This window comes from Cupriavidus sp. 05L310 (assembly GCF_056398185.1).
Genome location: NZ_JBFTOX010000055.1, coordinates 1 through 57,347, shown reverse-complemented (window position 1 = coordinate 57,347; position 57,347 = coordinate 1). Strand labels below are relative to the sequence as shown.

At 63.0% G+C, this 57,347-nt stretch carries 50 protein-coding genes (1 of these 50 running past the window's edge); 24 read left to right on the top strand and 26 right to left on the bottom strand.

Features of this window, described 5'->3' with window-relative positions:
• The 3 genes from AC1DS6_RS32015 to AC1DS6_RS32005 all read left to right on the top strand — a co-directional run.
• A protein-coding gene (locus AC1DS6_RS32015) for a family 2A encapsulin nanocompartment cargo protein cysteine desulfurase (protein ID WP_477103926.1) crosses the window boundary here: on the top strand, positions 1–484 show its end. The gene continues 1,394 nt to the left of window position 1, outside the view; only the last 484 of its 1,878 coding nucleotides appear in the window; the start codon falls outside the window, past its left edge; its stop codon occupies positions 482–484.
• A gap of 259 nt (positions 485–743) precedes the next feature.
• Positions 744–1,514, top strand: coding sequence for a ferredoxin--NADP reductase (locus AC1DS6_RS32010; RefSeq protein WP_035870249.1), 771 nt, complete (start codon positions 744–746; stop codon positions 1,512–1,514).
• Positions 1,515–2,324: 810 nt separating this feature from the next.
• Positions 2,325–2,798 carry a nuclear transport factor 2 family protein gene (locus AC1DS6_RS32005; RefSeq protein WP_441630354.1) on the top strand — a complete coding sequence of 158 codons (474 nt, stop codon included), beginning with the start codon at positions 2,325–2,327 and terminating at the stop codon, positions 2,796–2,798.
• A gap of 20 nt (positions 2,799–2,818) precedes the next feature.
• On the opposite strand, the gene AC1DS6_RS32000 is transcribed toward AC1DS6_RS32005, so the two are convergent.
• The gene (locus AC1DS6_RS32000) at positions 2,819–3,892 is read right to left on the bottom strand and encodes a phosphotransferase family protein (RefSeq protein WP_477103925.1); all 1,074 of its coding nucleotides are present in this window, start codon (positions 3,890–3,892) and stop codon (positions 2,819–2,821) included.
• 21 nt (positions 3,893–3,913) lie between these two features.
• Positions 3,914–4,675, bottom strand: coding sequence for an SDR family NAD(P)-dependent oxidoreductase (locus tag AC1DS6_RS31995; RefSeq protein WP_477103924.1), 762 nt, complete (start codon positions 4,673–4,675; stop codon positions 3,914–3,916).
• A gap of 547 nt (positions 4,676–5,222) precedes the next feature.
• Here AC1DS6_RS31995 and AC1DS6_RS31990 point away from each other — a divergent pair.
• Positions 5,223–6,509 carry a hypothetical protein gene (locus AC1DS6_RS31990; protein WP_477103923.1) on the top strand — a complete coding sequence of 429 codons (1,287 nt, stop codon included), beginning with the start codon at positions 5,223–5,225 and terminating at the stop codon, positions 6,507–6,509.
• Positions 6,510–6,903: 394 nt separating this feature from the next.
• Here AC1DS6_RS31990 and AC1DS6_RS31985 read toward each other — a convergent pair whose 3' ends face one another.
• The 4 genes from AC1DS6_RS31985 to AC1DS6_RS31970 form a co-directional block, all read right to left on the bottom strand.
• Positions 6,904–7,548, bottom strand: a complete 645-nt coding sequence (locus tag AC1DS6_RS31985) for an FMN-dependent NADH-azoreductase (RefSeq protein ID WP_441630348.1) — start codon at positions 7,546–7,548, stop codon at positions 6,904–6,906.
• A 92-nt stretch (positions 7,549–7,640) separates the two neighbouring features.
• The gene (locus AC1DS6_RS31980; protein WP_477103929.1) at positions 7,641–8,774 is read right to left on the bottom strand and encodes a porin; all 1,134 of its coding nucleotides are present in this window, start codon (positions 8,772–8,774) and stop codon (positions 7,641–7,643) included.
• A gap of 101 nt (positions 8,775–8,875) precedes the next feature.
• Positions 8,876–9,418 (bottom strand): VOC family protein, encoded by a 543-nt coding sequence (locus AC1DS6_RS31975; RefSeq protein ID WP_477103922.1) that lies wholly within the window; start codon positions 9,416–9,418, stop codon positions 8,876–8,878.
• Positions 9,419–9,492: 74 nt separating this feature from the next.
• Positions 9,493–10,479, bottom strand: coding sequence for a Bug family tripartite tricarboxylate transporter substrate binding protein (locus tag AC1DS6_RS31970; RefSeq protein ID WP_477103921.1), 987 nt, complete (start codon positions 10,477–10,479; stop codon positions 9,493–9,495).
• Between the two features lie 333 nt (positions 10,480–10,812).
• Here AC1DS6_RS31970 and AC1DS6_RS31965 point away from each other — a divergent pair, with 333 nt between their 5' ends.
• The 3 genes from AC1DS6_RS31965 (at position 10,813) to AC1DS6_RS31955 (ending at position 15,129) form a co-directional block, all read left to right on the top strand.
• Positions 10,813–11,760, top strand: a complete 948-nt coding sequence (locus AC1DS6_RS31965) for a LysR family transcriptional regulator (RefSeq protein WP_477103920.1) — start codon at positions 10,813–10,815, stop codon at positions 11,758–11,760.
• A gap of 367 nt (positions 11,761–12,127) precedes the next feature.
• A complete protein-coding gene (locus AC1DS6_RS31960) occupies positions 12,128–13,768 on the top strand; it encodes a long-chain-fatty-acid--CoA ligase (protein WP_441630338.1) in 1,641 nt (546 codons plus the stop codon).
• A gap of 92 nt (positions 13,769–13,860) precedes the next feature.
• Positions 13,861–15,129 (top strand): ABC transporter substrate-binding protein, encoded by a 1,269-nt coding sequence (locus AC1DS6_RS31955; RefSeq protein WP_441630336.1) that lies wholly within the window; start codon positions 13,861–13,863, stop codon positions 15,127–15,129.
• Positions 15,130–15,169: 40 nt separating this feature from the next.
• Here AC1DS6_RS31955 and AC1DS6_RS31950 read toward each other — a convergent pair whose 3' ends face one another.
• Positions 15,170–17,866 carry a winged helix-turn-helix domain-containing protein gene (locus AC1DS6_RS31950; protein ID WP_477103919.1) on the bottom strand — a complete coding sequence of 899 codons (2,697 nt, stop codon included), beginning with the start codon at positions 17,864–17,866 and terminating at the stop codon, positions 15,170–15,172.
• Between the two features lie 254 nt (positions 17,867–18,120).
• Between AC1DS6_RS31950 and AC1DS6_RS31945 the strand changes: the two genes are divergently transcribed.
• A complete protein-coding gene (locus AC1DS6_RS31945) occupies positions 18,121–19,278 on the top strand; it encodes an acyl-CoA dehydrogenase family protein (RefSeq protein WP_477103918.1) in 1,158 nt (385 codons plus the stop codon).
• Between the two features lie 71 nt (positions 19,279–19,349).
• Here the strand turns inward: AC1DS6_RS31945 and AC1DS6_RS31940 are convergent, their stop codons facing one another.
• From AC1DS6_RS31940 to AC1DS6_RS31930, 3 genes are read right to left on the bottom strand one after another with little or no spacing between them, the layout of a single operon-like run.
• Entirely contained in the window at positions 19,350–20,510 is a 1,161-nt protein-coding gene (locus AC1DS6_RS31940; protein ID WP_441630331.1) for an acyl-CoA dehydrogenase family protein, read from the bottom strand.
• On the bottom strand, positions 20,507–22,660 hold the full coding sequence (locus AC1DS6_RS31935; protein WP_441630329.1) for a 3-hydroxyacyl-CoA dehydrogenase NAD-binding domain-containing protein: 2,154 nt from the start codon (positions 22,658–22,660) through the stop codon (positions 20,507–20,509). Before AC1DS6_RS31935 ends, AC1DS6_RS31940 begins: the two co-directional genes overlap by 4 nt.
• 51 nt (positions 22,661–22,711) lie before the next feature.
• Entirely contained in the window at positions 22,712–23,917 is a 1,206-nt protein-coding gene (locus AC1DS6_RS31930) for an acetyl-CoA C-acetyltransferase (protein WP_441630327.1), read from the bottom strand.
• Positions 23,918–24,264: 347 nt separating this feature from the next.
• Here AC1DS6_RS31930 and AC1DS6_RS31925 point away from each other — a divergent pair, with 347 nt between their 5' ends.
• Complete coding sequence (locus AC1DS6_RS31925; protein WP_441630325.1) at positions 24,265–25,254, top strand: Bug family tripartite tricarboxylate transporter substrate binding protein; 990 nt, start codon at positions 24,265–24,267, stop codon at positions 25,252–25,254.
• Positions 25,255–25,546: 292 nt separating this feature from the next.
• Here the strand turns inward: AC1DS6_RS31925 and AC1DS6_RS31920 are convergent, their stop codons facing one another.
• The 6 genes from AC1DS6_RS31920 to AC1DS6_RS31895 all read right to left on the bottom strand — a co-directional run bounded on the left by AC1DS6_RS31920 (position 25,547) and on the right by AC1DS6_RS31895 (position 31,861).
• Positions 25,547–26,044: a MarR family winged helix-turn-helix transcriptional regulator gene (locus AC1DS6_RS31920; protein WP_035870275.1), complete on the bottom strand. Its 498-nt coding sequence runs from the start codon at positions 26,042–26,044 to the stop codon at positions 25,547–25,549.
• A gap of 152 nt (positions 26,045–26,196) precedes the next feature.
• Complete coding sequence (locus AC1DS6_RS31915) at positions 26,197–27,201, bottom strand: Bug family tripartite tricarboxylate transporter substrate binding protein (protein ID WP_441630322.1); 1,005 nt, start codon at positions 27,199–27,201, stop codon at positions 26,197–26,199.
• 29 nt (positions 27,202–27,230) lie between these two features.
• Positions 27,231–28,430 (bottom strand): Gfo/Idh/MocA family protein, encoded by a 1,200-nt coding sequence (locus AC1DS6_RS31910; RefSeq protein ID WP_441630320.1) that lies wholly within the window; start codon positions 28,428–28,430, stop codon positions 27,231–27,233.
• The gene (locus AC1DS6_RS31905; protein WP_477103917.1) at positions 28,427–29,401 is read right to left on the bottom strand and encodes a PDR/VanB family oxidoreductase; all 975 of its coding nucleotides are present in this window, start codon (positions 29,399–29,401) and stop codon (positions 28,427–28,429) included. Before AC1DS6_RS31905 ends, AC1DS6_RS31910 begins: the two co-directional genes overlap by 4 nt.
• Before the next feature lie 96 nt (positions 29,402–29,497).
• Positions 29,498–30,487 (bottom strand): substrate-binding domain-containing protein, encoded by a 990-nt coding sequence (locus tag AC1DS6_RS31900; RefSeq protein WP_477103916.1) that lies wholly within the window; start codon positions 30,485–30,487, stop codon positions 29,498–29,500.
• Between the two features lie 54 nt (positions 30,488–30,541).
• Entirely contained in the window at positions 30,542–31,861 is a 1,320-nt protein-coding gene (locus AC1DS6_RS31895) for a Rieske 2Fe-2S domain-containing protein (RefSeq protein WP_441630314.1), read from the bottom strand.
• A 386-nt stretch (positions 31,862–32,247) separates the two neighbouring features.
• Between AC1DS6_RS31895 and AC1DS6_RS31890 the strand changes: the two genes are divergently transcribed.
• On the top strand, positions 32,248–32,385 hold the full coding sequence (locus AC1DS6_RS31890; protein WP_477103915.1) for a hypothetical protein: 138 nt from the start codon (positions 32,248–32,250) through the stop codon (positions 32,383–32,385).
• A 27-nt stretch (positions 32,386–32,412) separates the two neighbouring features.
• Here the strand turns inward: AC1DS6_RS31890 and AC1DS6_RS31885 are convergent, their stop codons facing one another.
• Positions 32,413–33,306, bottom strand: coding sequence for a hypothetical protein (locus tag AC1DS6_RS31885; protein WP_441630311.1), 894 nt, complete (start codon positions 33,304–33,306; stop codon positions 32,413–32,415).
• Positions 33,307–33,515: 209 nt separating this feature from the next.
• Between AC1DS6_RS31885 and AC1DS6_RS31880 the strand changes: the two genes are divergently transcribed.
• The 3 genes from AC1DS6_RS31880 (at position 33,516) to AC1DS6_RS31870 (ending at position 36,191) form a co-directional block, all read left to right on the top strand.
• On the top strand, positions 33,516–33,905 hold the full coding sequence (locus tag AC1DS6_RS31880) for a hypothetical protein (protein ID WP_441630309.1): 390 nt from the start codon (positions 33,516–33,518) through the stop codon (positions 33,903–33,905).
• 217 nt (positions 33,906–34,122) lie between these two features.
• Positions 34,123–35,220, top strand: a complete 1,098-nt coding sequence (locus tag AC1DS6_RS31875; RefSeq protein ID WP_477103914.1) for an LLM class flavin-dependent oxidoreductase — start codon at positions 34,123–34,125, stop codon at positions 35,218–35,220.
• 20 nt (positions 35,221–35,240) lie between these two features.
• Positions 35,241–36,191: an ABC transporter substrate-binding protein gene (locus AC1DS6_RS31870; protein ID WP_477103913.1), complete on the top strand. Its 951-nt coding sequence runs from the start codon at positions 35,241–35,243 to the stop codon at positions 36,189–36,191.
• 25 nt (positions 36,192–36,216) lie between these two features.
• Here AC1DS6_RS31870 and AC1DS6_RS31865 read toward each other — a convergent pair whose 3' ends face one another.
• The 5 genes from AC1DS6_RS31865 to AC1DS6_RS31845 all read right to left on the bottom strand — a co-directional run bounded on the left by AC1DS6_RS31865 (position 36,217) and on the right by AC1DS6_RS31845 (position 40,824).
• Positions 36,217–36,954 (bottom strand): GGDEF domain-containing protein, encoded by a 738-nt coding sequence (locus AC1DS6_RS31865; protein ID WP_441630303.1) that lies wholly within the window; start codon positions 36,952–36,954, stop codon positions 36,217–36,219.
• A gap of 7 nt (positions 36,955–36,961) precedes the next feature.
• Positions 36,962–37,351 carry a DUF1987 domain-containing protein gene (locus AC1DS6_RS31860; RefSeq protein WP_035870302.1) on the bottom strand — a complete coding sequence of 130 codons (390 nt, stop codon included), beginning with the start codon at positions 37,349–37,351 and terminating at the stop codon, positions 36,962–36,964.
• Positions 37,352–37,381: 30 nt separating this feature from the next.
• Complete coding sequence (locus AC1DS6_RS31855; protein WP_441630301.1) at positions 37,382–37,951, bottom strand: SiaB family protein kinase; 570 nt, start codon at positions 37,949–37,951, stop codon at positions 37,382–37,384.
• A gap of 7 nt (positions 37,952–37,958) precedes the next feature.
• The gene (locus tag AC1DS6_RS31850; RefSeq protein ID WP_441630299.1) at positions 37,959–39,194 is read right to left on the bottom strand and encodes a SpoIIE family protein phosphatase; all 1,236 of its coding nucleotides are present in this window, start codon (positions 39,192–39,194) and stop codon (positions 37,959–37,961) included.
• A gap of 112 nt (positions 39,195–39,306) precedes the next feature.
• Positions 39,307–40,824 carry a hypothetical protein gene (locus AC1DS6_RS31845; protein ID WP_477103912.1) on the bottom strand — a complete coding sequence of 506 codons (1,518 nt, stop codon included), beginning with the start codon at positions 40,822–40,824 and terminating at the stop codon, positions 39,307–39,309.
• Between the two features lie 217 nt (positions 40,825–41,041).
• Here AC1DS6_RS31845 and AC1DS6_RS31840 point away from each other — a divergent pair, with 217 nt between their 5' ends.
• From AC1DS6_RS31840 to AC1DS6_RS31815, 6 genes are all read left to right on the top strand, one after another.
• A complete protein-coding gene (locus AC1DS6_RS31840; RefSeq protein WP_045242417.1) occupies positions 41,042–41,395 on the top strand; it encodes a YciI family protein in 354 nt (117 codons plus the stop codon).
• A gap of 172 nt (positions 41,396–41,567) precedes the next feature.
• Complete coding sequence (locus AC1DS6_RS31835; RefSeq protein WP_477103911.1) at positions 41,568–41,981, top strand: YciI family protein; 414 nt, start codon at positions 41,568–41,570, stop codon at positions 41,979–41,981.
• Between the two features lie 53 nt (positions 41,982–42,034).
• On the top strand, positions 42,035–42,571 hold the full coding sequence (locus AC1DS6_RS31830) for an SRPBCC family protein (RefSeq protein ID WP_441630292.1): 537 nt from the start codon (positions 42,035–42,037) through the stop codon (positions 42,569–42,571).
• 60 nt (positions 42,572–42,631) lie between these two features.
• Entirely contained in the window at positions 42,632–43,048 is a 417-nt protein-coding gene (locus AC1DS6_RS31825) for a VOC family protein (RefSeq protein WP_441630290.1), read from the top strand.
• 5 nt (positions 43,049–43,053) lie between these two features.
• Positions 43,054–44,340: an RNA polymerase sigma factor gene (locus AC1DS6_RS31820; protein ID WP_477103910.1), complete on the top strand. Its 1,287-nt coding sequence runs from the start codon at positions 43,054–43,056 to the stop codon at positions 44,338–44,340.
• Positions 44,341–44,554: 214 nt separating this feature from the next.
• Positions 44,555–44,923 carry a calcium-binding protein gene (locus tag AC1DS6_RS31815; protein WP_477103909.1) on the top strand — a complete coding sequence of 123 codons (369 nt, stop codon included), beginning with the start codon at positions 44,555–44,557 and terminating at the stop codon, positions 44,921–44,923.
• Positions 44,924–45,484: 561 nt separating this feature from the next.
• Here the strand turns inward: AC1DS6_RS31815 and AC1DS6_RS31810 are convergent.
• From AC1DS6_RS31810 to AC1DS6_RS31795, 4 genes are read right to left on the bottom strand one after another with little or no spacing between them, the layout of a single operon-like run.
• On the bottom strand, positions 45,485–46,684 hold the full coding sequence (locus tag AC1DS6_RS31810) for an ABC transporter permease (protein WP_441630285.1): 1,200 nt from the start codon (positions 46,682–46,684) through the stop codon (positions 45,485–45,487).
• Positions 46,685–46,687: 3 nt separating this feature from the next.
• Complete coding sequence (locus AC1DS6_RS31805; protein WP_441630283.1) at positions 46,688–47,896, bottom strand: ABC transporter permease; 1,209 nt, start codon at positions 47,894–47,896, stop codon at positions 46,688–46,690.
• A complete protein-coding gene (locus tag AC1DS6_RS31800; protein ID WP_441630281.1) occupies positions 47,883–48,578 on the bottom strand; it encodes an ABC transporter ATP-binding protein in 696 nt (231 codons plus the stop codon). The genes AC1DS6_RS31805 and AC1DS6_RS31800 overlap by 14 nt, the downstream gene beginning before the upstream one ends.
• On the bottom strand, positions 48,575–49,711 hold the full coding sequence (locus AC1DS6_RS31795) for an efflux RND transporter periplasmic adaptor subunit (protein ID WP_441630279.1): 1,137 nt from the start codon (positions 49,709–49,711) through the stop codon (positions 48,575–48,577). Before AC1DS6_RS31795 ends, AC1DS6_RS31800 begins: the two co-directional genes overlap by 4 nt.
• Before the next feature lie 962 nt (positions 49,712–50,673).
• On the opposite strand from AC1DS6_RS31795, the gene AC1DS6_RS31790 reads away from it, so the two are divergent.
• From AC1DS6_RS31790 to AC1DS6_RS31770, 5 genes are all read left to right on the top strand, one after another.
• A complete protein-coding gene (locus AC1DS6_RS31790) occupies positions 50,674–52,998 on the top strand; it encodes a type VI secretion system Vgr family protein (RefSeq protein ID WP_477103908.1) in 2,325 nt (774 codons plus the stop codon).
• Between the two features lie 7 nt (positions 52,999–53,005).
• Positions 53,006–55,525, top strand: coding sequence for a glycoside hydrolase family 19 protein (locus AC1DS6_RS31785; RefSeq protein WP_477103907.1), 2,520 nt, complete (start codon positions 53,006–53,008; stop codon positions 55,523–55,525).
• Positions 55,522–56,022, top strand: a complete 501-nt coding sequence (locus AC1DS6_RS31780; protein ID WP_441637488.1) for a hypothetical protein — start codon at positions 55,522–55,524, stop codon at positions 56,020–56,022. Before AC1DS6_RS31785 ends, AC1DS6_RS31780 begins: the two co-directional genes overlap by 4 nt.
• A 64-nt stretch (positions 56,023–56,086) precedes the next feature.
• On the top strand, positions 56,087–56,623 hold the full coding sequence (locus tag AC1DS6_RS31775; protein ID WP_477103906.1) for a hypothetical protein: 537 nt from the start codon (positions 56,087–56,089) through the stop codon (positions 56,621–56,623).
• A 144-nt stretch (positions 56,624–56,767) separates the two neighbouring features.
• On the top strand, positions 56,768–57,347 hold a 580-nt coding region (locus tag AC1DS6_RS31770), incomplete at its 3' end, for a hypothetical protein (protein WP_477103905.1).

Genomic DNA, 57,347 nt, shown 5'->3' with positions numbered 1-57,347 from the left:
CATGCCGCCCTGGCAGGGCGGCGGCAACATGATTGCCGACGTGACCTTCGAGCGCACCGTGTTCCAGCCGCCGCCCAACCGCTTCGAGGCCGGCACAGGCAATATCGCCGACGCGGTAGGGCTGGGCGCCGCGCTGGACTACGTGGAGCGGGTGGGCATGGAGAACATCGCCCGCTACGAGCACGACCTGCTGGAGTACGCCACCCACCTGCTGCAGCCCATCCCGGGCGTGCGGCTGGTGGGCACGGCGCGCGACAAGGCCAGCGTGCTGTCCTTCGTGCTCAAGGGCTACGAGACCGAGGAAGTGGGCAAAGCGCTCAACGAGGAAGGCATCGCCGTGCGCTCCGGGCATCACTGCGCCCAGCCCATCCTGCGGCGTTTTGGCGTGGAGGCCACGGTGCGGCCCTCGCTGGCCTTCTATAACACCACGGACGAGGTGGACCGGCTGATTTCAGTGGTCAGGCGGCTTTCCGGGCGCCGTTAGGGCGGTATTGGGGCTGTATTGGCGCGGTGTAGGGGCGGAAAACGCGGGGCGTGGGGCTTAAAACCCCCCTGAACATGCATGAATCGGGACGCGCCCTGCGTTTTCTTCTAAAATCCGCTATCTTCTCACCTTGATCGGCGTGTCTTCCTGCCTTCGGACCGGAGCCCGCCTTGTTGAACGCAACCGGCAAGCTACCGCCCAGCCACTGGCATCAGGCCCACCGACGCCGGCGCTATCCAGCGCTTACCGCGCTTTATTCATGAGCAATCTCAACCAGCAAGCCATCCTCTCCGTCCACCACTGGACCGACACGCTTTTCAGCTTCACGTGCACCCGCGACCCCGGTTTCCGTTTCGAAAACGGCCAGTTCGCCATGGTCGGCCTGGAAGTGAATGGTCGTCCGCTGCTGCGTGCCTACAGCATCGCCAGCGCCAACTATGAGGAAACGCTGGAATTCTTCAGCATCAAGGTGCCCGACGGCCCCCTGACGTCCCGCCTGCAGCACCTGAAGGAAGGCGACCAGATCTTCGTCGGCAAGAAGCCCACCGGCACGCTGCTGGTCGACAACCTGCTGCCGGGCAAGACCCTGTGGCTGCTGGCCACCGGCACCGGCCTGGCCCCGTTCCTGTCGATCATCCGCGACCCGGAAGTGTATGAGCGCTATGACAAGGTCGTGCTGACCCATACCTGCCGCTTCGTCGAGGAACTGGCCTACCGCGAGTTGATCTCGGAGCACTTGCCGCAGCATGAGCACCTGGGCGAGCTGATCCGCGAAAAGCTGGTGTATTTCCCCACCGTGACCCGCGAAGAGTTCGACAACCAGGGCCGGATCACCGACCTGATCGCCAACGGCGAGCTGTTCGAGCGCCTGGGCGTGGAGCCGTTCTCGCTGGAGAACGACCGCATCATGCTGTGCGGCAGCCCCGATATGCTCAAGGACATCCGCGCGATGCTGACCGAGCAGCACTTCACAGAAGGCAATATGAGCGCGCCGGGCCATTTTGTGCTTGAAAAGGCATTTGTGGGCTGATCATCGGTCCATCTTGGCGATAACCGGGGCTCCCCGGCATCGCCTAAGCCTGCAGGCGGAACATCACCCGGAAGTGAAGACCCAGGGTGGTCAGGACGATCCCCGCCAACTGGTGCACGGGCCAATCGGAGGCGGGGCGAACATGCGGGTCGCACATTGCTTTGACGGCCTGATAGACCTGACACAGAGACGATTGCTGCAGGCACTCGCCCGCCACCGTGCGCGCACAAGCCGGACACCGGCAGCCAGGAGCCGCGCATAGACGGTCAGGAGATCGCGGGCAAGGACTGTACGAGGCCGGCCGGCGTGCCGAAGCGCAGCGCCTGCGCAAGGCCTTCCCACCATTGATTCGCGCCGCGGCGCACACAGATCCGCTGATCGTCACGTTCGTGCTGCTTTGCCGCTGCGCTCCCGCAGCGTCGAATAGGGCACGAGCGCATCATCCGGCTTTGCGCCGGTCATCAACCTGCGGTGCCACCCCGTTGCGGATGAAGCGGATAACGGATTCGCGGAACAGATCGTGTTCCGCTTCAAAGATTCGACGTCTCGTGCTCATGCAATCTCCATCTCATTGAGCGGCCTCTGCGCGGGGCAGGTTTTCGATGGATTATCCGCAGTCAGGGCAGATCCGCCTCATCCGAGGTGATGAATTCCGGGTCATGCGCTCCGGGCACCGGCCCGCCGCCCGACAATTCATCCTTTCGAATGAGGCAATGCGCCAACATCGCGCCACATAATTCTCCGGCCGGTGGATCCTGGCCAACACAGTCCATCCGGAATTCCACGCATAACTTCCTTGAGAATGCCGTCATGAGCCCTTTCGAAAGCCACGCACAGGTGACTGCCTGCCATCAGAGCGTTCTGCTCTTCTACTATGGCCTGGACAGGGCGGATTATCCCCTCGCAATGAAGCAAGTCGCACCCGATTGCCTGTGGGAACGCGGTGGTGTCATGCTGCGCGGTCGACAACAGATTGAAGCGTCAGTGAGGAAGAGATCGGCAACGCAAGTCGCGCGGCATATCGTCAGCAACTTTGCGATGCTCGTGCAGGATCCGGAGCGTGCCACGGCGGCCTATTGTCTGGCCCTGCATCTGTATGACAACGGCGCGCCCGCCACCCTCCCGGTACCGGGTTCCACACCATTTCTGCTCGCGGATGTGACATGCCAGTTCGCACTGGAGCCCGACAATGCCTGGCGCATACGGCAGCTGGATGTCGGGCGCGCATTCAGCTATTCCCGGGAGGTGATCTCTCCCTTGGCGCAAGCACCCAGGCTGGGTTGATCCGGACCTGCGTGTCGTTTCTACTGCGTGCCGCTCCGGCGCGCGCATCGCCAGCTCAGATCGGCCAACGGCCGTACCTTCGCTTCCATGCTCGCGGCATCGGCCGCTGACGCATTGCCTCCCGCCGCGCGCGCCGCAACGCCGCGCAGGATGGCGGCCATGCGAAACAGGTTATAGGCGAGATAGAAGTCCCAATTGCGAATGGCGTCGATGCCGCGCGCGCGGCAGTAGTCCTCGACGAACGCGTGCTCCTGCGGAATGCCGAGCGCAGCCAGGTCGACCCCCGCCACGCCGCGCCACAGGTCAGGCGGAATGCACCACGACATGCAGAAGTACGAGAGGTCCGCCAGCGGATGCCCTAGCGTGGAGAGTTCCCAGTCGAGCACGGCGACCACGCGCGGCTCGGTTGGATGGATGATCAGGTTGTCCATGCGCATATCACCATGTACGACGCAGGTCTCATCGCCATCGGGAATGTGGGCTGGCAACCATTCCATCAATGCTTCCATTGCCTCGATCGGCGCACCTCCCGAACTGCGGTACTGGCGGCTCCAGCGGTCGATCTGCCGCGCGAAGTAATTGCCCGGCCGGCCGAAAGTGTCCAGGCCGGCCGGGCCATGGTCCACGCCGTGCAGCGCGACCAAAACGCGGTTGATGTCCGCGTATATCGCCTTCCGCTCGGCCACGGCGAGCCCGGGCAGGGTGGGATCGACAAAGTTCCTGCCGCGCACGTACTCCATCAGAAAGAACGGTGTGCCAATCAGCGAGGCATCATCGCAATAGGCCACCATGCGAGGCACCGGAACGCCGCTGCCGTTCAGGGCCTGCATCACCCGGTATTCCCGGTCAATGGCGTGCGCGGACGGCAGCAGCGCCCCTGGCGGCTGCTTACGCAGGACAAATGCGTCGCTCGCCGCCTGGAGCAGGAAGGTCGGGTTCGACTGTCCGCCCGACAGTACGCACGCATTCAAGCCGCGTGGGTCCAATCCCGCCTGGCGCATCCAGTCGGCCAGGCGTTCAAGATCAAGGTCGGCGCAGCCAACGGAGCCCCCTGGGGGCGATGTCAGGTTGGAAACCAAAGGCGAAGAGGGCATGGTGGGGCGTCTACCGGAAGGTCAGAGGGAGGAAACAAGATGGCCGCCGTCGATGGCAAGCACCGCACCCGTCATGAACGTCGCGGCATCGGAGGCCAGCAGCAGGAGCGCTCCGTTGAGATATTCAGGCTGCCCGACCCGGCGCTGCGGCACGCGGCGGATCAGTGCCTGTCCGGCCTCGCTGGCAAAGAAGTCGCGGTTGAGGTCGGTTTCGATATAGCCCGGTGCGAGCGCGTTGACCCGGACGCCATGCCGGGCCCATTCGAGCGCCAGCGCCTGCGTCAGATGGATCAATCCGGCCTTGGCGGCGGCATAGGCCGGCACTTGCTGCGCCACCCGCAGACCGAGGATCGAGGCGATATTGATGATCGATCCCTCGCGCTGCGCGATCATGCGCTGGCCGGCAGTTTGCGCGACGCGCCATGCGCCGTTCAGGTTCACGTCGATGACGCTCTGCCAGTCATGCGCATCGCACTCCACAGCAGGGCGCGTTACGGCAATGCCGGCGTTGTTGACGACGATTTGCACAGGCCCGCCGAGCCGCGATTCCGCGGCGTCAAAGGCGTCAGCGACCGAAGCGGCGTCCGTCACATCCATGGACACTACGCAGGCCGTGCCACGATCCCGCTCGATCCGGGCAGCGACCTGCCGGCCCGCCTCGACACGACGGCCAGCCAGCGCCACCTGAACACCGGCACCGGCCAGCACCGTTGCGAAATGACTGCCCAGTCCGCCGAAAGCACCCGTCACCAGGGCTCGCTTGCCGAGCAGATCCTCGAACATGCTGTTCTCCCGTCATCGTGATTGCCGAATCGGCACGAGGGATTATCTGCGTCGGCACAGGAACCCGCATCATTCGAAGGGATGATTTGCTGCCCACGCGGAAATGGGCCGCAGACAGCGGGCCAGGTGGCACTCGCGAATTCATCCCATCGAACGAGGCGGCTGGAACTAGTGCTCACCATACTTGCTTCTGACCTCAACAACCCGCTAGCGCTGGTGAATTTCTCGGGTAAGTACCCATTCAATAATTGTTAGTGGGCTAAGCATAATAGATCGAGCGGACCCTGAATTCGGAACGAGAGGCGTCGCGACGACATGACTTCAGTAACACCAATGCCAGCGACGATGACCTTGGCCGTGACGTGCGATAGCTGGGGAGAAATGGGAAGCGAGACGATACCGGAGCCATTCAACGGCAAGAGATACGCCTGGGAATCGCTGCTTCCGGTCGCGACCGTGCCTGACGGAAACTGTCCACGTCAGCGGACAAAGCCTCCGGGTGCGTCAAGAACTGAATTCACCAAATAATATCTTCGGAGATGTATGAATGCGGCTACTTTCGAAAACGTACTGGAATGGAACTTGGGTGAAGTTTCGCGAGCCAGTCGATGCATTTGCGACTTGCGAACAGGTTACGGCCTACGCCAACGATGGCGCACAAAGCCGAGGCCTATATTGGACACCAAAGAAAAATCCGCGTCCTCGCGTCGCCATTGTAGCGGCCCATCCGAGGGTGGATTTTAGCCAACACTACGCATTTCCCGGCTTACTGCGCGCGGGATATGCCTGCCTTGGCGCTAATGTTCGCACGCTGAACAATGACATGACCTGCGTCCACGAACAGATCATCCTGGACATTGCGGCCCAAGTCCGGTGGTTGAAGGAGCACCGCGGGGTGGAGAAGGTCATCTGGCTCGGTAACTCAGGTGGGGGGTCACTTGGCGGATTCTACCAATCGCAAGCCCGGCTGGAGCCATCGAGGCGTCTTGAATTGACGCCTGCGGGTCGGCCGACCGCGCTGCGTACCGCAGTGATGCCGGCCTTCGATGCGATGATTGTCTCGGCAGCGCATACAGGGCAAGGTCTGGTCGTCAACGAGACGATCGACCCCTCCGTCGTGGACGAGCACAATCCGCTGCTGACCGATCCGAGCCTCGACATGTATGACCCGATCAACGGGTTCAAGCCTGCGCCGCAGTGGTCGCGATACAGCTCGGCGTTTATCCAGCGCTACCGTAGGGCGCAGCTCGACAGGGTTGCGCGCATCGACGCGATAGCGCGAGCCTTGATCGCAGAGCAGAGCGATGCGGAGTGCCTGGCTGCCGGGCCGGAGTTCTCGGCTTTGACGCCGCCGCGGCAGCGAGCGATTTTGCAGCGCAGTGTGTTTCAACCGGTGATGACGATCTACCGAACGATGGCGAATCCGAATTACACGGATAACTCGCTCGATCCCGGAAATCGCGGCTACGGCAGCCTGCTCAGCGATCGTCCGGATCTGATGAATCTCCAGTTGCTCGGCTTCGCACGCGTCGTAACACCGGACGCCTGGCTTTCGACGTGGTCCGGCTTGTCAAGCAATGCCAACTTCCTGAAGACCGCACCGACGATCAAGGAACCGGTGATGGTCATCCATGCGGGACGCGATCTGGACTGCTACATGCAGACGCACTCCAGGGCAATCTTCGCCGCGTTCGGAAGCCAGGACAAAACGTTCGAGGACTTCGCGGATCAGTTGCACTACTTCGAGCCGGATGAGGGCGAGCCAGAGAATGCAGGCGCCTTGGCCCAGACCGCGAAGGTCGTGCCATGGGTCGAGTCGAGGATGCCACTGTAGCGCGCTCTGCAATCCGCCCGACACAATAAAAACGAAAAGATCAGGCCGCGGAAGGGATCACTGCTGCGCACCCCTTCGGGTAGGGGCGTCGGGGTGACGCGTGCCTTTTCAGTCGGGCGGGTTCCAACGCGCACTAACAAGAACCGGAGGGGAAGAGAATCGAAATGGGAAAATCACTGTTGGGGCTTGGGCCGCAGGCGACATTTGCGGGGGCGTACATCCCTACCGGCATGGCATCCTGCAACGAGCATTCGCGCTCAATGCTCACGTCGTTTAGCAGCTGCGCGCAAGCGACTCCCGATCAACGCCTTGATCGGATGGCGCGGCAGCCTCGTGCCGGTTGCCGCGATTCATACAAGCCCCAATAGCGGCCTTACTGTCTGCCGCAGGCGGCTTAAGCTGTTTTCAGTGTCCTGATTTCCGCAGCCGCCTTTTCCAGGCCTGCTTTGGCGGCATCGGGCCCAAACGCCAAACCTTCAGCGCGGACCACGGTTACATCGGCGATGCCGATGAAGGCAAGCAATTGTTTCAAATGCGGAACCATGAAGTCCGCCGTTGCGGTGGGTCCTTTGCTGTAGACACTGCCCGTGGCAACCAGCAGGATGGCGCGCTTACCCTTCACCAGACCCTCCGGGCCCGAAGCCGTGTAGCGGAAGGTGCGGCCCGCTTGCAGCACATAATCAAACCACGTTTTCAATTGCACCGGCACACCGAAGTTATACATTCCAGCGGACAGGACAACGGTGTCTGCCGCTTTGAGTTCGTCGATCAGGGTTGTCACCAGGGCTGTCTGTGCCTTCTGCACTGAGTCTAGCGCGTCAGCGGGGGCGAACAACGCATCAAGCAAGGCACCATCGAGGACTGGCAGCGGATTCCCGCCCAGGTCGCGCTCCAGGATTTCATTCCCCGGGATGACGCCTAGCTGTTCCTTGAGGCGAGCAGCCAGTTGACCCGAGGCCGAGGCTGCGCCACGAATGCTGCTTTGGATGAATAGAAATTTTGGCATCTGGCTTTCAGTGTGATGGGTGAGGGCGAACATACTTCGAATACGCCTCCGATCCGGGGTGCAGAAACGGATAGCATGCCCCCGATCGAGAGGCGTTCTGTCTGGCGCCGATCGCCGGCGCCCGATCAAAAGATAACGCGTAGGCCCGCAGCCACGGCGACCTGGCTCTTCTGACCGTTGGCAAGGCCGTTCAAGGTGGTGGGGTTGCCGTAGCCGTATGACGCACCGGTTTGCAGCAGGGTGTCATAGTCCACTGGGCCGTTGTGCGCGTAGGCGCTGACCAGGTAGACGGTGGTGCGCTTTGAAAGCGAGTAGGCCCCCATCAGGCTGAACTGGCTGAAGTTCGGCAGGCTGGCAGCCTTCGTGTTCGGGGAGAGGGACGCGCCCAGGACTTGATCGTAGTAGTAGCCCGCGATCAGTTTCATGGCGGGCGTCATACTGTAGCTCATGCCGGCCCAATAGACGTTGTCGCGAATCGCCGTGACACCATTGCCGTACCTGGAGTCCCGCCAGCGATATCCGCCCATGAACCGGATGGGGCCGGTTTCATAGCTGGCGGCAATGAATGCCTTGCGGTCCTCCCCGATCGGAGACGTCGCGGTTAGCGCATTGTTAATCTGGTCATAGCCCGTGGCGATGCCAAACGATTCACCGAGGTAGTAGACCCCCGCGCCGAAGGCAGCCTGAGCACGAGAATTGCCTGGCACTTCGCCATTGGGGATGGTCGACATCTGGCCGCCCTGAAACGCAAATCCCGTTCCGAAGGAGTAGTGCGCCAACACATGGGTGTTGCCAAAATCTCCGGTATATTTGACCATGTTGTCTTCGCGATAGGCTGCACCCGCGATCGTATTGGCCGGCTCATAGGCAACGCTAGTCTTGAACGGCAGGAAGTTCACCATCGATTCCATCAGGCTGGTGTATTGCCTGCCCAATGAAACCTTGCCGAAGCCGCTTTTCGTCAGGCCGATTGCCGCTTGGCGATAGAACAACTGCGAAGCGGAGACGAGCTTACCGTCCCCCGGCGTGAAACCGCTCTCGAGCCAGAAGGTTGCCTTCAAGCCATCGCCAAGGTCTTCTTCCCCTCTCAAGCCCCAGCGTGACGCGGAGAGTCCCCCATATTTTTGCAGTCCGACGAGACTACCGGCACTCGTTGCGGTCGATGCCCGGTTCACGTACTCGATCCCGGTATCGAAGACCCCGTACAAGGTGACGCTCGATTGCGCACACGCCAGAGAAGAACTCAGGCTGCAGAGCACTGCAGCCGCAATAGCTATTTTCCTCAATTTAATGTCTCCCGATTTATTTTTTTGTTTTAATTGCTAAAGCTGGAACTATGCGATAACCATCCTTCGCGTGCTCAGCTGCGAGCGACCGATGCCGGTTCGCAGATCACATCGAGCTCACGTGTCCAGCATGCAAACTCAAGGCAAATGCCATCAGGATCGAAAAAATAGACTGAGCGCATGAAGACATCATCGGTCATGGTTTCGGTGATTTTTTGCGGAGAGTCGTCGTGATTCAGAACGCGTGAAATCTCGATGCCTTCTTCCTCCAGGCGCGCAACATAGGCATCGAACTTCTCAGCCGGCACGTGGAAGGCGAGATGGTTCAACGAACCATGCGCTGTCGTGATCGACCCGTTCCCCGGGAGCGATTCGGGTGCAGCGATCCCTGGATGCGCTTGCGGGGCATCGGGAAACCAGAAGAAGGCGATTGCGTCGCCATTGCCCATATCGAAAAAGAAGTGCTGGCCCCGTCCACCCGGGAGATCAATCGTCTTGATCAAGGGCATCCCGAGCCTGTCCCGATAAAACTCGATCGTCCTGGTCATATCCTTGCAGACCATGGCTACATGGTTCACGCCCCGGATGTCGAACTTGGTATTTACCTTTCTCACCATTGCTGCTTCTCCTCATTGAGTGACTTGTACTTCTTGTGCAGACCCACCGGTAACAGCGGAGTACAGCCGAGCCGCTACTGCGGCTCCACGCCCATGCTGCGCAGCAGGTCGTTGGTCATGGCGAATTCGACTGCGATGTCGCGCGCAAACGGTGCCGGCTCCTTGAGCGTGGGGTGAGCGCCGCCAATGCTGGTGTTGAGGAACTTCTCGTAGTCCGGTGTACGGCACACGTCGTTGAGAGCACTGACCAGGCGCCTCTGCACCTCGACAGGCAGGCCCTTGGGCGCTACCAGGCCAATCCAGGGCGTGGTCTGCAGGAGGGGCGCATCCACACCCTGCTCCTTGTAGGTCGGCACATCGGGCAGCAGGGCGCTGCGAGCGGCTCCCTGGACGGCGAGCGGCTGTGCGTAGCCTTTCTGGACATACTGGGCCACGAGCGCCGGCGGGCCGGCGGTGATGTTGATGTTGTTGCTCACGATGTCCTGGAACGCCGGCGCCGCGCCCTTGTAGGGCACGTGAAGGAAAGACACGTCCGCCGAGCGCTCCAGTATCACCATGATCTGGTGCACGGCGGTGCCGGTACCCCAGGAGCCGAAGGTGATCTTGCCCGGGTTGGCCCTGGCGGCCTGGAACAGCTCCCGCAAGTTCTTGACGCCCAACTGCCGATTGGCAAACAGCACCATCTGCCCTTCCATGACCTGAAACAGCGGCGTCAGATCCTTGCGCACGTCGTAGCCGGGCTTTTTTACAAGGGAGGCAACGCTGATCACAGAGTCCGCGATGGCGACGCCCAGGGTATAGCCATCGGCGGGCGCGCGCGCCACTTCGGCCGTGCCGATCGCGCCATTGGCACCGGCCTTGTTTTCCACGATCACCGGCTGGCCCAGGCGCACCGTCAGCATTTCGGCCACCTTGCGCCCGACGACGTCGGCGGTGCCGCCCGCGGGGAAGGGGTTGATGAGGCGGATGACGCGGTTAGGGTAGTTCTGCTGGGCCCATGTGCGCGTGCCCGCCATCGACAGGGTAGCGATGCCGGCCTGGATCAGTGTTCTCCTCTTCATGCTCGTGGTCTCCGTTGGAATGTCGATGGATCAAAGTGCCTCGGCATGAAGAGGCCGGATACACGAGCCCATCGCGATGCCCTTCACTCGCCCGCCTTCTCTGGCGCCGAGGATTGCCGTGGTTTGCGCCAGTATGCAAACAGGGCGCTCCTTTGACTAATGCGCATGGCATTGAGGGCTATGCAAAAAAGCTATATCCTGGGATTGGCGCCGGCTCATCCATCGACATGCGGCGACGGTACTGGGGTGCGCCGCACTCCGCCTGCCGCTCGTCTTGGTATATAGTCCCGGAGCCTGCACATGCAGTTTGCCTATAGCCGGCGAGGAGATGCGATGGACCTGTACAAGCTAAGCTTGGGTGGCATGCTCAATTGCCTGGAGGTCGAGCAGCACCGTTCGATCAACGCGGCCGCCCGTAGCCGCGATATGTCGCAGCCAGCACTGTCGCGCAGCATCCAGATGCTGGAGCGGGAGTTGGGCGTGCCGTTGTTCGAGCGGTCATCCAACGGCGTCAATCCCACGCCCTACGGCGAAACGTTGCTGCACCACGCGCGCATCGTACAAAGCGAGCTGCAACGCTGTCTGACCGACATCCAGGAACGCAAGCAGACCGGTCGCATGAGCCTGCGTGTCGGGGCGACACCTTCGGTGGTGACTTGGCTGATCATGCCCACCATCGCTGCAACCTACATGGACAAGAATCAGGAACAGACGAACATCGGACTGATCGAGAGCCATCCGGACGACTTGATGTCGGGCCTCATCCGCGGCTCGCTCGACATCACCATACAGCCCCCGTCGGACGAAGACATCAATGACGACGTGGTGGGCGTTCCGCTGGCCGAATCTGCCGTGGGCGTCGTGGTGGGCGCCCGGCATCCACTGGCCAAAAAAAGCAAGGTCGACGCGAGCGAACTCAAACGCTACCTGTGGCTGTTGCCGGCGTGGGCCTCCACCTGGAACAGGCGGTTCCAGGTCGAGCTCCAGGCGTTGGGCCTCGAGCAGCCGCAACGCGCGCTGTTGAGCAATTCGTTTCAAGCCCTGCGCCAGATGCTGCTGGACTACGAGGCACTGGCCATCTTGCCACTCGAGTACGTAGGGGCCGACATTCGGGCTGGCGTGTTGAAGCAGTTGCCGATTCGACATGTCTTTGCGAAGACCCAGTACTGGGCCTATGTCAAGCGTGGACGCGCCATGTCTTTGGCTTCCATTGCCTTTCGCGATAGCCTCATTGCCTTTGCAAGGCAAACGGGCAAGGCGCCGGCGGCGGACCCGTTGTGAAGCGTCAATAGACAATGTCTTGAGCCAGGCCCGGAGATACGCTCTCTATCCAAAGGCAGATCAGACCCGAGGCAAGCACCCGCTTCTCGTGCAGATCTTCGAACATTAGCCCCCAGCCATTTTCCAGCGTACCCAGGTGCATCGTCATCTGCCGGATAGCGTTCTCTCCAGCCAGTCTGCCGCGTGCCTCGTTCAGAGGAATGATCTGGCAACCGCGGGAAAACCCGGGCAGGGAGGCGCCCGAAGAATCATCCGTTCGAACGAGGCGACGCCCTGGTTCCCCCACAGATAATCGACTCGCAGGCTGTGTCCCTTGGCAGGGCGTCGATACCTGTGCCCAACGACAAGACAAAAAGGAGACTACCGGATGACCACTGCGACGCTTTCCTATTCGATGGAAATGCCCATGCTGCTTTCCACGTTGCTGCATGGTGCGGCACGCCACCACCGCAAGACGGAAATCGTATCGGTGATCGACGGCAGCACACATCGCCAGAGCTACGGCGAATGCGAATTGCGCGCACGCAAGGTCGCGCAGATGCTGCTTGCCCAGGGCGCGCAGCCGGGCGACCGCATCGCCACGCTGGCGTGGAACGATCATCGCCATCTGGAGCTGTACTTCGGCATCAGTGGCATGGGCGCGATTTGCCACACGATCAACCCGCGGCTGTTCGCCGAGCAGGTAGTGCACATCGTCAACCATGCGCAAGATCGCTTCGTGGTGTTCTCGCCCGACTTCCTGCCGCTGCTCTCGTCAATTGCGCCGCAGTGTCCTGGCGTGGAGCAGTGGATCATGCTGGGCGAGCCGGGCGACGGGCTTGAGCTGAACGGCATGGCCGTGGCCAGCTTCGAGGCCTTGCTGGCGCACCACGAGGGGATCTGCGGCTGGCCCGAGCTGGATGAGCGCAGTGCCGCGTTCCTTTGCTACACGTCCGGTACGACCGGCCTGCCGAAGGGCGTGGCATACGGGCACCGCGCCACGGTCCTGCACGCTTATGCGTGCGCGCTGCCCGATGCGCACAACCTGTCGGCACGGGACGTGGTGATGCCAGTGGTGCCAATGTTCCATGCCAACGCCTGGGAAGCGCCTTTCTCGGCGACACTCACCGGCGCAAAGCTCGTACTGCCGGGTGGCCGGCTCGACGGTGAATCGCTGTATCGCCTGATCGAGCAAGAGGGCGTGACGTTCTCGATCGGCGTGCCGACGGTGTGGTTCTCACTGCTGCGCCACATGCAGCAGCATGGCTTGCGTTTCCGCACATTGCGCCGGCTGCTGCTGGGCGGTGCGGCCACGCCGCCGGCCATGATCGAAGGCTTCGCCGAGCTGGGCGTCGAGCTCTACCAGGGCTGGGGCATGACGGAAACTGCCGCGCTGACAACCTGCGCCCGCCCGCTGCACCACCAGGCGGGGCTGTCGGACGCCGAATTGCGCAAGACGATTTACCGCAGCGCCGGCCGTGCCGCGGCCGGCGCCGACATGCGCGTAGTCGATCCTGAAAACCGGGAAATCGCCTGGGGAAGCGGCATCGCCGGCTCCTTGCAGGTGCGGGCACCGTGGGCCATTACCCGCTACTACGGGGCTGCCGATTCTGCGTTGCAGGACGGCTGGCTGCCCACCGGCGACATCGCCGAGATCGACGAAGACGGCTTCATGCGCCTCACGGACCGAAGCAAGGATGTCATCAAATCCGGCGGCGAGTGGATTTCCTCTGTGGAGATCGAGAACATTGCTGCCAGCATCCCCGGTGTGCACCTGGCAGCGTGCATCGCGGCCGCGCATCCGAAATGGGGCGAACGCCCGCTGCTGGTCGTGCAGCGCAAGCCTGGCAGCAGTGTGTCCGAGCAGGAAGTGCTGGCCGAACTGGAAGGCAAGATCGTCAAATGGTCGCTTCCGGATGCGGTCGTATTCATTGACGAGATGCCGCTGACAGCAACGGGCAAGCTCTTCAAGTTGCAATTGCGCGAACGCTATGGCAAACACCTGGCGGACAGGATGCAGGCAGCCTGAGCGCAATCTCCACGCGAAGCGAAACCCAAAGGCGGCAGCAGAACCGTCAACACAAATGACAGGCCAAAGCGCCATTCCAAGGAGACTATCGCATGAAATCGCAGCAATCCCGGGCAGGATCCCGCCCCCAGCTTTCACTGTCTGTCCTGTTGGCGCTGATGCTGGCTGGCGCGGCGCCCGGCCTGGCATCCGCCGCCGCGCAGCCCGCTGGCCTGTCGGATGGCGAAGTCCGCATCGGCGTGCTGACCGATCTGTCGGGCATCTACGCGGATGCAAGTGGGCGAGGCTCGGTGCTGGCCGCACAGATGGCGATCGACGACTTTACGGCGCAGGCCAGGCCCGCCTTCAACGTCAAGCTGCTTTCCGGCGACATGCAACTCAAGCCGGATGTCGGGGCCAATATCGCGCGCACATGGTTCGACCGCGAGGGTGTCGACATGATAGTGGACTTGCCTTCCTCAGCCGTGACACTGGCTGTGATGAACCTCGCAGCCGAGAAGAATCGCGTGGTCATCCCCACCGGGCCCGCCTCGCTGCGCATCACCAATGAGGACTGCATGCCCACTACGCTCCACTGGGCTTACGACGAGTACTCCCAAGGCCAGGGCACCGCGCGCGCCATTACCGATGCCGGTCACAAGACCTGGTATTTCATCGAGGCCGACTACGCCGGCGGCAAGGCACTGCGCAACGGGTTCGAGGAAGCGCTGAAGGCTGCCGGCGGCAAGGTCGTGGGTAGCGCGAAGCACCCGCTCGGCGCAGCCGACTTCTCGTCGCAGATCGTGCAGGCCCAGGCCTCCAAGGCGGAGGTCATCGGCATGGCCAATGCGGCCGGCGACTCGGCGAACCTTGTCAAGCAGGCCGCGCAATTTGGTGTCACACCCAAGCAGATCATGGCCGCGTCGCTGATCCATATCACCGACATCCACGGGCTGGGCCTGAAATCGACCAAGGGCATGTACCTGACCGACGGCTTCTACTGGGATCGCAATGAGGAGACGCGCGCGTGGTCGCGCCGCTTCTTCGAAAAGCAGAAGAAAATGCCAACCATGGTTCAGGTCGGTACCTACTCGGCAGTGCTCCACTACCTGAAGGGTGTCAATGCCGCGGGGACCGACGAGGCGAAGGCAACCGTGGCAGCCATGAAGGCGATGCCGGTCAACGATGTGTTCGCCAAGAACGGCCGCATCCGCGAAGACGGCCGCATGGTCCACGACATGTACCTGTTCGAGGTCAAGAAGCCGGAGGACGCCAAGTACGCGTGGGACTACTACGCGCTGCGCGCGACCATCCCGGCCGACAAGGCCTTCCGCCCGCTATCGCAGTCCAGCTGCAAGTACGTCAAGCCGCAGAAGACCTGATCCGCGAGCGTGCCGGCGTTGTTGCACAGCGCTGGCGTCGTCAGGCGATCAGCCCCAGCTTGCGCGCGACAGCCACGGCGTGCGTGCGCGACGAAGCGCCGAGCTTGGCATTGATGCTGCGCAGGTGCGTCTTGACGGTCGTTTCCGAGACAAAAAGCCGGACCGCCATTTCCTTGTTCGCCATCCCGTCGGCCAGCAGGTGGAGCACCTTCAGTTCCTTCTTGGTCAGGCCCTGGCCATCCTGCACCGGATGGGCGTTCGCCATGGCTGGCACTGCGCCCTTCGGCGCGGCGCCGCTGCGCTCGGCAAACATGCCGGCGAGTTGCGCCACCAGAGCGCGGGCCGCCGGCGACAGCTGCGGGCCGCCGCGCGTCCCGCCTGCGCCCACCGCGCCTATCATGCGAGCCACCGGCTCGCCCTCGTCGATGAACGTACTGACGAAGCCTTCGCTGGCGCCGAATTCCAGTGCCGGCGCCAGCTCCTGCAGCGCAAGCGCACTGTCGCCCGCGGCCTGCAATGCCGTTGCCAGCAGGATGCGCAGCTTCAGTGCCCGGCGCCCTCGCTGTGCTGCCTGGGCCAGCGCCAGCGCCTCGCGCAGCGCTTGCGCGGCGCCGGCGGGGTTGCCAAACGCGATCTCCAGCCTGCAATGCGCCAGTTCCACGGTCTCGACGTCGTTGGCATGCGGCACGAACTCCGGGCCGAACGACCAGGCGCGCAGCGCCCGCGCCGCCGCCAGTTCCAGTTCCGCGCCATCGCGGTCGCCGCGCTGCACGGCGATGCGAGAACGCTCCAGCCGCGCGTTGGCGACCATGCGCAACAGCCCGGTCCGGTAGCCCATCTGCTCGCAGTCGTGGAGCCATAACATCGCGTCCTCCTCGCGGCCGTCAGCTAGCGCACCCCGGCATAACAGCACAAAGGTGACAATGAGCGGATCGATATAGGCCGCCTCGCGGATCAGCGGCAGGTAGGCGCTCAGCAAACGCTGCGCCTGATCGCTGCGTCCCGATTCATAGAGGGCTTCGGCCAGGAAGGCCCCGGCGATCTCCTGCCCGTCCACGCGCTGTTCGCCCCGGCTCGCGTCGGGTTCGTGCGCGCCGCGGTAGCGTGTCAGCGCCTGCCGCAACCGGCCCTGGACCAGGTCGATCGATCCGTCCAGGCAATGCGCCACGCGCATGTTCGCCCCGCCGCCGATGCCGGCGTGGACCTGCCGGCTGCTGTCCAGCATCCGGCGCGCCTGTTCGAAGTGACCCAGGTAGATATGACAGGACGCCAATGAATTGAGTTGCACGCCATAGGGAAACACGTGGCTTGGGGAGAGCTTGCGCAAGAAGTCCTGCCATGCGGCGTAGGCCTGGTCGAGCTTGTCGCCCAGCGCCAGGATAAAGGCATGCAGCGCAAGCATGTGCGCGGCAATCTCGGCATCGCGCTCGCCTGCGTCGTGCATGTCTTCGAGCATGCGCAATGCCTTGTCGCCGCGATGCAGGAACGTCAGCGCCCAGGCCTGCACCAGCCTGAGCCGTGGACGGTTCGACAGGCTGCCGGGCGGCAGGCATTCAAACCAGCGCGCCAGCAGGCGGACCCGTCCCTGCCAAAGCAGCGGGTCGGCGTGCTGCTGCAGCAAGTCCAGTGCGGCGCAGAAGTCTTCCGCCTTGAGCGCGTGCTCGATGGCGGGCACAGGCCGGCCCTGTCCGACAAACCATTCGCTCGCCAGGCGGTGCAGCCTGGCGATCTCCACGCCGCCGTGCAGTTGCGCCAACCGTGCCTTGAGAAAGTCGGAGAACAGGCTGTGATAGCGGTACCACTGGCCGGCCGCATCGAGGCTGGTAAGGAACAGATTCTCGTGCGCGAGCCGTTCCAGCATCGCGGTGCCGTCGCCGCGCCCGGTCACCGCATTGCAGAGTTCGGCGCTGAACGGACCCAGCAGCGATGTCTTCAACAGGAAATCCTGCACTTCGGGCGACTGGCGTGAGAGCACGTCTTCGGCCAGGTAGTCCGCCACGGCTGCATCGGAGCCGGAGAATGTACCGATGAACGCCGAAACATCCTCGCAGCGCTGCATGGCCAGCACCGCCAGCCAGATCGCCACGACCCAGCCCTCCGTGCGCAGGTGCAGCTTGCGCAGGTCTTCCTTGGAAACGCTTTGCCCGATGCGCTCGCGCAGGTAGGCGCCTGTCTCTTCGAGGGTGAAGCGCAATGCGTCGGTCGTGATCTCGAGCAGCCGGCCGTGGGCCCGCAGCCTGCCGAGCCCCAGTTCCGGTGTGCCGCGCGAGCCGACCACGAACTTGCCGTGTGCCGGCATCTGTCCGATCAGCTGGCGCAGGAATTCCAGCGCGGCCGGGTTGTGCAGCGCCTCGAAGTCATCGAGGAATATGGCGAATGGCACCGGGAAGCGCGTCAACCGGTCGACCAGCGTATCCGTCGGCAAACCGTCTTGCCCGGCCGCGATCACGTCTTCGTTCCCCTCGCACAGGGCATCCACCGCCACGTTTAGGGATGCCAGGAAGATGGAGAAGTCGTTATCCGCGGCTCCCAACTGGCACCACGCCGTACGCATGCCGGCGGCCACACACGCCGCATGGATATCGAGCATGGTGTTCGTCTTGCCAAAGCCGGCCGGCGCCTGCACCGAAACGAGCCGCACATCGCTGGCCTGTATGACGGGCGCCGCAAGGCGGTCCCGGGCCAGGTGCGTGCGCAGTCGCTGGGGAACAAGGAACTTGGCGGGCGGGGTACGCATGGCAATCCGGGTGGACTTCGCTACTGGTTGGGATAAGCGTGGATTCTATCCGCTCATGGCGCTATCCTGTGCCGGTCATGGCGTGCTCTGCCGGTATCGACGCCACAATGCGGGAAAATCGTCCCTTTGGATGAAGTATCGCCCGTGCGCAGGCGCTAACCTTGGCGGCACCCCGGCTTGGCCCGGCCCAAGCGTGTACCCGCCTGCCGGCCGCACACCGGCAGGCGTCACCACAGCACCAGAGCGAGACGAATATGGACTTCAGTTTGAATGCCGCGCAGCAGGCCTTGCAGGCACGCACCCGCGAGTTCATCGCGGAACACATCATGCCGATGGAGCGCGATCCCAGGCAGACCGCGCACGGACCCACCGAAGCGCTCCGCGCGGAACTGGTTGCAAAAGCCCGCGCCGCCGGCCTGTTGACGCCGCACGCCTCGAAGGAAGCAGGCGGCCTTGGCCTGAGCCATGCCGACAAGGCGATTGTGTTCGAAGAAGCGGGGTATTCGCCTCTTGGTCCGGTCGCGCTGAACATCCACGCCCCCGACGAAGGCAATATCCACCTGATGGAAATCGTGGCGACGCCGGCGCAGAAGAAGCGCTGGCTGCAACCCCTGATCGACGGATACACACGCTCCTGCTTTTGCATGACGGAACCGTCGCCAGGTGCCGGAGCGGACCCGTCCATGCTCCAGACCGTCGCGGTCCAGGATGGCGACGACTACCTCATCACCGGCCGCAAGTGGTTCATTACCGGTGCCACGGGCGCCACCTTCGCCATCATCATGGCGCGCATGGAAGACGGCACGGCAACGATGTTCCTTGCCGACATGGACCAGCCGGGCGTGGAAATCGAGCGCCAGATGGATGCCCTCGACACTTGCTTCACCGGCGGGCATGCCGTCGTGCGGTTCGACAAGCTGCGCGTGCCGGCCACCGATGTCCTCGGCAAGGTGGGGGAAGGCTTTCGCTATGCGCAGTTGCGTCTCGCCCCCGCCCGCCTTACCCACTGCATGCGCTGGCTTGGCGCGGCACGGCGCGCCCATGACGTGGCGGCTGACTATGCCCGGCAGCGCCGCGCGTTCGGCCGTAGCCTGGTCGAGCACGAAGGCGTGGGCTTCATGCTTGCCGACAACGAGATGGAACTGCACATTGCCCGGCTGACCATCTGGCATTGCGCCTGGGTCCTGGACCAGGGCGAGAAAGGCCGGCACGAGTCAAGCCAGGCCAAGGTGATCTGTTCCGAAGCCCTGTGGCGCATCGTGGATCGCTCTGTCCAGGTGCTGGGTGGCAGCGGCGTAACCGACGAGACCGTCGTCGCCCGCATTTTCCGGGACATGCGCGCATTCCGCATCTACGACGGCCCTTCGGAAGTCCATCGCTGGAGCATGGCGAACCGCATCGCGCGGGGATAGGAATACGGGCGTTTCCGTTGGCCGGAAACGCCCGTATTCTTCTGTCGGCCTGTACGGGGAAGACCCGTGCGCTAGGCCATGCGCTCCGACAACCCCAGCGAGCGGCCGACAATCTCCAGCATGATCTCCGAGCTTCCCGCATAGATCCGCGACACTCGCGCATCGCGGTACATACGGCTGATCCGGTATTCGTCCATATAGCCGGCTCCGCCGTGGAACTGCAGGCAATCGTCGATCAGGCGATTCTCCAGTTCTGAAGTCAACAGCTTGGCCGAGGCGGCTGTCGGCGCATCCAGCCGCCCGGCGTTGTGCTCAATGACCAGTGTGTCGATCCAGGACTGCATCGCGTCGAGTTCCGCATGCTTGCGCGCCAGTGCGAACCGTGTGTTCTGGAAAGCGCCCAGCGGACGGCCGAACGCACGTCGCGCCTTCACGTAGTCCAGCGTCAGGTCCAGCGCCACCTGCGCGTGCGCGACCGACTGGCAGGCACTGAGCAACCGTTCTTCCGCCAGTCCTTCCGCCAGGTAGCCAAGCCCCTTCGCGGGGTCACCCAGCAGGTTGGCATCCGGTACGAATACGTTGTCGAAGAACAGTTCTGCCGTGTCCTGCGCGTCAAGGCCAAGCTTGTCCAGCTTGCGCCCCCGTTCGAAGCCGGGCATGCCGCGTTCCACCAGGAAGAGCCCGAAGGCGCGTGGCTGGGCCGGATCGGTGCGGGCCACCACGATGACCGCATCGGCATTCAGCCCGTTCGAGATATACGTCTTCGTGCCCTGCAGCAGCCAGCCGCCGTCGGTTTTCCGCGCGCGCGCCTGGATGCCCGCCAGGTCCGAGCCTGTTCCGGGCTCGGTCATGGCAATGGCAAGAATGCGCTTGCCGCTTGCCGCATCGGGCAGCAGCCGCGCCTTCTGTTCATCATTGCCCAGGCGTGCGATGTATGGCGCTACCAGCCGTGAATGCAGCGTAAAGAACACGCCGATGTCGCCATGCCGGATCATCTCTTCGTACAGGATCTGTTCGTAGCGGAAGTCCGCCATGCCGGCGCCCCCATACTGCTCGGCGGCCCACATCAGCAACAGGCCCTGCTCGCCGGCCTTCTCGAAGACGGTACGATCACAACACCCGCCCTTGCGCCAGGCATCGACATGCGGCGCCACCTCCTTGCGGATGAACCGTGCCACCGCGTCGCGGAACTGGTCGTGCTCGGGCTCGAAGATTCTACGTTTCGTGCTCATGCCGCCTCCTTGCTGTAGAACGGCTCGCCGCGCCGTGCGCGTTCGCGAAGGGCCTGCGTAGGCCGGAACCGGGAGCCGTAAGCGTCGGCAAGCGCATCGCAGGCAAGCACGAAGGCGCGTACGCCAAGGGTGTCGACCAGCGACAGGGGCCCGCCAGTCCATGCCGGGAAACCGAGTCCAAGGATGGCGCCAATGTCCGCGTCTTCCGGCGCCGAGATCACGCCTTCTTCCATGCAACGGACCGATTCCAATGCCTGGACATGCAGGAGACGCCGTTTCACTGCTTCCAGTCCGGGTTGCTGTCGCGCCGCCGGGTACTCTTGCGCCAGTCCCGGCCACAGGCGCTTCTTGCCGCCCTCCGGGTAGTCGTAAAATCCGCCGCCGCGCTTGCGGCCCAGCCTGTCAATGGCATTCATGCGGGCGATGACCGGCTGTGCGTGGATGCGGCGCAGCGGCTCGGGCACACCGTCCGCCTCGGCCTGCCTGACCACGCGCTGCTGCAGGTCCAGCGACACTTCGTCCAGTACGGCCAACGGGCTCACCGCCATGCCGGCCATGCGGGCGGCGTTCTCAATCAGCGCCGGCTTGACACCCTCGGCAAGCATCGCCATTGCCTCGTCGACGTATGCGCAGAAGATGCGGCTGGTGTAGAAGCCCGGACTGTCATTGACCACGATGGGCGTCTTCCTCAGCCGGGCAGCCAGGTCCATCGCGTGCGCCAGGGTTTCGCGCGATGTCCGCTCGCCCAGGATGATCTCCAGCAAAGGCATGCGGTCCACCGGGGAGAAGAAATGCATGCCGATGAAGCGCTCCGGCCTGCCGGTGCCCGTGGCCAGGCTGGTGATGGGCAAGGTGGACGTATTCGAAGCAAAGATCGCCGTGGGCGACAGCACGGCCAGCGCACGGGCGATCACATCGGCTTTGACAGCGCGATCTTCGAACACGGCTTCGATCACGAAGTCGCAACCGTCGAGGTCGGCGTACTGCGCCGTCGCATGAATCAGCTTGCCCGCGTGCTGCGCGGGTTCGCTTTGCGTCGTTGACACCGCCGCGCGGGTTGCCATCTCCATGGCGCGGAGCCGGCCAGCGGCCGCTTGCTCGCGTGTGGCATCGAGCAGTACCACTTCGATGCCGGCCCGCGCAGCGGCGAACGCGATGCCTGCCCCCATCATGCCTGCGCCGAGAATCCCGAGCCGTTGCGCCGCCCCCCGGGGAATGCCCTGCGGACGGTGCGCAAGCCGCTCGTAGCGCTTGCGGTTGACGAACTGCGTGCGGACAAGGTTGCGTGCGACAGGGTCCGCGGCGAGCTGCGCGAAGTACTGAGCTTCGATCGCCATGCCGCGGTCGAAGGGAAGCTGCGTGCCCTCATAGACGGCCGAAAGAATCGCCAGCGGCGCCGGATAGTTGCCGTGCGTGCGGCTGCGGACTTGCGCGATGCCGGTATGGAAGCTGCGCAACGCATGCTCGGCCAGCGCGCCGGCGCCCCCTGGCAGGCGGTAGCCGTCCCGGTCCCAGGGCTGGCGCGCGCCGCGATTGGCCAGCAGCCAGCGCTTGGCGCGCATCACCAGCTCCGCGCACGGTGCGATCTCATCCACGACGCCGAGCGCCAGCGCGCGCTCGGGGGCGAGGGGGGTGCCATCCAGCAGCAGCGGCAACGCGGCTTCAATCCCGAGCAGGCGTGGCAGGCGCTGGGTTCCGCCACCGGCCGGCAACAGGCCGACCCCGACTTCTGGCAGCCCGACGCGCGTATCGGGCGCATCCGACAGCACGCGGTAGTGGCAGGCCAGGCAAAGCTCCAGCCCGCCGCCGAGCGCCGTGCCGTTGATGGCGGCAGCGAACGGCTTGCCGCCGGTCTCCAAGCGGCGCATGAAAAGGTTCTCGGCGACGAAACCGGGCAGCGCGCTTCGCCCCTGCGTCAGCGCTGCCTCCAGACGGCCAAGCACCGCGTTGAGGTCTGCGCCGGCGAGGAAACCGTCCTTGCCGGAAGTGATGATGGCGCCGACGATCGCGTCGTTGGCCAGCACGTGCTCGACTGCCTCGCTCATCCCAGCCGTCAAGGCCGGCGTATAGACGTTGACGGGCCGATCGGCGCAGTCGATTGTGATCAGTGCAATCCCGTCTTGATCGACGGAAACGGAAATGGGCTTCATCAGTACGTTTCCTGATTGGGGGTGCGGTATGGCTTGAACATAGTCCGCAGGTTAAACACGCTCGATCAGCGTCGCGGTGGCCTGGCCGGCAGCAGCGCACAAGGTAACCAGCCCACGGTGCAAGTCGCGACGCTCCAGTTCGTCGAGCAGCGTGCCCAGCAGCATGGCACCGGTCGCACCCAGCGGATGGCCCAGCGCAATCGCACCGCCATTGACGTTGACCTTCGCGTGGTCGATATCGAAGGCCCGCATGAATACCAGCGGTACGACGGAGAACGCCTCATTGACTTCGAAGAGATCGATGTCGGCAATGCGCAAGCCGCTGCGCGCCAGCAGCTTCTTCGTGACAGGGACCGGCCCCCCCAGGTTCATGTTGGGATCGCTGCCAAGCGAGGCAAAGTGGCGGATGCGGGCGCGCGGCCTCAGACCGGCGCGTTCGCCGAACGCCTTGCTGCCGACCAGCACCACGGCGGCGCCATCGACAATGGCGCTGGCGTTGCCGCTTGTGTGGATATGCTCGATCTGCTCCAGTTCTGGATAGCGCTGCAGGGCGATCGCGTCGAAGCCCTGCTTTCCGGCGCCGGCAAACGCAGGCGCCAGCTTCTTGAGGCCTTCCATGCTGGTCTCGGGCCGGACGGCTTCATCCCGCGCCAGGACGACGTCGCCGGTCACGTTGCGCACCGGAATCAGCGATCGGTCAAAATGACCTTGCTGGCTTGCATGCGCCGCGCGCTTCTGGCTCTCCAACGCATACGCGTCCACGTCGTGACGCGTCAGGTCCTCCAGAGTGGCAATCAGGTCGGCCGCCACGCCATTCGGCATGTAAGGAAACTGCCGCGTAATGGACGGATCGGTATAGATTGCACCGCCATCCGAGCCGATGGGCACGCGCGACATCGATTCGACGCCTCCGCCGAGGGCCGCTTCGATCTGGCCGGCCATGATCGCCGCCGCGGCCTGGTTGACGGTATCGAGGCCGGATACACAGAAGCGGTTGAGCTGGTAGCCCGGCACGCTCTCGCCGTAGCCCGCTGCCAGCAACGCGATGCGCGTCAGGTCGGAACCTTGTTCGCCCAGGGGCATGACAATGCCCAGGCCTGCTTCCTCGATGAGTGTCGGATCCAGCTCATGGCGCTCGCGCAGCGCACGCAGCGTCTGCGCGGCGAGCGAGACAGGCGTGATGTCGCGCAAGGCTCCGGTGTCGCGGCCCCTGCCGCGCGGCGTTCGGACGGCGTCATAAAGAAAGGCTTCGTTCATTTCGATTCCTGGTCTGCATGGGTTCGGACCGGGCGGCAAGCGCGCGCGGCCTCCGCGGTACCACATATTTTGCGAAAGGATTATGTTGTGCCGCCCGGGCGACTCGCCTCGTTCAAAGGGATGAATATTCGGTGGGCGTCGGTCTGCTTGGCCTTCGAGACAGCGTCGGCGGACATCTCCCAGCCTCCACACGAGGTACTTCAGCAGCCTGAACTGGGGCGTGACTAGGGTAAGTCCGCATTCGGATATTGTTAGGGCCATAAGCATAATTGTTTCGGGAGGCACAGGTGCTCACGGTGCGATGCCTCGCGACGAGGAGACCCGCATCACAATCAGGGGGAGAAAGAATGAAAGATCTTGTCAGCAAGAAGCGCCGTCTTATCTTGAGCGGGCTGAGCATTGCAGCGCTGGCATCGATGCAGAAGCCGGCAATGGCTCAACGCGGGGCGTGGCCGGATCACCCAATCAAGCTCGTGGTGCCAGTCGCCCCTGGCGGAGTTGCAGACGCTATCGCGCGCCGATTTGCAAAGAACGTGGCGGAACAGCTTGGGCAGCAGATCGTCGTGGAGAATCGCCCCGGCGCCAGCACGATCATCGGAACCCTTGCCGTTGCGAAGGCCCCACCGGACGGCTATACGATTCTCCTCGCACAGACCGCTCATATCCAGAATCCAATTCATTTCAAGAAGGTCGCCTATGATCCGCTGAAGGATTTCACGCCTCTGGGCAGGATCGGACTAAGCGCAACGGTTGTTGTGGTTCGTCCCGATTTGGGCATAAAGAATGTCGATGAATTCGTTAAAGCCGCTCGAGGTAAGCGCTGGAGCTATGGCGCAGGGTCAACCGGACCGCAGGTGATTTTGGAGATTTTCAATAAGGAGAATGATCTGGGAATGACCGGGGTATTGTACAAAGGGGAGTCTCCTGCCCTTACCGATCTGCTTGGTGGCCAGATTGAGATGGGATTGTTTTCCGTGTTTGCTGCCAAGAGCTACCTGCTCTCCGGCAAGCTCACGCCCATTGCCGTTATCGGCGAAAAGCGGGTGGCCTCACTGCCAAATGTGCCGACGTTTGCCGAGCAAGGGCACAACGAGATGAGCTATGGGGGAGGCTGGTATGCCTTTTTGGCCCCGGCGAACGTACCGCCGGAAATTGCAGGCCGTCTGAGCCGGGCTATCAAGGCATTCCTCGACAACCCGGTCGAGAGAAAGTACCTGGAGGATATGGACGTTATTGTAAATTGGACTAATGGTAATGCGTTCGCGCCACAAATGAGGCAGGACATGGAGGCTTGGCGCGGGATGGTAAATCGCTCCAAGGTTGTTATAGATCAGTAATTTTCCGGAGGAGGATGAGGATATCTGCCATCGCACCGTGGACGTCAATGTCCGAAGCCTGTGGTTTTGCGTGAAGGGCCAGATCGCCCAGATGTCGACGGGGGAGGGCGGGGGACGATTAGGCGCCGCACCTTCAGAAGGCGGCGAGAGATATCCGCTAGGGCGATACAGCACGCCGGAGGAAATTGCTTCGGGCATCCCCTGGCTGAGTTCGGCAGACGCTGCCTCGGTGATTGGCAGCATCATGGCAATTGATGCGGGTTACACGGCGGCAAAATCCGGGCAGCCGGAGCTACTCCGCCTGGGCATCGGCACCGAGATTGTTGATCATCAGGAGCAGCGCACGGCGAGTCGTCTCCACTTCCTTGGCTGGAATGCCATTCAGTGCCAATGCGTTGACTTCTTCGGCAAGCGGAACAAGCAGCTTCTTCAACTTCCTGCCCAGAGGCGTCAGGAACACGTAGATATTCTTGCGGTTGTCGGGCCGCTGCTCGAGACTGACGTAGCCCAGTTTTTCCATGGCTTTGAGGGCGACTACCGTGGTGGGTTCCATCACGCCTGCCTCTATGCTGAGCTCGCGCTTCGTCAGGCCGTCGCGCTCCCATAGGATGCGCAGGAAGGTCCAGTGCCCCAACTGCACATCGTGGCGGGCAAGCCTCGTCTGCAGCGCTCGCAAGAATCCCCGCGTTGCGTCCTTGACGAGATGTGCCATCCGATCGTTGGGGACTGCTTCGTGCCAGTGCCGCAGCATGCGACTGGCAATTTCGGTATCTCTGGTGTTGCTCGGCATGGAAAGGTCCGGAAGCTCTTCAAGAGGAATTTGTTTATGAGCCTAATATTAACACCATGCCGGGAATGGGCTGCGCCGACACGGATCGGCAGGTGGAGATCGCGCGAGCGGAACCGGCGATGTGATTGCCGGATATCCGCTGCAGGATCATGCTACTCCGCGACTACCTGGGCCATCTTGATGGCTTCGGCATAGCGCGCTGTCTCGTCGCCGAGTGCCTTGGCGTAGTCCGCGCTCGACCCGCCCACCGGCTCTATGCCAGCGACGTGCAACTGCGCGATGACTTCGGGCATCTTGACGGCATTCGCGATGGCGTCTGCCATCTGCTTCACCACGGCATCGGGCGTTCCCGCCGCCGCGAGCACGCCAACGGTCACGGCGTAGTCGTACCCGGGCACCACTTCCGAGATCGCCGGAATCTGCGGTGCGAGCTTGGAGCGCTGCAGTGAGTTGGTGCCAAGGATCTTCACCTGGCCAGACTTCACGAAGCCCGATAGCGAGGGCAAGGCGGCGAACACCACTTGCACTTGGTCCCCGATCAGCGCCGGGACGGATTGGCCGGAGCCGCGGAAGGGAATGTGCCTGATATCGATCTTGAGTGAGGCCTTCAGCGCTTCCATCGATAGTTGATGCGTGCTCCCTATGCCGGACGAGCCGTAGTTGAGCTGGCCAGGCTTCGACTTTGCAAGCGCAATGAATGATTGAAGCGAGTTTGCCGGCACACGGGCATTGACGGCTAGAAACAGCGGAGATCTCGCCGCCAATGAGACCGGCACGAAATCGCGCTTGGGCTCATAGGACAGATCCTTGTAGATCGCAGGATTGATTGTCATCATCGACCCGTCGGTGACCAGAAAGGTATAGCCGTCGGCGGGACTCGTCTTGAGCGCCTGCGCAGCTACCACGCCATTGGCGCCGGGACGATTCTCGACCACGAACGGCTTGCCCAGCCGTTGTGTCAATTGCTGCGACAGGATACGGGCAACGGTGTCGGGCAGACCGCCCGGCGCATAGGGAACGATCAGCCGGATCGCCTTGGTAGGCCAGGAATCGGCGCCTGCCAGCGCCGCCGTTGGGGCGAATGCGGCGGCCGTCAGGCATAGGCACAGGCATCGGCACAGCTTGCGCCGTGCGAGATGGTTGGGGGGGCGTCTCATGGTGTCTCCTCTCTTTATATAGTGCGCCGCTATGTCGGGTAAGTCTGATGCGGCAACTCGATGTCCCGGGCCTCACGCGCCGAAGACAGCATCGCGAGGCAGACTTCGAGCGTGGCCTTTGCCCAGGGTCCGCCGTGGATTGGGCGCCGTCCGTGAACGACGGCGTCAATCAGTTCGTCGATGACCTCGAAACGCGGCACCGACGGTGCCGGCAGCGGGATGTGTTCCCGTTCCCTATCGCCATAGACCCAGATGCCGTCTGGCATGGGGCGGATGTCGGCATGCTCGCAGCTGACGATGACCGGCCCGAAGTGCTGGTGAGCGAGCGGGGGAGACGCGCCGGCGGGCGATGTCCAGGATGGCCCGCCGTAGGTGGCGTCCGCCTTGAGTCGTGTTTCCGCCTCGGCCGAGCCGATGCCGGCCAGCCTGCGCCGCGCCTTGCCGTAGTCCTCTTCGTGGGCCGGGAAACCCATTTCGGTGAATCCGCCGTTCCACGGGTCCGAGTCGAAGCGGCCATAGCCGCTATAGGTCAGGGAGGCATAACTCCCGTTCTCGAACCAGAGCATGGCGGAATAGGCGCCTTCGGTCGGTCTGGATGGATCCCATTGGCCAAGCGTCGCCCGGACCCGACTGGCCGGGGAACCGGCGAGCAGGCGGACCACGTCGACCTGATGCGCCGCCTGGCTGAAGACAACTCCGCCGCCAGCCTCGGTCTGAAGTTCCTCCGGGCGCCGCGGCCGGTAGAGAAAGTCCGTGTAGTTCAGGGCGTGGATCATCCGCACCGCGCCGAAGCGGCCCGAGTCGAGCAGGTGACGCGTGTGCAGGTAGGGCGAGTCAAAGCTGTGGCAATGCCCGACGATCATTTGCACGTTGGCCCGAGCGCACGCCTCGATCATCTGGTCGCACTCCGCCATCGACAATGCCATCGGCTTTTCGACCAGCAGGTGCTTGCCATTCGCCGCGGCAAGGCATGCGTGGGCGGCATGAAACTGATGTGGACTGGCTACGTAGACTGCATCGATGGCAGGCGAGCATGCCATCTCGGACAGGTCCTCGTACACCGGGGCGCCGAAATCGCGCGCAAACTGCCGGCGCGCGGTGTCACGCGGGTCGCAGGCGGCGGCGAGGACCACACGCTCGTCCGCGAGGAAGGTGGGCAGCATGAGCGAGAATGCTCGGCCGAGTCCGACGACGCCCAGGCGCACCTTTCCGTCAGGTTTTCGTTTCATAGCTCGATCACGAGTTCGGCGCTTCTCGCACGCGAGACGCAGATCATCACCTGGCCTTCCAGTTCCTCCGGCATCAGGACCATGTCACGGTGGTCCGCCTCGCCCGCCACCAGCGTGGTGCGGCAAGTACCGCAGGTTCCGCTCTCGCAGGAAGAAGGGACCTCGCAGCCATGCTGACGCAGGACATTCAGGATACTCATGCCCACCGGAACCTCGAAGCGCTGTCCGGTACTGTTCAGCACAACATCGAACGGCTTGTCGTCCACGCGCACCTCGCCTCCCTCGTTGAAGCTCTCAAAGTGGATCTTCGTGGCGGGCCAGTGACCCGACATGTCACGCACGGCGTTCATCAGCCCGCGCGGCCCGCAGCAGTAGACGTGCGTGTCGCACGGCTGCTCCAGCACCGGCCACAGGTCGAATGCCTTGTCGGGATCCCCGAAGTCATGATGGATCGTTACCTTGCCCCGGAGTTCGGGTGCCTGCAACGCATCCAGGAACGCGGTGGTCTCCGGTGAGCGCGTGAAATAGTAGAGCTTCCACTTGGCCGTCGACAGTTCCCCAAAGCTGCGGATCATCGACAGGATGGGCGTGATGCCGATGCCACCGGCGATGAAGATGAACGCCCTGGCATTGCCGACGAGAGGGAATGCATTCTCCGGCACGCCAACGGGAAGCAGGTCGCCTTCCCTGGCGTCGTCGCAAAGGCTCACGGAGCCGCCCTGGCCGTCGGCGTCACGCTTCACGGTGATGATGTAACGGTGACGTTCCGCGGGGTCGTTGCACAGCGAGTACTTCCTCGGCAGGCCGTTGGGCGTCTGCACCTTGATATGCGAGCCTGGCGTGAAAGGAGGCAGGTCGGTGCCATCGGGCTGCACGAGCTCGAAGCTGCGGATCCCTTCCGCCGGGTCATGGATGCGGGCGATACGCAAGAGCATCCGCGTATCGGCGAGGGGCTGTGTGATGGTCGTCATAAATCTCTCATTTCAGGCGTCGAACCGCATTGACAGGTCGATGGCGCGCAGCGATTCCCGGTCCACTCCCCCGATGCATCCGCGCGCGCGATCTTGTCAAATGCTGTATGACTCGTAGGTGGACGGGTGAAAGATGTCTTCCACCGGGACCGGGCGCTCGGACAGTCCTTGGCCATGGTGATGCCGTATGAAGGTTTCCAGGGTCCGGCGGTTCGCTTGAACACCGTAGGACCAGTAGTCTTCGCCGAGCGTCTCGCGCGCGCCCTTCAGCATCTCTTCGACAAAGGGCATGGTCACTTTTGTCGCCGACGTGTCGGACAGCTGTTCGAGTGCGTGGGCCTTGGACTGGTTGAACGCCTTGAACACCGCGCCGGGAAGCCAGGGATGGGCTTGCGCCAGGGTCTTCCGGACGCCAACCACGTGCATGATCGGAAAGACACCCGTGCGACGGAAATAGTCCTTGGCTTCCGCGGTGGGATCATCGAACAGCCAGGCAATGTTCTCGTTGCGCAATGCCGTGGCGCCAGGCGGCCGGGGCGCGATAAAGCCGTCGATCTCGCCGCGGTCGAGCATGTCCGAGATCGTGCGTCCTTCCGGCGCGGGCTCGACGCGAACGTCGGGCGGCAACTGGAGCTTGATCTTCTCCGGGCGGCCCGGCGTATCGATGCCGCCGCGCACCCACGTGACGTCGGACGGGTGGACCCCGTACTCGTCCTGGAGGATCGCTCGCGCCCATACGAGCGCGGTGAGCTGGTATTCGGGGATGCCGATGCGGCAGCCTTTCAGGTCTTCGGGCCGCTTGATGCGGTCCTTGCGGACATAGATAGACGTATGGCGGAAAGCACGGGAGAGAAAGACGGGGACGGCGATGTACGGGCAGTCGCCACGCGAGTGCTTGACCAGATAGCTCGAGAAGGAAAGCTCCGTGATATCGAAGTCCTGGCTGCGCATCGCGCGGAAGAACATCTCCTCGGGGGTGAGGGTCATGTAGACCGGATCGACGCCGTCGATCTGGATGCGGCCATCGAGCAGGGCGCGGGTGCGGTCATAGTCGCCCATGGCGACGGAAAGGCGTAGTTTTGTCATCGTGCGATGGCTCCGGGGGCTGGGTCTGATGAATGGAAAGGCGCCGGGAGCGTCCTACGCCGTGATCGAGTAAGAGGGCTCGAACTCCGGCCGGTCCTGGCCATCGGCCCATACGTAGGAGACAGCGAAGGTCCGCCAGTCGTCCGACTTCGGCACGACGGCCTGGAACGCGCAGACGTCGGCGGGAACCGCGTTGGTGCCGGTGCCGATCGCCTCGCCGCCTTCCTGAAAGGCCTTGACGGCATCCAGCATCTGCTTGCGGAACTCGACGATGGCGAGATCGCTGGCACCGAGCCGGTCATGGGTTCGGTCAGCAATCGGCCCCATGGTCAGCCACATTGCCACGTCCTGATTGGGAAAGCCTGAGATGCCGGTGAAGTTGCCAGCCTTCATGGCCTGGCGATCCTGCCAGAAGCGGTTCTCCATATTACGCAGCGGCCGGTAGGACGGGTCCAGGTCGACGCCCACGGTCTGGCGGAGGAACTTGCGCCAGGATTCGGTCTCGGGTGTCTGCGCAGGATGGCCCCAGGCGATAAAGTAGAACGCCGTGTTCGTGTCATCCATCGGGACGTTGACGTTGGCGACGTTGTAGAGATTGTTTGGAGGAATCAATGCCGTCGCGGGGGCAACGAACACGGTCGAGCGGACGTAGTCGTGGGTCTGCGCCTGCTGGATGGGCCGGCGAATGGCTGCATAGCGGAATCCGTAGCCGCCGCGCTGCACCTGCAAGCGCGGCGCCTTGTCGGTCGAGGGACGGAGCCAGAGGTTCGAGGTGGCCTTTGCGCTGCTCACCCGTGCCGGAACCATATCGGAGCTGTGCAGGCTGGAGCTGTGGGCCGAATCGATCGCTCCCTCGAGCACTTGTGCCCAGTTGCATGGCAGGAGCACCTTGGCAATGCTCACCCGGGTCTCTTCGCTCGGCGCCCATTGTGGCGGCGTGAATTCCGGTACCGAATCGGCCGGGCCCATATAGGCCCATACCATCCCGCCCCATTCCTTGTTGGGATACGCCTTGTGCTTGACCTTCTGAGCCATGCAGCTCGAGGGGGGCTCCGAAACCATCTCCAGTACGTTGCCCGCGACGTCCATCTTCCAGCCGTGGTAGAGGCAGCGCAATCCACCTTCTTCGTTGCGCCCGTAGACCAGAGAGGCGCGGCGGTGCGGGCAGTATTCGTCCATCACGCCGACCCGACCATCGCTGTCGCGGAATACCACCAGGTCTTCGCCGAATACGCGAGATTTCACGGGCGCACCGTCAGGTTCCGAAACCTCCTCGATCAGGCATACCGGAGTCCAGTGCCGGCGCATCAGTTGTCCCATCGGCGCGTCGCCTTCGACGCGGCACAGCAGTTCGTTGTCTTCTTTGGTGATCATTTCTGGGCACTCCTGGCGGACGTCTCCCGGGTAGGGTCGGTCGTGCACATCGGTTGTTTTGGTTAATAAAACTTAGTTGACTAAGCATAATGAGGTGAGGCGGCGATGGCAAGAAGGCAGAACGAAAACCAAGGGAATATACTTAGTGGCATAAGTATATTTTCAGGGGTGCGGGCTCGGCGGGCTTATGCGAAAGCCGGCATCGGCCGAGCGGATGGGGGGGCGAAGGATAGGGTAATGGGGAGCCGTCACGCGAGCGGGCGCGTCTGGCATGGCGCGGGAGGCACAAATATCGCGGGCGAGATGCCCGACATGCCCGTCCGGGTCGGGCACCGCTGGTACATCGGCCGCCTGGTTGGTTCGGCGGCTACTCCGCCAAGGACGGATTGTTCGCGCAACTGTGGGTGCGCAAGCCGGAGGAGGATGCGCAAGCGCAGGCGTACTCCGTCAAGGGCTTGCGCACCGCTGTCGCCGGCAGGATCAAGACCTCGATCGGCAAGGTGGAAGGCGACAACGGGATGTGATGGGTCCCTCGCCGCCCGGCAGCCGGATCATTCGCTGATCTCGACCTCCATGTTGGTGATGGTCGGGAAGTGCTTGTTCTGCTTCAGGTTGACGGTGAACGCCACCCCCTTGCGCTTGCCTGCCATGAAGCCGGTATTGCCATCCAGGTCGGACACGGCATCCTGCAGCGGCGGCGTCAGTTGCTTGTAGAAGGCCAGCACCTGCTCGATGCTGTCGGTGGTTTGCAGCCTGAGCACGCGCCTGGCCTTGGCGTTGCTCAAGGCATCCTGCGCGGTGCGATGGACGATTGCCCGCGGGTACAGCGGCACTTGCGGCGAGAATCCCTTGGTGAGCCTGATCGGCTTGGCCGTCGTGTTGCCGGCATCCAGCGTGATGGTCTCCACCTTGGCGATCTTCTCGCCGCCGTCGGTCTGCAGGTCTTCGGGCACGTCCTGGCTCCACGTCACCAGCGGTTGTGCCTTGGCGCGATCGAAGCCGGGCCGCAGGAAGACCGACAGCAGGCCGTGCTCGTCGTCCTGGCAGCCGTTCTTGCCGCACTCGCGGTGCACCAGCGCCGCGGCCAGCACGTCGCCGCGCCCGTCCACCAGCACGGCCGCGCGTTCGGCGCCGTCCGACAACTGGCGGCGCGACGACAACAGGCGCTGGCCGTCGGGGAGTTCCTGTTCGGCCCGGTTGGTGCGCGACTGCAGTCCGGACAGGATCTGCTCGGCCAGCAAGCCATCCTCCCAGTAGTAGGTACCGGACGCGTTGCCCGCAAACCGGGTCACGGCGAGATCCAGCGCGGGGGCATCCCTCGTTTCCCTGGGGCTGGTGTCCAGGACCAGGACGGCATCGGCGGCCAGGGCATAGGGCGCGGCGCCGAGGGTGGAGAGCAGCAAAGCCAGTGCGGCGCAGTGGGCGGGACGAAATCGAAGAGTCATGCGGTGAGCGGAAAAAGTAACGATGTCAGGCCGGGTAACAAGTAAAACGGACGCCGGAGCGCCCGTTTTGACGGAAGGCTGCGAAGCCTCATGTGATTAAAAGTATACTTGGTAATGCCGGGTAGTTGAAGCCGGCCACGGATGACGGTGGCGGCGACGACGACAGGTGGATCGAATAACCCTGCATTTGAATGGATGCATAGCGAGATATGAACAAGAAGATTTCAGTATTCCTGATGGCCGCCGGCACGATCGGGCTTTCCGCACCGGCTCACGCACAGGCGGACCCGGCTGTGCTCAAGGGTATGTATGAGATGTCCCGCAACGTCGCTGGCCTCACCAGCTACTGTGTCGGAAAGGGCTTCCTGAAAGCGGACAGCATCAAGAACGCCAGGAAGATGGTGGCTTTGATGGCGGGGCTTCCCGGCGTCGACACGAGCGGGGGCGATGCCAGCGAGGCTGCGGGTTTGCGCGGCAAGGTGAGGCTGTCCGACGGCAAGGAAGAAGGGATTGAAGGCAGCCCGCTCGGCGCCAGGCAGTGGTGCAAAGACTCGGCGCAAGGTGTGTCGGACGGCTTGAAGAGCGCTGCTGCCGGCTGATCGCGCGGCCGCGCAGAGACAGCCTTCGGCGGCTTCGATGCCAACCGCGCAGGCGCCGCCCGGTACCGCGCCCGGGCTCCCGCGCAAAACCGCATATCGACACGCGTTCTTATTCCTTAAGGATTGAACCGCCACGGGGTAAGTTCATGTTCCAGCCGCATGGCGCCTTTCATCCCGGCGCCGCGGCGTTACCGAGAACCAGGAACAGGAGCCTACGATGAGCGTGGAAATCATTGGCATGATCCAGAGCCAGAAGCAGTCGGAAATCCATCCGGCCAGCGGCCCGGCGGTGGATCGCGACTATGTGCGGGCGTTTGCGCAAGCGCATGAGAACGCCGGTTTCGACCGCGTGCTGGTGCCGCATCACTCCACCGGCCCTTCCGCCACACTCACCATCGCCTACGCGGCAGCCGTGACCGAGCGGGTGCATTTCATGCTGGCGCATCGTCCGGGCTTTACCGCTCCCACGCTGGCGGCCAGGCAGATTGCTTCGCTCGACCAGTTCAGCGGCGGCCGGCTGGGCGTGCATTTCATCTCCGGCGGCTCGGATTCGGAGCAGCGGCGCGACGGCGATTTCCTCGGCCACGACGAGCGCTATGCGCGTACCGATGAATACCTAGGCATCCTGCGGCGCGTCTGGACGGAGGACAAGCCGTTTGACCACGAAGGCACGTATTACCGCTTTACCCAGGGCTTCTCGGAAGTGAAGCCGGCCCAGAAGCCGCATGTGCCGATCTTCTTCGGCGGTGCTTCGGACGCGGCGATTGAAGTTGCCGGACGTCATGCCGATGTCTACGCACTGTGGGGCGAATCGCTCGACCAGGTCCGCGACATCACCACGCGGGTGCGCGCCGAAGCCGCCAGGCATGGGCGGCAGGTGCGCTTCTCGGTCTCGTTCCGGCCGATCCTGGCGGAAACCGAGACGGCGGCATGGGCCCGCGCCAATGCCATCCTCGAAGAAACGCGCCGCCTGCGCGCGGCGGCCGGCCTGGAGCAGGGCGGCCCGCAGCAAAGCGAAGGCGCGCGCCGCCTGCTGGCCGCCGCCGACAAGGGCCCGCGCGTGGACAAGCGCCTGTGGACGGAGATCGCCAGGCTGACCGGCGCGCGCTCCAACTCCACGGCACTGGTCGGCACGCCGGAGCAGGTAGCCGATGCACTGCTGGACTATTACGACCTTGGTGTGACCACGTTCCTGATCCGCGGCTTCGATCCGCTGGAGGATGCCGTGGACTATGGCCGCGAGTTGATTCCGCGCGTGCGCGAACTGGTGGCGCAGCGCGGTGCCGCCACCGGCGCCGGCCGCAAGGCGGCCTGAAGGGGATGACGAGCGGCACCATGACGACATCACGAAGACAATTCCTGCGCTACGGCGCGGCGGCTGCCGCGAGCGGCGCCTTGCCGTTTTCCGTTTCCGCCCAGGGGCGGCCCGTGCTCAAGGCCGGCGACCAGAAGGGCGGCTTGCGGGCGCTGCTGGAAAGCGCCGGCGAGCTGAAGGGCCTCGCCTACGACATCCAGTGGACGGAGTTTCCGGCCGCCGCGCCATTGGCCGAAGCGCTCAATGCGGGCGCCGTGGATTCCGGCCCGATCGGCGACGCGCCCGCCATTTTCGCGCTGGCCGCCGGCACGCCCATCAAGATCATCGGCGCCAACCGCTCGGACCCGTTCGGCACCGCCGTGCTGGTGCGCGCCGATTCGCCACTCAAGACGGCGGCGGACCTGCGCGGCAAGAGCATCGGCACCAATCGTGGCTCCATCGGCCATTTCGTCGCCCTGAAGGCGCTGGAATCGGCCGGGCTCAAGCCAGAGGATGCCAGCCTGCGCTTCCTGCCGCCTGCGGACGCCAAGCTTGCCCTGGTCAACGGCTCGGTCGATGCGTGGGCCACCTGGGAGCCCTACACCGCGCTGGCCGAGACCAGCGGCCACGCACGCGTGCTGGTCAGCGGACGCGGGCTGTGGTCGGGGCTGAGCTACCTGGCGGTGACGGACAGCGCGCTGGCTGCCAAGCGTGAAGTGCTGCGCGATTTCCTGCAGCGCGTGGTGCGCGCGCAAGTGTGGTCGTACCAGCATGTGGACAGCTTTTCCGCCGCGCTGGCGCGCATCGTCGGCATCCCGCCGGAGGCGGCGAGGCTGCAGTTCGAACGGCGCCATACGCAATGGCGCAATATCGATGCGCAGTTGATCGCCGAGCAGCAGCGCACGGCGGATTTCTACCTGAATGCCGGGCTGCTCAAGCAGCGGCTGGATGTACGGACGACGTTCGACACCAGCTTCCCGCTGGCTGCCTGAGCGGGTATTCTCGCGCCGCTGGCGACTAGTGCAGCGGCAGCACGAGATCGGATTCACGCAGGCTGACCACCCGGTTGCGGCCGCTGCGCTTGGCCTGGTACAGCGCCTCGTCCGCGCGGGCATAGGCCTGTTCGAAGCTGGTGCCGGGCGGGTTCCAGCTCACGCCGAAACTGGCCGTCACCTGCAGGCTCCGGGGCAGCGCAAACGCGTGGTTGGCGATATGCAGCCGCATGCGTTCCGCGAGCTTGACCGCGGCGTCGAGCGTGCGCCCCGGCAGCAACGCGGCGAATTCCTCGCCGCCCACCCGGCCGATCAGCCCGCCGTCCGGCACGGTTTGTTCCAGGCAGTCGACGACACCGCGAATCACGGCGTCGCCCACCGGATGGCCAAGCGTGTCGTTGACCCGCTTGAAGTGGTCGATGTCGAGCACGATCAGCGACAGGCTGCCGCCGGCAAGCAACGTTCCGGCCCGCTCGATGATGGCGCCGCGGTTCAGCGCGCCGGTGAGCGTATCCCGCGTCGCGCGGAACTCCAGTTCGCGCGCCAGGTCCTGCAGCCGGTGGTTGAGCCGGTTCATTTCCAGCTCTTCGCGGTCGCTGCGCCGTATCAGGCGCCGTGTCTCGCGCATCAGCCGTTCGTAATGGCCAATCAGGTCGCCGAGCGTGTCGCGGTACGCCTGGGCGCCGGCATCGGGATTGGCGAATACCGCCCTGGCACCGGCCAGGACGCTGTTTTCCGACTCGAAAAGATCTGGCTCGGTCATGCGCGGCTCAGCTTGTCGTCGTGGCGTGGTCGAAGAATGCGATGGCCGGAAAATCGGCGTGCAGGTCCTGGCCGAATTCCAGGATGGTGTCATCGTCCACGTCGTGATACCAGTGCAACGTCACCCGGTTGCCCTTGTCGGCCGCATCGTTCATGGCATCGAACATGCTGAACAGCACCTTGGTGCTGGAGCTGTTGAAGTACGTCAGCGCAACGTGGACGGTGACCTCCGTATCCTCGCACGCAGCCAGGTACTTGCGCAGGCGCAGAATCACGTCGCCGTAGAACACGGCGGCATTCTCAGGATAGGACTCGCCCCTGAGCGAGAGGGTGTGCTGCTTGAAATCGAAGCTCACCTCGGGCGAGGTCGGCGTGGCGGCTATGAACAGGTTTTCCATCAGGTTCCCTTTCGATCCCGTTCAGATTGTTCAGATGGTTGCGGTGAGGAAGAACATGGTCGAGACCGGGTCCGTATCGATAGGCTGGAAGCTGTACTCCAGCGGCGCGCTGGCGTCGCGGGCCACCGTCAGGAAACCGAGGCCTGCGCCCTTGCTGCCTTCCGGCGCCTCCGCGCGCATGGTTTCCTTGTACGCCTGCTTGATCTGGTCCAGCGTCATGCTGCGCAACGGCTCCAGCGCGGCGCGCAGTTGTCCCACCCTGGCGACCGCCACCGGGTTGGAGCACATCAGCCGGTAGCGGTCGTCGACCATGCAAATGCAGACCGAGCCGTGCCGCAGCTGGTTGCTGTCCTGCGTGGGCGGGGTCAGCGCATCGGACGAGTAATGGACGATGTTCTGCGCCATCTCCACGAACGAGGAGAAGAGCTTGCGCCGGGTCGATCCGTCCACGCCGCTTACCGTCAGTTGCAGCCGCACCGCATCCGACATCGCCGCGATGATGTTCTGGGAGAAATAGCCGACGTAGTAGAAGATCACGTTGCGTTCCCTGGCCATTTCAAAGAATGGGCCATATTCGTTGTCAATCGAATTACCGTTCATGTCTGGACTATTGAACGCGAAAACAGAAGAAAGTGAGATCGTCGCGGCGGCGATGATGGCCTTGCCATGCGCGATACTGATCCAGCACCGCCTGGTTGATCTGAGCCGCCGAGGCATGCCGGCTTGCCCGGATCGCTTCGCGGATACGGCGCTTGCCAAAGGCAATCTCCTTGGGGCCGCCGATCTGGTCGATCAGCCCGTCGGTGGTCACGAACACCACGCCGCCAGGCTGGGTCTGGATCACGCGGTTCCGCCACGCAAAGTCCAGGTCTGTGTCGACATAGCCGACGCCCATGCGCTCGCCGTCCAGGATCTCGCCTTCTTCGTCGCCGGGCTGCAGCACGAACAAGGCGCTCTTGGCACCGGCGAACGCGAGCCGCCGGCTAGCGTTGTCGAACCAGAAGAACGCCGCATCCATGCCGTCATTGGACCCGGGCGTGTCGTCGTCGCCATCGATCTGGCCCAGCATCTGCTTGATGCCACGGTTCACCGCCGCCAGCAGCGCACCGGGGTCGCGCGGGCCGCGCTGCTCGATGGCCTGGATCAGGATGGACGAGGAAATCAGGGTCAGGAACGCGCCCGGCACGCCGTGGCCGGTGCAATCGGCCAGCGCGGCGAACCAGCCGTCTTCAAAGGCGGCAAAGTGATAGAAATCCCCGCCGACCACATCGCGTGGCTCCCACACCAGGCTGGCGTCGCCAAGCGTTTTGGCAAGCGCCTCGCGCGAGGGGCGCAGCATCGAACGCTGGATGGTGCTGGCGTAGTCGATGCTGTGCATGATCTGGCGGTTCTTCTCGGCCTGCATGTCCGCGACCACGCGCATCAGCTGCAAGCCATGCCCGATGCCAAGGAAGCGGCCGTCCCGCGCGATGATGAAGCCGTCGGCAAGCGCCTTCTCGCCATACTCCACCGCCTTGAAGGTCAGGGCCTCGATGCTCATCGCGGCATCGACCACCAGCGGCTCCTTGTCCATGAAGGCGATGCAGCTCTTGCGGTTATACAGCTCCCGGTGATAAGGCTTGCTCATCTGCGACATGAAGATCGCGCGATTGATCAGGCCGATCGGCGTGCCGTTCTCGGTCACCGGCAGGCTGGCAAGGTCCCGGTGCTTGCCGAACACATCCAGCACTTCCTGGTTGTTCTGCTCCGTGGTCACCGATGGCGTGGTGACGCAGAGATCCTCGGCACAGGGCTGCCGAAAGCGGGAACGAGCCAAGTGTGAGTCAACCGGAACGTCAGGCATCGCCAGGGCATTCGGACTATTGGGAAGCCGCCGATTGTATGGCGCGCGCATGACGGTTGCGTGACATGTGGCGCGCGGCCCATCCTGCTGGATGTAGTGTCGCTAGCCACCGTTAGTCGGTTGCCGGCGCGCTCGCTTCCTTTAGTGCCGCCGCGTCATACTCACGCGCCGAGTCGGCGGCGCGGCCCTTTCCCAGCACGCGGAAGGTGGCCGGATCGGCGCCGTCGATCGCCACCAGGTTCACATAGCCGACGATGTAGGCGTGCTTACGGTCGCGCGCGAAGTCGGCGTCGAGGAATTCGAGGGTGGGCAGGTGCACGCGCCTGGCCGATACCGGGCGGCGCCCGAAGAAGAGCTGCTCGCCGGCCAGCAGGAAGCCGGGGTGGGGCACCTGCAGCGTATCGTGCGGCGCGTCGACCTTGAGCGGCTTGTCGTCGCAGAACAACTGTGCGTCGTCCCACGCGTAGCAGCCTGCGATGCGCAAGGTATCGGGGTTCACGCCTTTTTTGGCCTTGCCGCGATGGAAGGCGCGGCTGGCATCCCGGGCCCACGAGCGCTGCAGCACGGTAAAGCCGGCGGGATCGACCTTGCGCAGGGCTTGCGGCGTTTCATAGTGGTTCGGTGCGTAGAACACGCTGGCGCCGTCGCTGAGATAGCCGTCCCCCAGCGCTTGCAAGCTGGATATCGGTCGCGAGGAAAGCGGGGTCAGTTCGCATGAGCCTTCGCTGTACCGGTGCAGCCAGTGGATACCATGCGCGTCGCCACAGAACACGCCGGTAAGGCCGTGGCCAACGGGCAGTTCCCGCGCGGCAAAGGTGTCCGGATCGAGCCCGGTGAGGCGATGGCCGTCGTATAGCACATCGCGCGTTGGCGTGGCTTCTGCGGCTGGCGCCTGCAGGCGGTGCCACCAGTAATCCTGCAGCGTGGGGAGCGCGGTGAAGAAGTCCCGCCAGTGCTCCACCTCGTCCTGGTCGAGCGCGGTCCTGCGCTTGCCTTCGTCGATCGGGCCGGTCTTGTCGGTCATGCGCAGCGGCCCGTCGCCATTGGGCGCCACCACCAGGCTGGCGCGGTCGGCATCGATGCGCTGGCCGAAGTAGTAGACATGCCCGGCATCCGCAATGTAGTTGCCCGGGAGGCCCACTACGGTGGCGCCGTCGGCGCCGATCACGCGCTTGCCGTTGAAGTAAGCCGACTCTGCGTCCACCGCGTAATAAGCATGCGTGCAGGCCACCGGCTGCAGCGGGCCGCTCTCTGGCCAGTGCCAGCCCTGGTAGGTGAGCGGCCGGAAGGCCTGCGGGCTGCGGGTGCGGATGGTCTTGCCGGTAATGAAGTATGCCTGGCGCGCATCGCGGGCGTAGCGCTCGTTCAGGACTTCGAAGGTGGCTAGATCGGCGTCTTCGATCCGGTAGAAGTAGCACCAGGCCGTGCCGCTGCCTTGCTGGGCCTGCACGATGACGTGCTCGCCGTCGGTGAACCAGCGTCCGTCGATGCAGCGAAATGCCTGCGGGTGGGCGATGGGCAGCGGGTTGCCGTCCTTCCCCCAGAGCGGCCGGTCGTTGTATGACCAGATCACGGTATCGCCTTCGATGAAGTACGAAGGATGGTTGGTTGGCTGGCGCGATGCAGTCATGAAAGGCCGTTCTGAATGCCGAGTGGAGCAAGGTCGACATGGTAAGTGGTAATCCCGCACAGGCCAATGCCCTCCGCTTTTCATGATTGCAATTAACGGCTAGAAATTTTCCCCGCCCATATGTAGCGCGCCGGCCGCTTGCGGCCGGCGGCAGAGGCGTGCAGGATGTGGGGCGGTAAGCAAAACCCATCAATGAATTGGACGAACTGGAGACCTTATGCCGTACATGCTGCTCATCGTCGAACCGATTGGCCAGCGCGCCGGGCGCACCCCGGAACAGGGGCGCGAAGCCTACGCCAGCATGCAGCGCTTTGCCGAAGGCCTGAATGCGCGTGGGGCGCTGCTGGGCGTCAACTCCCTCACCTCGGAAACCAACGGTGTGCGCGTGCAGGTGAGGGAGGGGCGGCGCGACCTGCTTGACGGCCCGTTCGCCGAGGCCAAGGAAATGATCGGCGGCTACTTCCTGATCGACTGCGCCACGCAGGACGAAGCCATCGCCATCGCCGCCGAATGCCCCGCCGCGGCGTGGTGCACCGTGGAAGTCCGCGAGGTTGGCCCTTGCTTCATGTAAGGCCGCAGGGGGACCGCGGCGTGGCGCAGATTAGGTAGTTACCCTGCGTCGGGGATTTTTTTCGCATTGCGTGTCGATCAGGGCGCGCGTGGTTCGTCGTACCGGTAAGAGCCACCGAAACGGCAAGGCTTGCTACCGACAACGGATTACCCCGAGTACAAGGAGAACTGCAATGCGATTCATGATCCTGGTGAGAGCCACGCAAGGCAGCGAAGCCGGCACGATGCCGGAAGAAGGCCTCTTCGCCGCGATGGCGGCCTATCACGAGCAACTGGCCAAGGCGGGCGTGTTGCTGGACGCCGCCGGCCTCAAGCCCACCTCCGCCGGCTGGCGCATCCGCTATGCCGGCGGACAGCGCACGGTCATCGACGGACCGTTCGCCGAGACCAAGGAAGTGGTGGCGGGCTACACGCTGATCCAGGTGCGCAGCCGCGATGAAGCCATGGAATGGGCGCGGCGCTTTCCCTCGCCGCACGGCGAACTGGCCGACGGCGAGATCGAGGTACGGCAGCTGTTCGAGCTGGAAGACTTCGGTCCCAGCCCGTCGGTGCAGCGCTTGCGCGACATTGGCGCGGGCCAGCATTGAACCAGGCGCCAGACCCGAAACCCTCCCAGCCAGCCAATCCTCGGACACCCATCATGCTCAAGACCATCCTGCTAGTCGCCTTTTCGGCCGTCGCCCTGTTGCTGATCTTCACCGCCACGCGCCCCGATACCTTCCGCGTGGAACGCAGCGCCAGCGTCAAGGCGCCGCCCGAACGCGTGTTCGCGCTGATCAACGACCTGCACAGCTTCAACCAGTGGAACCCGTATGAAAAGAAGGACCCGGCGCTCAAGGGCACCTACGGCGGCACGCGCAGCGGGCAGGGCGCCGCCTATGCCTGGGAGAGCGACAAGGTGGGCGTGGGACGGATGGAGATCGTCGACACGGTGCCGGCCTCCAGGGTCACGATGAAGCTGGATTTCTTCAAGCCGTTCGAAGCCCACAACACCGCCGAATTCACGCTCAGGCCGGAGGCCGGTGCCACGCGCGTCACGTGGTCGATGCAAGGCGCCGTGCCGTTCTTCGCCAAGCTGGTGCACCTGGTCTTCAACATGGACAAGATGGTGGGCAAGGACTTCGAGGAAGGCCTGGTCAACCTGAAGACGCTGGCCGAGGCGCCGGCGGCCCGGTAAGCCCCGGCCATCTCCAGGCATGCACGCCAACACGCGATTCCGGATTCCAAGGACAACATCATGCATAAGCAAATCTACCTGAACCTTGCCGTGGCCGACCTGCAGCGCTCGCAGGATTTCTTCAAGGGCCTGGGATTTACCTTCAACCCGCAATTCACCGACGACAATGCCGCCTGCATGGTCATCGGCGAGAACATCTACGCAATGCTGCTCAAGCATGAATTCTTCAAGTCCTTCACCACCCGCAAGCTGTGCGATACCTCCGACAGCACGGAAGTGCTGATCTGCCTCTCCTGCGAAAGCCGTGCCGAGGTGGACGCCTTGGTCGCCAAAGCCGTGGCCGCCGGCGCAACGGCGCCGCGCGCACCGCAGGACCACGGCTTCATGTATGGGCACGGGTTCGATGATCTCGACGGGCATATCTGGGAATTGGTGTATATGGAGCCCTCGGCGCCCGGCGCGACCAGCGCGGCCTGAAGCACATGGGGACGACGACACCGACGCAGCGGGCGATTGAAGCCGTCTGGCGCATCGAATCCGCCAAGGTCATCGCCCACGTTGCGCGCGTGGTGCGCGACGTGGGGCTAGCCGAAGAACTGGCGCAGGACGCGCTCGTTGCCGCGCTGGAGCACTGGGGCGAGACCGGCGTGCCGGACAATCCCGCTGCCTGGCTGATGACCGCGGCGAAGAATCGCGCGCTCGACCATTTGCGCCAGCAGGTACTGCACGCCCGCAAGCACGAGCAGATCGGCCACGATCTCGAAGCGATGGAGGCTCACGTGGTACCGGATTTTGTCGATGCGCTGGACGCCGCGCGTGCGGACGATATCGGCGACGACCTGCTGCGGCTGGTCTTCACCGCCTGCCATCCGGTGCTCTCCACGGATGCGCGGGTCGCCATGACGCTGCGCTTGCTGGGCGGGCTGACCACCGAGGAAATCGCACGTGCCTTTCTCACGCCGGAGGCCACCATCGCCCAACGCATCGTGCGCGCCAAGCGCACCCTCGGCGCGGCCCGCGTGCCCTTCGAGGTGCCCGGGCCGCAGGCACGGGCACCGCGCCTGGCTTCGGTGCTGGAGGTGATCTACCTGATTTTCAACGAAGGTTATTCCGCCACGGCCGGCGACGACTGGATGCGCCCCGCGCTGTGCGAGGAAGCGCTGCGCCTGGGCCGCACGCTGGCTGGCCTGGTGCCGGAGGAAAGCGAGGTGCACGGACTGGTGGCGCTGATGGAGATCCAGGCCTCGCGCACGCATGCGCGGGTGGATGCGCAGGGCCGCCCGGTGCTGTTGCCCGACCAGGATCGCAGCCGCTGGGACCACTTGCTGATCCGGCGCGGGCTGGGCGCGCTGGCGCGGGCGGAGGAACTCGGCGGCGCGCTCGGGCCCTATGCCTTGCAGGCGGCGCTGGCGGCCTGCCACGCCCGCGCGCCCAGCGCGGAGGAGACCGACTGGGCGCAGATCGCCGCGCTCTATGATGCGCTGTCCCAGGTAGCGCCGTCCCCGGTGGTGGCGCTGAACCGCGCGGTGGCCGTCGGCATGGCCTTCGGCCCCGAAGCCGGCCTGGAACTGGTCGATGCGCTCGTTGCCGCACCGGCGCTGGCGAAGTACCACCTGCTGCCCAGCGTGCGCGGGGACTTGCTGTTCAAGCTGGGCCGTCTGGATGAGGCCCGTGCCGAATTCGAGCGCGCGGCGGGCATGACGCGCAACGCCCGCGAGCGCGAGTTCCTGCTCGGGCGGGCGCGCGATGCGGGGGCCACCCGGTCGTGACTCGCCAGCGCGCATTGCTGCGCGTCACCACCGCTCCCGGTAAAACTCTAATATCGGATACCGAAATATCTAAATTCCCCAATATCGGAAAGCCGACGATGATCCTAGCCGGGGCCCGGGGGATCGATTGCTGCCGGGCCCTGCAAAAGCCATCCGGCCGCCGACGACGGCAGGACCGGCAGGCCTCACCATCGAAGTGTTCCAGGAGACTCCAATGATTCCACGGCTACTGTCGACCGCCAGCCTGGCGCTGGTTGCATTCTTCGCCTCTGGCGCCGTCGGCGCGCAACAACCGGCGCCACAGCCTGCACCTCAGGCCGCACCGCAAGCCGCGCCTCAGGCGCCCATGAATGCAAAGGAAGCGAAAGCGAAATTCGCGGAAAAGTTCGCTGCCGCCGATACCAACCACGACGGCAAGCTGACCCGCGAGGAGGCGGAAGCCGGCATGCCGGAGGTCTACAAGAACTTCGACAAGATCGATACGAAGAAGAAGGGCGAGGTTACGCAGAGGCAGATTGGCTCGTACTTTGCGGCCAAGGCCAAGCAGAAGGCCGCGGCGCAGAACCCGGGAAGCCTGAACTGACCTGGCGGTGCCGGCGGGGAATTCGCGAGCGAAACGCTTCGGGATTCCGCCGGCAGCGGACGGTGGGGCGGTATCGGAAATGCAGGTCCCCGACGACAGAGATCCCCGGAAACTGGCTGGATTGCAACCAGTGCCGGGGAGCTTTAAATATTCTTTAATTCTATTTAATACCTTTTATACCCGAACACGACAGAGGATTTCCGTTGTCGTTTCAGTCAGGTCAGGAGATTGAAGGCGAACCCTAGCGCAATTGCGCCGCCGAGCGCCTCCACTGCTGCCAGCGCGAGAAGGTTCTTCAAAATGAAGGCATCGTCCTGCTTGGTCACCATGGTGTTGTCTCCTGAAGTAGGAATCAACGGCTGGAAGGAAATGGCTGCCACGGCAGTACCGATCCACGCTCCAGCCATGTCTTGATTCGCTTCCAGTAGACCGCAACCCGAAGCCGGCGAAAAGCTGGCATAAACCCCTATTCAGGCAGCCGGTGGCCCGCTGGCCTGGGGCGCCTCACCACAATGCGGAGCGTGCACCGGGGGGGGGCTGAGAAATCTGCAGTTCGGGTTTCTATTCCGACCGCAAGGCCTCCTGCGGAGCAAGCCGTGCCGCCCTGCGTGCCGGCAGCACTCCGGCAGCCAGACCAATCACCACCGCCAGCAACTCGGCCAGCACAGCGTAGGACCAGGGTGTGTGGACCGGCAGCGCCGGCAACGCCGCCGTAAGCACCTGCGCGATACCCCATCCCAGCAGCAGTCCTGCCATGCCGCCGATGGCAGCGAGCACCGCGGCTTCACCAAGAAAGAGGAGCATGACCTGTGCCTCGGTCGCACCGATGGCGCGCAGGAGCCCGATCTCCGATGTGCGTTCGGCCACAGCGATGGTGAGAATCGTGAGGATCCCCACGCCGCCCACGATCAGCGAGATGGCGCCGATCGCTGCCACCGCGAAGGTAATGGCATCGAGTACGGTGCCGAACACCTCCAGCATCTTCTGCTGGGGCGTGACGGTGAAGTCCTCGGCACCATGGCGCGCGCTCAACAGGCGTTTGATGCCGTCCTCCACGTCGGGGAGCGGGGCGGTGGGATCGTAGGTGACTTCGATCTCGACCAGGCTTTCCCGGTTGAACAGGTCCAGGGCACGACCGGCCGGTATATAGACCGTATCGTCCAGGTCGAAGCCCAGCATCTGCCCCTTCGCTTCCATCACGCCCACCACGCGATAGCGTTCACCGCCTACGCGGATGCGCGCTCCCAGCGGGTTGTCGCCGCCGAACAGTTCGCGCGCCACTCTCGCGCCGAGTACCGCCAGCGTGCGCGCTGCGCGCGGATCGTCATCCGGCAGGAACTGGCCGGAGGCCACGCGCATGCTCAGCGCCTCGGTGAATCTGGGCCCGACACCATACAACGTCACCCGCCTGCTCTTGCCGAGGTAGTCGACTTCGGCATTGCCCTGCACCAGTGGGTTGGTCACACGCACGTGGGGGGCGTGGCGCAGGGCGATGGCGTCCTCGATCGTGAGTGGGCGCACGGTGTTGATCGACCCGAGCGAAGCACCGTGGGTCTGGGTGCGGCCTGGCGTCACGCCGATCAGATTGGTGCCGAACTGGGTGAACTCTTCGATCACGAAGCGATGCAGCCCTTCGCCGATCGAGGTCAGCAGGATGACCGCGGCAATGCCGACGGCAATGCCCAGCGCGGTGAGCAAGGTGCGTAGCCGGTGAGCAGCCAGGGAGGCGAGGGTGAACTGGATGAGGTCCGCGTAGCGCATGGGTCATCGTCCAGACAGAGCCTGCACCGGATCCAGCTTTGCCGCGCGTTGGGCCGGTACCACGGTGAAGGCGATGGCGGTCACGACGGCGATGGCCGGCGCCCCCAGCAAGGCCCACCAGGGCGGGGTGAAGGGAATCGCCGGATAGAGCCGTACTGCAAGCCTGCACGCGGCTTCGCCCACAGCCAGGCCCGCGGCCACGCCACCGAGTGCCAGCAGTACCGCCTCGGTGAAGAAGAGCAGCCGGATGTGGCCGGCGGTGGCGCCGAGCGCCTTGAGCAGTCCGATCTCGCGCTGCCGCTGGGTCACCGCAATCAGCATCACGTTCATGATGAGAATGCCGGCCACGGCGAGACTGATGGCTGCGATGCCGCCCACCGCCAGCGTGAGCGCGCGCAGGATGCGGTCGAACGTGGCGAGCACCGCGTCCTGGGTGATGACGGTCACGTCGCGCTTGCCTTCGTGACGCTGGCGAATGATCTCCTCGGCGTCGGCCCTGGCGCCCTGGATCTGCTCGCGGGCCTTCGCCTCGATCAGGATGCGGAACAGCGAGTCGGTATTGAACAGGGCCTGGGCCGCCGACAGGGGAACGATGACCAGTTCGTCCGTGTTGAAGCCCAGCGATTCGCCCTGGCCGGCCAGCAGCCCGATCACGCGAAAGCGCCGGTCCCCGATGCGCAGCCATTCACCCAGCGCCTGGCGCGTGCCGAACAGCTCCATCGCCACCCTGGTGCCGATCACGCACACGGGCTGGCCGTGGTGCGGATCGCCCTCGGGCAGGAAGCTGCCCTGGGCTAGTGCCATATGGCGCACCGCCAGCAATTCGGCGGTGGACCCAAGCACTGGCGCTTCGCGCCGTAGCGCGCCGACATGCAGATCCGCGTTCCCGACAATGAGCGGCGCGACGCGCAGTACGGCGGGACTGCGCCTGAGTGCGAGCGCATCGTCCAGCGTCAGGTCGCGCGTGGTTGCGCCCAGCACGATCCCCGGCGCCGCGCCGGCCGTTTCGCTGCGCCCGGGCAGCACGATGACGAGGTTGGTGCCAAGCGAGCCGAACTGGTTCACCACATACAGCCTTGCTCCCTCGCCGAGCGCGCTCACCGTCACCACGGCGGCGACACCGATTCCCATGGCGAGCAGGATCAGCAGGCTGCGTGAGCGGTAGCCGCGCAGCACCTGCCAGGTGAAACCGAGAACGTCAGCGAGCCGCATGGCTATCCTGCCGCGGCTCGTCACCGGCGATGCCGCCGTCCACCATGCGCAGCCTGCGCCGGGAACGGGCGCCGATCTCCGGGTCGTGCGTGACCACGATCAGCGTCGCACCCTGTGCATGCAGGCCCTCCAGCACGGCCATGACTTCCTGGCCGGTATGCCGGTCCAGATTGCCGGTGGGCTCGTCGGCGAGAATCATCCCCGGGCGCATGGCCATGGCACGGGCGATGGCAACCCGCTGGCACTGCCCGCCCGAGAGTTCGTCAGGCCGGTGCCTGGCGCGGTCTTGCAGGCCGTACTCGCCGAGCAGCGCGTCAACGCGGCGGCGGCGTTCGGCCGGGTCCATCCCTGCGAGCACCATCGGCAGCTCGATGTTTGCGGCGGCAGTGAGGCGCGGCACCAGGTGAAAGAACTGGAATACAAAGCCGATCTTCTCACGCCGCAGGCGCGCCAGTTCGTCGTCCGGCAGCGCGGTCACGTCGTGGCCATCCAACTGGTAAGTGCCTGTATCGGCTCGATCCAGCAGGCCCAGGATATTTAGCAAGGTTGACTTGCCGGAGCCCGATGGGCCCATGATGGAGAGGTACTCTCCCTGAGCAACCGCAAGGTCGACTCCATGGAGCGCATGCACGGCCTCGCCGCCCAGCACGAAAGTCCGCCCGATGCCGTCGAGCCGGATCATTTTGCTCGCGTCTCCACGGTAGTCTGTTTTTCCTCGACAGCGGCGATGCCGGCCTGGAGCCCAATCCGTTCCGGTGACGTGACGACGCGCTCGCCGCGCTTGAGCCCCGCCGTCACCTCGGTGAACTCCGCGTTGGAAATCCCGGTGTCGAGCTTGCGCGCCTCCAGCCTGCCGGCGGCATTCAACACCAGCACGCGGTTGCCGGATGTCAGTGCAGCGGTAGGGATGCGCAGCGCCTGGTCGCGGGCATCGGTCACGATTTCCACATCGGCGCTATAGCCCACCAGGAGATGGCGGACGATGTCGGGACTGTCGAACTGGACCTCGACCTCAACGGTGCGGGCCTGCTTCTCCAGTGCCAGGACATAGGGGGCGATGCGGCGCAATTTGCCTTCGAAATGCCTGCCCCGATAGGCGTCCAGGGTGACGCGCGCCGGCATGCCTACCTGCAGGCGTGCCGCGTCGATCTCGTCGATCGGTGCGGATACATAGAGGCACGAGTCGTCGATCAGGTCCACGGCGGGCAGCGTCGGGATGCCGGGCGGCGAGGGCGTCAGGTATTCGCCGATCTCACCGTTGACTTCGGCCACCACGCCGTCGAAAGGCGCCTTCAGCACCGTGCGCGCAGTATCCGCGCGCGAGGCGGCGATACGCGCCCCGGCCTCCTTCACCTGCGCCTTCGCGGACTCGCACGCGGCGCGCCTGGAGTCGGCGTCGGCATCGGTCCGCTCCACCGCCTGGGGCGAGACGAAGCCTTTCCCCACCAGTTCCCGCGAGCGCCGGGCGTCGCTTGCCGCCGCCTTGGCCAGTTCGCACACTTCGCGCACGTGCGCGGTGGCTGTCAGCAACTGGTTTTGCGAGAGCTGTTCGCGCGCGACCAGGTCTTCGTTCCAGAGGATGAGCAGTATCTGGCCAGCCTTCACCCGGTCACCCTTGTGGATATTCAACACCTCGATGCGTCCGGCCGCCGGCGGCGCCAGTTTCGCCCGCCGGCAGGCTGACACCGAGCCTGCCCGGGTGTTGGCGACAGTCGCCTCGACTCGTCCCTGCTCGACCCTGACCGTCGTTACCGCTACCGGCTTGGTACGGTTTGCGTACCAGCCTGTGCCGGCGATGCCTGCGAGTATCGCCACGACAATCGCGATGCGCCTGACGAGGCGGCTGCGTATCAGCGTTCCTGGCGGAGACAGGGGCGTGTCTGGCATAGGGTAGGGGATGCGAAGACGTCGGGTGCGAATGTTGCGCTGCATCAGCCTCACCGTCCGCGGTCTCTGTATCGTAGCCCATCCCAGCAACGCCCATGCAGCGCATCTCCGGGCCCATGTGATGCACGAGCGGGGCGAGGCGGCGTTGCACAGTGTCGTTACCGGCGCAGCCTCATTCCCGTGGCGCGCCGAGCTGGCGGGAGCGCTTCGAAATACGGTGCCATGGCGCAAAGTGCATGAACGTGCACTGCGTGTTTTCCCGAAGGCCGGACGGGGCGATGCCTGCCGTGCAGGCGCTGTCCGCGCCCCGGCTCGCGCTAACTGAGGAATGCGTAGTTTGGTCAGGCGCATATCCGAAAATTCCCATCGAAGAATGGGAAATTTCCGAATATTCATTGTGGCAATTACCGGTAGCATGCCGGCCGCACCAGAGCGTATCGAGAAATTTCACGGAATTTTGCATTCCGATTTTCGAATAGCAATTGGTATTTCGTCATCGCTTCACGGGTTGCCGCCGTACTGCCGTAGCTGTGCGCACGCCGCCAGAAAGGCGTCTCACGAAGGCCATGCCATGCCGAGAAAGCCGGCCTGCGGCCCCGCCTTCCATCTTTGGCATTGCGACTGCACCGTAATCCATAAAAGGAATTTTTTTAAATTTCCTCAAAGAATAGGACACGTCCGATTGATCCTCTCCGCACTCACCCAGTAGCATGTTTGCCGAATCGGGCCGGAGCGCCAAGCTCACGGTGTTTTGCAGCCCGGACTTCGAATAGACGTGGTTGCGTGGTGCGCCGCGGTGCAAAGCACCTAGTCACTTTTCGTTCCTGGCGTGCGCAACCAATCCGCCAGGAATCTTGCCGCGAAGCGGCAGGCGTGACAACGGAGAAGACATGGGCGTTATCGACAAATTCGAGGCATACGGCGTAAGGATGCCCGGGCGCCAGGCTTACCATCTGGACATTCCGCGCGCGGCCAGCGCGGCGGAACTGTCGGTGGTGTCGTTCGAGGCAGTGGAGCGATTGGGAGAGCTCTATACCGTCACGATCCGGCTAACCCACCCGCTGGAACTCGACCGGGCTGAATACCTCAATTGTGATGCGACCTTCGTCATTGACCCCGGCGACGGCAGCGAACCGCGCCGGTTCGCGGGGTGGATATCGGCGTTCTCACGCACGAAGCGTACGCGCGATTTCTTCGCCTACGAAATCGTGCTCCGGCCACTGGCCGCGCGGCTCGAACTCGTCCGGACCACGCGCATCTACCAGAACAAGACGGCCCCCCAGATCATCGAGGCTATCCTGCGCCGGCACGAACTCCGGGGCCACCAGTTTGCCATCAAGCCGCGCCGCGAGTATACCCAGCACAAATTCCGCTTCCAGTACCAGCTATCCGACTGGGAATATGTCCAGTTGCTGATGCGCCAGGAAGGGCTGTATTGCTACTTCATCCCGGGAAAGTTCGGCGAGATGATCGTCTTCGGCGACGACATCGACCACTACGTCTACCAGCCCGAACTGCGCGTGCCCTATCGGGAGACCGCCGGCCTGGAAGCCGGCATCGAGGCGGTATCCGACATCCAGGTGCACGCCAAGACCGTGCCCGAATCGGTCCTGGTCGCCGACTACAACCCGGATCAGGCGTGGGAACCCATCAAGGGCGAGGCCAATGTCGCGCGTAAAGACAAGACAACGTACGGCCAGCAGTATATCTACGGCACGCATCATCTGGACAAGGCCGAGGCGAAGTGGGAGGCGCAGCTGCGCCACGAGGCCCTGCTGGCCGGCCAGCTTGTCTATGCGGGCGAGAGCAACGTGCTCAGGCTGCATCCCGGCAGCATCCTGCGCATGGATGAGCCATTGGCTGAGGCCCCCAACGGCCAGGTCATCACCGAAGTCATCCATACCGGGGGGCGTGATGCCGCTTACCGCAACACCTACAAGGCCATCCCGTCGGACCGGCGCTTTCGCCTGCCGCTGGACGAGGAAAACTGGCCGAAAATCCAGGGCACGCTGAGCGCGCGCATCACCTCGCCCGGCCAATACAAATACGCGTACCTGACAAAAGCGGGCCACTACGTCGTCCGCTTCGATTTCGATTTTGAGCCATGGCCGAAGGGCATGGAAAGTGAGGCCATACCCCTGGCAAAACCGTATGCCGGCGGCCTGCAAACCGGGTTCCACTTCCCGCTCATCGACGGCACCGAAGTCGCGATTGCCTTTCGCGACGGCAACCCGAACAAGCCCTATATCGCGCATGCGCTGCATAACAGCCGGCAAGAGGACCTGATCACCACTCGGGACCGGTGGCTGTCGCGCAACCTGATCAGGACGCAGAGCAACAACAAGCTGCGCATGGAGGACTGGAACGGAGAGGAGAGCATCAAGCTCTCCACCGAATATGGTGGCAAGACCCAGCTCAACCTTGGCTACCTCGTTGATCGCAACAAAAAAAAGCGGGGGGAGGGCTTTGAGCTGCGTACAGACGCCTGGGGAGCGATCCGGGGTGGCAAGGGGCTGTTCCTTTCGGCGGACGCGCAGCCGAATGCTGGCGGCGAGCAACTTGCCATGTCAGATGCCGAAGATACGCTGCGGCAAGCCATGGACATGATGCGCAGCCTCAACGATTCCGCAAATGCCGCCAAAGCGTGGCTTGCGCAGATCGACCAGCAGCGCGCCTTGATCGAGCAGACGCTTACGCAACTCAAGGCGCCTGCGATCCTCGCCAGCGCGCCGAAAGGCATTGGCATTGCCAGTGGGCGGGACATGCAACTCGCTGCGAGCAAGCAAATCTTCATGACGGCTGGCGGTGGCCTGGACATCGGGGTAATGAAGCGCATCACTGCCGCAGCCGGCGAGGCCATCTCCCTGTTCGCGGCAAAGCTGGGTATCCGGATCTTCGCTGCAAAGGGCAAGGTGCAAATACAAGCCCAAGGCGATGCGCTGGAGTTGATGGCACTCAAGAATGTTGCTGTCAGTTCCTCGACTGGCGAAGTCATGATCACCGCCTCGAAGGGCATCACCCTCGGCGATGGCGCGGGCGCATACATCCGGATTGCAAACGGGAAGATCGAACTCGCCAGCCCCAGCGGGGAGGTCAACGTCAAGGGCAACTTGCGTACCGACGATCCCGCCGGCGGCAACTTTGCCTTCCCCGCCTGGGAGGCCGCCCCGCTGCAAGACGTGAAGCGCAACATGAAGTTCGGGTTCTCTGAATAAGCAGGCCATGGCAACGACGACACCACAGCAGCCGGCCAAGACTCCGGTGAAGAAACTGAACTTTGCATACCCGTTCCGCAAGGCTCCCGAAGCCCCCGGCAAGCCATCGGCCGACTTTGCCGACCAGCACGAATTTCACCGGCTGCTACGCAAAGAGCCTGGTGGCGCATACGCCGTCAGCCGGAAAGGACTGTGGCACGGCGGCATCCACATCACTGAGGCAGGCGCCGGTCAGTCACTCGACCTCACGCATGGCGTGCGCTGCATGGCCGACGGAGAGGTGGTTGCCTGGCGCGTCAACCGGACCTACCTGCCCAGCGAAATCCCGGAGCAGGGTGACAAGGCCGCATTCAGCGCCAAATTCAGCACGGGCTTTGCGCTGGTGCGTCACGTGATGGAGTTTCCGAAAGACAACACGCTGACTTTCTTCAGCCTGTACATGCATCTGCAGGATTTCGCCAGTTATGAAGCGGACAAGGCATTGCCACGGCCTTCGTACTGGATAACGTGGCTCCGGGTCACGGATGTCGCCAGCGACAAGCCCGATGCCAGTGCGAGTGGGGTGGGCGCTCCCGCCGAGCAAACCGGATTGCGCGTCCGCACCTCCAAGCCAGGAGGAACGATCCTTGGCATTCTGCCTCGTGGGGCGCAGTTCAGTCTTCTGAAGCGGGACGGGAACTGGGGCCAGATCGAGTCCGTGCATGTGTCGGCCATGGTTCCGCCCAAAGTCGGCGGGTATGTCGCGCCGGACGCTGCGGAGAAGGGATGGATCTATCTCGGCAAGGAGAGCGGCGCTTACGTTGTCGAGACCGTTATGCCTGATACCTCGCTGGATCGTGTGGTCGCACCACCCAAGCCGGTTCCAGTCAACGCAGGCGATATCATCGGCCACATCGGACGGTTTGATTCGCTCAGCGAACGGGTCCCAGCCCGCATGGTCCATCTGGAGATGTTCTGCGGCGACAGCATCCAGTCGTTCATCGAGACGAGCCGCGCATGGGTGACCGAAAACGGCGCAAAGCCGAAAGCGTGGGAGCAATTGGCGCTGCCGGCCGACCCCACGATTCTACGGATCGACCGGCGGACGACGCTCTACAAGAACCCGAACCAGCAAGGCCAGGACGCGCCTCTGTCCGATGTTGTGCAGGCATATACGCTGGCGGAACTCGGCCAGCGTAACGAAAAGCCACACACCGAGACCAGCGCGGGCAGTGACGGCGAGAAGATGCGCTGGTGGAAGGTTGACAGCGCGGACGTACGTCGCCAGGACATCACCGGCTGGGTGCGCGAGCAAAACTTCGCGGGAGGGCGGATCTCGCGCGAGTTCGCGCAGAAATGGGTGGACTTCGAGATCCTGCATGACCCGCACGACTCCACCCACACCATCTTTGCCTCGACGCAGGCGTACGTCGACTACGCGACCGGCGCAGACGTCCCGAACGCCGGCGCCATCGACAAACTCAACCCGCTGATGCAAGCCGTTTGTCGGCAGCTATATGCGACAGGCGATGGCAGCCAGGCGGCGAACGACCTTTGCGTTGCCTCCCAGGACGCATGGGCGGCAATGCGGGCATCGCGGCTCATTGTCAAGCATGAGAGCGAATGGGCGAATCCGGACAAGTGGAATCAGCTCATTACCGAGATCGAGAAAAAGGTCGGGCCGGATGAGGCTCATGAGGCCGAACGCAAGCGCATCCAGGCGCTGGCCTGGTGGGATGCCGTGAAGGAAGATTTCCCCGCCCTTCCGGCTCCGCAGGTGTTTCATATTCATCCGATTGGGATTATTGGGAATTTCGATAAAGGAAAATTTCAGTTCACCCTGACCATGATGCATAGACTGTTCCCTCACGCAAACCGCGACGCACTCCAAGAAGTGGCCGACGAACTCAATGCTCATCTTCAGGCCTACAAACTCGATACACCGCTTAGACGAGCACATTTCTTTGCTCAAGTGATGCAGGAAACTGGCTCCTCGCTTACTCGCGAAGAGGGATTTATCTGGAAAGCAAGCTCGTTAATCGCAAAATTTTCCTATTTTCATAATCATCCCGATCAGGCGAACGCGCACGGCTACCATCACGTAAGGCCAATCAAAGCGGATGGCACGAGTATGAATCAAGTTGACTTTGAAGCAATCGCCAACGGTGCATATGGCGGACGTGCTGAACTGGGTAACGGAAACTACGCTAGCGGAGATGGCTGGCGATACCGAGGGCGAGGCCTCAAGCAGCTTACGGGGCGAGCCAACTACAGAGCTTTCACTAAATGGCATGTGGCTATGCAAAATGAGTGGCCTCAGGAAGTTGTTGATTTTGAAACAAATCCAGATCTACTCGTTCAGCCAAAGTATGCGGCAAGGTCTGCCGCGTACTTCTGGGTTGACCGTAATCTACCAGAAAAGGCGGATCAAGGAGAAACAGCTACGCAGGTAAATGCGATTACCGAGGTTGTTAATTTGCACACGGATAGTTACGCGGCGCGCGTCGAAAATTTTAATTCGATCTACAGTGGAGGGTATTTATATTGAATACGGAATGCGATCTTATTGTGCTCGCAAGGGCGATTTATTTTGCGGGATTGATATTGTTCGGGGTGAGCGCGGAGGCCGAAGAAATAACGCTTTGTCAGCCTCATGAGGAGGTGTATTTTAGCTGTGCAAGTGAAGGAAAATTGATTTCGGTCTGCGCTTCGGGAAACATATCTCCAGATAATGGATACGTTCAGTATCGATTTGGAAGGGTTGATGAAATCGAACTCGAATTTCCAAAAAAGCCGTATCCACCGAGAAGATGGTTTTCAATAAGCGATATATCGGAGGGAAATATAACGTTTACGCATCTAAAATTTAATTTTGGAAAGTATAACTATGTATTGTATCAAGGTTCTCCAAGTGGAATATATATAAAGCGGAATGGGAAGTTGATTTCAAACCGTACCTGCGATCCCGGAGACTATCAGCCGATTAGCCCTCGAGCACTGAGGGGTATTAAGACAGTTGCGCCGATAGATGGCATAGATAACTGAGTTGAGCGTGATGGCGGCCGCGCGGAATCTAAAATAGGTTCGGACGAAAATTATATGATCGAAAATGATTTTTAAGTATCTATTGATTTTTAAAATTTCCTTTTTTGTATCTCTTGTGAATGCGGAAGATAGGCTTGTTCCGTGTCCGGTGGTGTCTCCTGCTCAGGGCGTGTTTTCTGCTTCGAAGATTAAAAAGGGTGCTCTAGTTGCAGTTGAGAAAGGGGGTGATGAGTACCCGATAAATTTGATGTTATATAAATATGAAAACGGTCTATGCCGGGAAGAGTTGGTTGCAAAATACTCAATCGAGGGGGCGGCGCCTCGGGTTGATTCCCTTTTTTTTTTGGGGAGAATAAAAGGAATGGTTAATCTATTTGTTATTGTCCGATGGGAACTGAGGCATAGTGGTCTGGGGACATACGGAGATCTTTATCAAGTGTATGCGTATGAGAGTGGCAAAGACGGTTCTTTGATTGAGAATAAAAATATCACTAAAAATAGCGAGATGACAGGGGTCGATGGCTATGTTGAGAACCAGGTTTCCACTTTTCGACTGAAGAAAGCCAGCGATGTCAAGGATTTCCTTCGATGGATGAGGTAGTCTGTGCGCAATACGGTGATTAATAGAGAAATATTTTCGGGGATTATGGAAGTGATTGAGAGATGATCGTTATAGGAGGAGTTTCGGTCGTGCGCGCTCGATACCAAGGCATGAAGGAAATTTTGAAATAATGGTTTTAAAGAAATGAAAATTATAAAGCGTGGAGCGGCTTCATTTTTCCTTATATTCATCACATGGACCTATGCTTATGGCGAAAGTTTAATATTTGATGGCGGATCGAGAGTCGATTATCTTGAGCCTATCCTGGAGAGTGAGTTCGGCACTGGGTGGAAAAGAGCCGTGTTCGTCAGTGCGGGCGGATCAAAATTTGATCTATTTCCGATGGAGAGATTGTCGATCGATGGAGGTGTAGTATTTTCGGATCCTGCGGACGCATTGATTTCACCGTCCGGAAGGTTTGCTGTTTTCTCTATTGTGAGAGCCGGTAGATTTTTCAAAATTGGAGGAGACGGAGGCGAAGAAATAGCGAGTCGACAATACTGCCCCGTAATAGACACTCAATCTGGGTGCATAGTGAGCAATATGACCGGCGGAATTTGCGGCGGGCGATGGGACCAATCCACCCAAGTTAAGCATCAACAATTAGGCATCAACAGGCCTTATAAGCAGCATGTCGATGAGGTTTGTGGCGAGGCGGACGAGGCTTGGCGCGATCCGGCCGCACGCGATGGATACGTGTTGCGATCACGGCCAAGGTCTCATT

Bases quoted from the DNA above. Each gene is read 5' to 3' on its own strand.
- AC1DS6_RS32010 (WP_035870249.1), top strand. From the start codon at position 744: ATGAGCAATCTCAACCAGCAAGCCATCCTCTCCGTCCACCACTGGACC.
- AC1DS6_RS32005 (WP_441630354.1), top strand. From the start codon at position 2,325: ATGAGCCCTTTCGAAAGCCACGCACAGGTGACTGCCTGCCATCAGAGC.
- AC1DS6_RS32000 (WP_477103925.1), bottom strand. From the start codon at position 3,892: ATGCCCTCTTCGCCTTTGGTTTCCAACCTGACATCGCCCCCAGGGGGC.
- AC1DS6_RS31995 (WP_477103924.1), bottom strand. From the start codon at position 4,675: ATGTTCGAGGATCTGCTCGGCAAGCGAGCCCTGGTGACGGGTGCTTTC.
- AC1DS6_RS31990 (WP_477103923.1), top strand. From the start codon at position 5,223: ATGCGGCTACTTTCGAAAACGTACTGGAATGGAACTTGGGTGAAGTTT.
- AC1DS6_RS31985 (WP_441630348.1), bottom strand. From the start codon at position 7,548: ATGTTCGCCCTCACCCATCACACTGAAAGCCAGATGCCAAAATTTCTA.
- AC1DS6_RS31975 (WP_477103922.1), bottom strand. From the start codon at position 9,418: ATGGTGAGAAAGGTAAATACCAAGTTCGACATCCGGGGCGTGAACCAT.
- AC1DS6_RS31970 (WP_477103921.1), bottom strand. From the start codon at position 10,479: ATGAAGAGGAGAACACTGATCCAGGCCGGCATCGCTACCCTGTCGATG.
- AC1DS6_RS31965 (WP_477103920.1), top strand. From the start codon at position 10,813: ATGGACCTGTACAAGCTAAGCTTGGGTGGCATGCTCAATTGCCTGGAG.
- AC1DS6_RS31960 (WP_441630338.1), top strand. From the start codon at position 12,128: ATGACCACTGCGACGCTTTCCTATTCGATGGAAATGCCCATGCTGCTT.
- AC1DS6_RS31955 (WP_441630336.1), top strand. From the start codon at position 13,861: ATGAAATCGCAGCAATCCCGGGCAGGATCCCGCCCCCAGCTTTCACTG.
- AC1DS6_RS31950 (WP_477103919.1), bottom strand. From the start codon at position 17,866: ATGCGTACCCCGCCCGCCAAGTTCCTTGTTCCCCAGCGACTGCGCACG.
- AC1DS6_RS31945 (WP_477103918.1), top strand. From the start codon at position 18,121: ATGGACTTCAGTTTGAATGCCGCGCAGCAGGCCTTGCAGGCACGCACC.
- AC1DS6_RS31940 (WP_441630331.1), bottom strand. From the start codon at position 20,510: ATGAGCACGAAACGTAGAATCTTCGAGCCCGAGCACGACCAGTTCCGC.
- AC1DS6_RS31935 (WP_441630329.1), bottom strand. From the start codon at position 22,660: ATGAAGCCCATTTCCGTTTCCGTCGATCAAGACGGGATTGCACTGATC.
- AC1DS6_RS31930 (WP_441630327.1), bottom strand. From the start codon at position 23,917: ATGAACGAAGCCTTTCTTTATGACGCCGTCCGAACGCCGCGCGGCAGG.
- AC1DS6_RS31925 (WP_441630325.1), top strand. From the start codon at position 24,265: ATGAAAGATCTTGTCAGCAAGAAGCGCCGTCTTATCTTGAGCGGGCTG.
- AC1DS6_RS31920 (WP_035870275.1), bottom strand. From the start codon at position 26,044: ATGCCGAGCAACACCAGAGATACCGAAATTGCCAGTCGCATGCTGCGG.
- AC1DS6_RS31915 (WP_441630322.1), bottom strand. From the start codon at position 27,201: ATGAGACGCCCCCCCAACCATCTCGCACGGCGCAAGCTGTGCCGATGC.
- AC1DS6_RS31910 (WP_441630320.1), bottom strand. From the start codon at position 28,430: ATGAAACGAAAACCTGACGGAAAGGTGCGCCTGGGCGTCGTCGGACTC.
- AC1DS6_RS31905 (WP_477103917.1), bottom strand. From the start codon at position 29,401: ATGACGACCATCACACAGCCCCTCGCCGATACGCGGATGCTCTTGCGT.
- AC1DS6_RS31900 (WP_477103916.1), bottom strand. From the start codon at position 30,487: ATGACAAAACTACGCCTTTCCGTCGCCATGGGCGACTATGACCGCACC.
- AC1DS6_RS31895 (WP_441630314.1), bottom strand. From the start codon at position 31,861: ATGATCACCAAAGAAGACAACGAACTGCTGTGCCGCGTCGAAGGCGAC.
- AC1DS6_RS31885 (WP_441630311.1), bottom strand. From the start codon at position 33,306: ATGACTCTTCGATTTCGTCCCGCCCACTGCGCCGCACTGGCTTTGCTG.
- AC1DS6_RS31880 (WP_441630309.1), top strand. From the start codon at position 33,516: ATGAACAAGAAGATTTCAGTATTCCTGATGGCCGCCGGCACGATCGGG.
- AC1DS6_RS31875 (WP_477103914.1), top strand. From the start codon at position 34,123: ATGAGCGTGGAAATCATTGGCATGATCCAGAGCCAGAAGCAGTCGGAA.
- AC1DS6_RS31870 (WP_477103913.1), top strand. From the start codon at position 35,241: ATGACGACATCACGAAGACAATTCCTGCGCTACGGCGCGGCGGCTGCC.
- AC1DS6_RS31865 (WP_441630303.1), bottom strand. From the start codon at position 36,954: ATGACCGAGCCAGATCTTTTCGAGTCGGAAAACAGCGTCCTGGCCGGT.
- AC1DS6_RS31860 (WP_035870302.1), bottom strand. From the start codon at position 37,351: ATGGAAAACCTGTTCATAGCCGCCACGCCGACCTCGCCCGAGGTGAGC.
- AC1DS6_RS31855 (WP_441630301.1), bottom strand. From the start codon at position 37,951: ATGAACGGTAATTCGATTGACAACGAATATGGCCCATTCTTTGAAATG.
- AC1DS6_RS31850 (WP_441630299.1), bottom strand. From the start codon at position 39,194: ATGCCTGACGTTCCGGTTGACTCACACTTGGCTCGTTCCCGCTTTCGG.
- AC1DS6_RS31845 (WP_477103912.1), bottom strand. From the start codon at position 40,824: ATGACTGCATCGCGCCAGCCAACCAACCATCCTTCGTACTTCATCGAA.
- AC1DS6_RS31840 (WP_045242417.1), top strand. From the start codon at position 41,042: ATGCCGTACATGCTGCTCATCGTCGAACCGATTGGCCAGCGCGCCGGG.
- AC1DS6_RS31835 (WP_477103911.1), top strand. From the start codon at position 41,568: ATGCGATTCATGATCCTGGTGAGAGCCACGCAAGGCAGCGAAGCCGGC.
- AC1DS6_RS31830 (WP_441630292.1), top strand. From the start codon at position 42,035: ATGCTCAAGACCATCCTGCTAGTCGCCTTTTCGGCCGTCGCCCTGTTG.
- AC1DS6_RS31825 (WP_441630290.1), top strand. From the start codon at position 42,632: ATGCATAAGCAAATCTACCTGAACCTTGCCGTGGCCGACCTGCAGCGC.
- AC1DS6_RS31820 (WP_477103910.1), top strand. From the start codon at position 43,054: ATGGGGACGACGACACCGACGCAGCGGGCGATTGAAGCCGTCTGGCGC.
- AC1DS6_RS31815 (WP_477103909.1), top strand. From the start codon at position 44,555: ATGATTCCACGGCTACTGTCGACCGCCAGCCTGGCGCTGGTTGCATTC.
- AC1DS6_RS31810 (WP_441630285.1), bottom strand. From the start codon at position 46,684: ATGCGCTACGCGGACCTCATCCAGTTCACCCTCGCCTCCCTGGCTGCT.
- AC1DS6_RS31805 (WP_441630283.1), bottom strand. From the start codon at position 47,896: ATGCGGCTCGCTGACGTTCTCGGTTTCACCTGGCAGGTGCTGCGCGGC.
- AC1DS6_RS31800 (WP_441630281.1), bottom strand. From the start codon at position 48,578: ATGATCCGGCTCGACGGCATCGGGCGGACTTTCGTGCTGGGCGGCGAG.
- AC1DS6_RS31790 (WP_477103908.1), top strand. From the start codon at position 50,674: ATGGGCGTTATCGACAAATTCGAGGCATACGGCGTAAGGATGCCCGGG.
- AC1DS6_RS31785 (WP_477103907.1), top strand. From the start codon at position 53,006: ATGGCAACGACGACACCACAGCAGCCGGCCAAGACTCCGGTGAAGAAA.
- AC1DS6_RS31775 (WP_477103906.1), top strand. From the start codon at position 56,087: ATGATTTTTAAGTATCTATTGATTTTTAAAATTTCCTTTTTTGTATCT.